We start from the raw sequence: 56,277 nt of genomic DNA, 5'->3' as shown, positions 1-56,277 counted from the left end.
CGTGCGCGATGCGCTGGGCGCCCGCCCTCAGGGGCGTCAAAAGCGCCGTGTGATCCTGGTTGCGCATAGCTTTGGCTGCCTGGCGTCGTTGCACTGGGCGACCCAGGCGCGGGAGGCTGTGGCCGGCGTGTTGCTGATCGCCCCGGCGGACCCGGACAAGTTCGGCGTGCGCGATGCGCTGCCACAGCGCGCCTTGCCATTCCCGGCGGTGCTTGCCGCCAGCCGCAACGACCCCTGGATGCCCCAGCCCAACGCGATCGAATGGGCTGCCCGCTGGGGCGTGGAATTTGTCGACGCGGGCGAGGCCGGCCACATCAACGCCGATTCCAACCTGGGTGACTGGGATGCTGGCCTGGCGCTGCTCGAGCGCGTGGTGACCCGTGCAAGTGCACAAGACACCACGCGCGACGGCGCCGACTGGCAAGCCCAGTGGGATGTCTTACCGAGCACCCCTTATATCTAAAACGATGATGCACATGCGTAAATATTCGTTTTCGTCATAAGAACGGTTCGCCACAATAGGTTCATCTGCATATCGGCCGCAGTGCGCAGTTGCTCTGGGGCCTTTTCTTTTCGGTTGCGCTGATGAGCCTGTCCTCTGCGTTGTCCCCCTCTAAGCGGCGTAAGCCTGCCAACGTGCTCCCGGGTTTCGGGCTGGCGTTGGGCTTTTCGCTGCTGTACCTGGCGCTGATCGTCCTGATCCCGCTGTCGGCGACCGTGCTCAAGACGTTCACCATGACATGGGATGCGTTCTGGACGACGGTCACCGCGCCGCGCGTGGTCGCGTCGTACAAGCTGACCTTTGGCGCCTCCCTGATTGCGGCAGTGATCAACCTCATCTTCGGCCTGATCGTCGCTTGGGTGCTGGTGCGCTATCGCTTTCCGGGCAAGCGCCTGATTGATGCGCTCGTGGATCTGCCGTTTGCGCTGCCGACCGCAGTGGCCGGCATCGCGCTCACCGCGCTGTATGCGCCGAACGGCTGGATCGGCTCGCGCCTGGAGCCGCTGGGGCTGAAGGTGGCGTTCACGCCGCTGGGCATCGTGGTGGCGCTCACGTTTATCGGCCTGCCGTTTGTGGTGCGGACCGTGCAGCCGGTGCTCGAAGATCTGGAAACCGAACTCGAAGAAGCGGCCGCGAGCCTCGGTGCTACGCGCTGGCAGACGTTCATTCGCGTGATCCTGCCGACCTTGCTGCCCGCGCTGCTGACCGGTTTTGCGCTGGCCTTCGCACGCGCCACCGGCGAATACGGTTCGGTCATCTTCATCGCCGGCAACATGCCGATGGTCTCCGAGATCACGCCGCTGATGATCTATTCCAAGCTTGAGCAGTTCGACTACGCAGGCGCCACGGCCATCGCTGTCGTCATGCTGGGTATTTCGTTCACGCTGCTGCTGGTGATCAACCTGCTGCAAGCCTGGACGCGCCGCCGTGGCAATCGCAATGACACCATCGAGCGCGCCCCCGAAACCTTGACCGCCAGTGCGGCAGCAGGAGCCTGACATGGCCGGTACCGTTTCTCGTCAACTTGGTCAGGCGCCCGCTGCGGGGCCGTCCGCACGAAGGGGTGCGACTGCCGAATCCGCGTGGGTGCGCGCAACGCTGATCCTGATCTCGTTCGTCTTCCTCGCGCTGTTCCTGTTCGTGCCACTGGCGAGCGTGTTCTACGAGGCGTTCAAGAAAGGCATCGACGTGTATCTCGAAGCGTTGATCGAGCCCGATGCGCTCTCCGCCATCTACCTGACGCTGACCGTCGCGGCGATTGCCGTGCCGCTGAACGTGGTGTTTGGTGTGGCGGCAGCGTGGGCCATCGCCAAATTCGAGTTTCGCGGCAAGAACCTGCTGCTTACGTTGATCGATTTGCCGTTCTCGGTGTCGCCGGTGATTGCAGGCTTGATCTATGTGTTGTTGTTCGGCGCGCAAGGGTGGTTCGGGCCCTATTTGTCGGACCACGATTTCAAGGTCATCTTTGCGGTGCCGGGCATTGTGCTGGCGACGGTGTTTGTCACGTTCCCGTTCGTCGCGCGCGAGTTGATTCCGCTGATGCAGGCGCAGGGCAGCGAAGAGGAAGAGGCCGCCATCGTGCTCGGCGCGTCGGGCTGGCAGACGTTCTTCCGCGTGACGCTGCCCAACATCAAGTGGGGCCTGCTGTATGGCGTGATTCTGTGCAATGCGCGGGCGATGGGCGAGTTTGGCGCGGTGTCGGTGGTGTCTGGCCACATTCGCGGGCTGACCAACACGATGCCGCTGCACGTCGAGATCCTCTACAACGAATACAACTTCGCGGCCGCGTTTGCCGTGGCCTCGTTGCTGACGCTGCTGGCGCTGGTGACGTTGGCGCTCAAGACGCTGGTCGAATGGCGCAGCCGCCGCGAGCTAGCCGATGCAGATGCAGGTGTGGGTGAAGGCCCGGGCGCACGCGTTGCACAGCAACCCACATCGATTTCGAACTCGCACATCTCCGTGCAATCTCCGCTCGAAGGGAGCGCAGCATGAGCATTCAGGTTCAACACATCACCAAGCGCTTCGGTAATTTCGTTGCTCTCAACGATGTCTCGCTCGACTTCAAGCAGGGCGAACTGACCGCGCTGCTGGGCCCGTCCGGCTGCGGCAAGACCACGCTGCTGCGCATCATCGCGGGGCTGGAGCATGCGGATTCGGGCAGCATCCACCTGAATGGCGAGGATGCATCGGACCAGCACGTGCGCGAGCGCCAGGTCGGCTTCGTCTTCCAGCACTACGCGTTGTTTAAGCACATGACGGTGTTCGAGAACGTGGCCTTCGGCCTGCGCGTGAAACCGCGTGCGCAGCGCCCGAGCGAAACGCAGATCCGCGCCAAGGTGAAGGAGCTGCTGGAACTCGTGCAGCTTGATTGGCTCGCCGATCGTTACCCGCCGCAACTGTCTGGCGGACAGCGTCAGCGTATTGCGCTGGCGCGCGCGCTGGCAGTGGAGCCGCGCGTGCTGCTGCTCGACGAGCCGTTCGGCGCGCTCGATGCCAAGGTGCGCAAGGAGCTGCGCCGCTGGCTGCGTCGCCTGCACGACGATCTGCATGTCACCAGCCTGTTCGTCACGCACGATCAGGAAGAAGCGCTGGAAGTGGCCGACAACGTGGTGCTCATGAATCGCGGGCAAGTGGAGCAGGTCGGCAGCCCGGATGCGGTCTACAACACGCCCGCCACGCCGTTCGTCTACGGCTTCCTCGGCAACGTGAACCTGTTCCACGGCCGCCTGGAAGAAGGCGAGGGCGGCAGCGTGCTGCATGTGGGCGATTCGTCGATTAGCGTGCCGTCGGGCGGTGTGGATTCATCGCGCGCAGACCAAGCCGTCGCGTTTGTACGCCCGCACGAGATTGATCTGGAACGCTATGCACCTGGCGCCGAAGGCATTCCAGTGACGCTGCGTCGCGCGCTGACGCTGGGTGCCATCGCGCAGCTCGAGTTGGAGCGCGAAGACACCGACGACATCATCGAAGTCTCCCTGCCCATCGAGCGCTTCCGTGCCGAGCGCTTCCGTGAAGGCGAAACGCTGGTGGTGCGTCCGCGTGCCATTCGCGTGTTCGCGCAGAACAAGCCATCTGCCGCCGCGCAGGCCACCGCATAACCTCACGCTCAGACGACAACCAATACGAGAGGACACGAGCCATGAATTTCCAGCAACTGCGTTCCATCCGCGAGGCGGTGCGCCGCCAGTTCAACCTGACCGAAGTCGCCAACGCGCTGTACACGTCGCAGCCCGGTGTGTCGCGGCAGATCCGTGAGCTGGAGGATGAGTTGGGTGTGGAGATTTTCGAGCGCTACGGCAAGCGCCTGACCGGTCTGACCGAGCCGGGCCGCGAGATCGTCCGCATTGTCGAGCGCCTGCTGCTCGAAGCCGAGAACCTGCGTCAGGCCGGCGAGGAATTCTCCGGTCGCCAGTCTGGCCGCCTGACGGTGGCGACCACGCACACGCAGGCACGTTATGCGCTGCCGAAAGTCGTGCAGTCGTTCCGCAAGGAGTACCCGCACGTCACGCTGGCACTGCAGGAGGCCTCGCCATCGCACATCGTCGAATTGCTGCTGACGGGGCAGGCCGATATCGGCATCGCTACCGAAGCTGTGGCCAACGAACCGGGACTGACCTCATTCGAGGCTTACCGCTGGCGACACGTGCTGGTGGTCAGTCCCGATCATCCGCTGACCAAGAACCCGCTGCCCACGCTGGAAGACGTGGCGCAGTATCCGCTCATTACCTACGACGCCGGCTTCACGGGCCGCCGCAACATCGACGCGGCGTTTGCCAGCGCTGGCCTGCACCCCGAGATCGTGCTGACCGCCATGGATGCCGACGTGATCAAGACCTACGTGGCGCTGGATGTGGGCGTGGGCATCATCGCCTCGATGGCGTATGACGGGCGCAAGGACGACAACCTCGTGTGCATCGGCGCGGATCACCTGTTCGAGCCGAATACCACGCGTGTGGCGGTGCGCCGAGGGGCATATCTGCGCGGCTATGCGCACGACTTCATCGGGATGTTCGCGCCGCATCTGTCCCGCGAGACGGTGGCGGAGGCGGTGGCGTCTACGGTGGTGACGCAATCGGTGCGGGAGGCGCTGGCGGCGTAAGCACCACGCCCTGCCGAGGCGGAATGACGGCTGTTCATCCCGCCAATCCCACCATTCGTCGCACCCCCATGGCGCCTGCCCAGGCGCCATTTCTATACTGCGGACATCCTCGGTTTCACCGGAGCGCACCATGTCCGCCATCCCCTACGCACACTCCACCGAATCCGACGATGCGCTCCTGCGCCGAGCACGCCACCGCGCCGGCGCACGCATGGGGTTCCGCATCCACCTGCTGTCATTTCTGGCCGTGAACGCGGTACTGGCGGCGATTGCGCTGTCGCGCGGGCAATTCTGGTTTGTCTGGCCGTTGCTCGGCTGGGGGATGGGGCTGGCCGCGCACGGCCTGAGCCTGGCGTGGAGCATGGGCAATGGCTATCAACGCATGGTCGATCAGGAATTGGCCCGTCTGCGGCAGCAGGCCGGCCGCCAGTAATGCGGGAAACCCCAAGCTTCAACGCCGCAGAGCCCTCCGGTAAGATCGCTCGCATGTTCGCCAATGTGTCGCTTCCTTCGCTTGCCGCTTGCCTGCGCATTGCCGCGCGGGCGGGGAAGACGTTTGCCGTCGTCGTCATCGTCAATACGCTGATCGCGGCGGTGCTGGCCTTCGGCATCCGGCCGGAAGAATCCTTCTGGAAAGATTTTGTCTTCAGCCAAGCGATTGGCCTGTCGATGATCGCGCTGATCGATATCCCGCGACACGTGCTGTGGGGCGACGGGCCGCCCAACAAGAAAGTCTTTCCGTGGATCGTGCTGGGTGCCGTGCTGATCGGTGTGCCGTTCGGGCAATGGGTGGCGCGCACCATCCTGTGCCTGAACAACGTCAACCCTGAACCGTGGCGAGCGGACAGCCTGCGCATGAGCTTCATCATCGCCATGCTGGCGGCGCTGGGCGCGACGTATTACTACTGGTCGCGCGGCAAGCTCGCAGCGCTGCAGCGCCAGGCCGCGCTCGACGCGCTCGACCGCGAAGAGGCCGAAAAGCAGGTGGTGCGTGCGCAGTTGATGGCGCTGCAGGCGCAGATCGAGCCGCACTTTCTGTTCAACGTGCTGGCCCACGTTGACGTGCTCATTGCGAAAGACCCGAACGGCGCGCGGCGTTTGCTGCAGCACCTGATCGGTTTCCTGCGCACATCGCTCTCGCACGCCCGGGCTGAGCAGTGCACGGTGGCGCAAGAATTCGCGCTGCTGCACGCGTATCTCGATATCCAGGCGCTGCGCTTCGGTAGCCGGCTGCGGTTCTCGCTGGCGCTGGATGACGCCATTGCCAACCTCGTTATCCCGCCGATGTTGATCCAGCCGCTGGTGGAAAACGCCGTCGTGCACGGCATTGAACCCGCGCGAGAAGGTGGCGAGATCGCGCTCTCGGCCCGGCTGAGTTCCCACGATGAAGGCGAGCGCCTCATCTTGGAAGTACGCGATACGGGCGTCGGTTTCGGCAACGATGGCGGTACGGGTTCGGGGCTGGGCCTCACCCATGTGCGCGAACGGCTCTCACGCCTGTTTGACGGTGACGCACGCCTGACCATCAGCGAAACCGCACCGCACGGTGTCACGGTCATCGTAGAGCTGCCGCTGGCGCACGAGGTGGCCGACCACGCCGACACTGCCGCCGGTGCGCCCGAATGGCGCTGCCGCTTTTCCCGCCCCGTTACCAACCCCGCGCTATCGTCCCGCGCGCCTGCCGGAACCTGATCGATGCCGTCATCCCCCCGCCTGCTGATTGCCGACGACGAGCCGGCGTTGGCTGAGAACCTCGTTGCGGAACTGTCTGCGCTCTGGCCCGAAGCCACGCTGCTGCCGCCGGTGCATGACGGGCAATCCGCGCTCGACGTGATCGACGATGCAGCGACCGGGCAGGGGCCTGATGTGGTGTTTCTCGACATCCGCATGCCGGGGCTGTCGGGCATCGACGTAGCGCGTGAACTGTCGGATCGGGAAGACCGCCCGCTCGTGGTGTTCGTGACCGCGTATGACCAGTTCGCCCTCGATGCCTTCGAGCAGGCCGCGGTGGACTACGTGCTCAAGCCCGTACAGACCGAGCGTCTGGCCGAAACCGTCAAGCGCCTGAAGGACCGGCTCGGCACCCGACTGAACGGTAACGGCGCCGCCGATCCCGCCCAGACGCTGGCCGAACTCGTCGAGCGTCTTGCGGGTTTGCAAGGCGCCGCGCAAACGCGTGTGACGCCGCAGGGCAGCTATCTACGTTTCATCAAGGCGCTGGTCGGGCAGGAGGTGCGCTTCATCCCCGTGGATGACGTGCTGTATCTGGAAGCCACCGACAAGTACGTCAACGTGGTGGCCAGCGGTGGCGAGTCGCTCATCCGCACCAGCCTGCGTGATCTGCTGACGCAACTCGACCCCGAGCATTTCTGGCAGGTGCATCGCGGTACGGTCGTCAACGTGGCGCATGTGTCGAGCGCCGTGCATCTGTCGCTGGGCCGCCTGGGCCTGAAGATTCGCGGGCGTACGGAGACGCTGCCCGTGGCGCGGCAGTACGCGCATCTGTTTCGGCAGATGTAGTTCCAACGGGGGCGTGTGCGCCCGGCGCGCCTTCCGCTATGATCCGTTGTGTCGTCAACGAATCAGAGCGAGACCAAGCCGCCATGGAGACCGTAGTCGCACGCAACACATCCACTGAAATGGCGCCGCGCCATGGTGGACAAATCCTCGTCGATGCACTCGTCGCCCACGGTGCGGACATCGCCTTCGGCGTACCGGGCGAGAGCTACCTGTCGGTGCTCGAAGGCTTCTACCAGCGCCGTGACCGCGCGCGCTTCATCATCTGCCGGCAAGAGGGCGGTGCCGCCACCATGGCCGATGCCTATGGCAAGCTGACCGGCCGCCCCGGCATCGTCTTCTGCACGCGCGGGCCCGGCGCCACCAACGCCAGCATTGGCGTGCACACCGCCTTCCAGGATTCCACGCCGATGATTCTGTTCATCGGCCAGGTCGGCCGCGATTTTGTTGACCGTGAGGCGTTCCAGGAAATCGACTACCGCCGCATGTTCGGCCAGATGGCCAAGTGGGTCGCGCAGATCGACAGCGTGGAGCGCATTCCCGAATACATCGCGCGGGCGTTCCAGACCGCCACGGCCGGCCGGCCCGGCCCGGTGGTGCTAGCGCTGCCCGAAGACATGCTGACCGAAGTGGCCACCGTGGCCGACGTGCCGCCCATGCCCCGCGCGATGGCGTGGCCCGGCCCGCATGATCTGGCGCAACTGAAGACACTCCTGCAGAACGCCGAGCGCCCAATGCTGCTGCTGGGCGGCTCCGGCTGGACGCCGCAGGCTGCCGCCCGCATGCAGGCGTTTGCCGAGCGCTGGAACTTGCCGGCCGGTTGCGTATTCCGCCGGCAGGATCTGTTCGACAACCGCCACCCGAATTACGCCGGCGATGTCGGCATCGCCATCAACCCGAAGCTGGCCGCGCGCGTGAAAGACGCCGACGTGGTGCTCGCCATCGGCCCGCGCTTGGGCGAGATGACGACCTCCGGCTACACGCTCTTCGACGTGCCGCGCCCGAAGCAGACGCTGATCCACGTGCATGCTGGTGCGGAAGAACTGGGCCGCGTCTACCAAGCCGATTTGATGATTCAAGCGTCGATGCCTGCGATTGCCGAGGCACTGGAAAGCGTGTCACCGGATATGCCGCCGCGCTGGTCCGCATGGACCGAAGCCGCGCATGCCGACTACCTCGCCAACATCGCGCCGCCGCCGTTCAACGGCCAGGGCATCGACATGGCCCGTGCGATGCAGTGGCTGCGGGAGCGCCTGCCGCACAACAGCATTCTGACCAACGGCGCGGGCAACTACGCCACGTGGCTGCATCGTTTTTACCAATATGGTGCGCTGGCGTCTGGCTCGCGCACGCAACTCGCGCCGACCAGCGGGGCGATGGGTTACGGCGCACCGGCTGCGGTGGCTGCCAAGATTGTCTGCCCCGACACGCCCGTCATCTGCATGGCCGGCGATGGCTGCTTCCTGATGAACGGCCAGGAGCTGGCAACGGCCATGCAGTACAACGCGCCGGTGATCTTCATCGTGGTCAACAACGGCATGTACGGCACCATCCGCATGCATCAGGAACGCGAATACCCGGCCCACGTGAGTGGCACCGAGCTGCGCAACCCGGACTTTGCCGCGCTGGCGCGTGCGTACGGTGCCGAGGGGCATACCGTGCGTTCGCTCGAAGGTTTCCAGTCTGCCGTGGAGGCGGCACTGGTGGCCCCGGTAGCCAGCATCATCGAAGTGCAGACCGATCCCAATGTCATCAGCCCGCGTGCGACGATCGATTCGCTGCGCGCCGGCCGCTGACCCTGCTTTCGCCAACGCTAATCTGACCCATTGCCATGACGATGATCCCCGTAACCGACTTGTGCGACATGCACGAAGACAAGCTCGTCTACGGAACCCTGCGTGTGCTCGCGCCGGTGTTCCGCAGCTTTGGCAAGCGCGCCGCGTTTGCCGGCCCGGCGGCGACGATCAAGGTGTTTGAAGACAACGGCCTGGTGCGCGCCACGCTGGAAGAGCAGGGCGCAGGCCGCGTGCTGGTGATCGATGGGGGTGGTTCACTGCGTTGCGCGCTGGTGGGCGGCAATCTCGGCAAGCTCGCAGAAGAGAACGGCTGGGAGGGCATTCTGCTCAATGGCTGCGTGCGTGACACGCGCGAGCTGGCGGAATGCAATGTGGGCATCCACGCCCTGGCAGTGCACCCGCGCAAGAGCATCAAGAAGAATGTCGGCCAACGCGATGTGGGCGTGCAGATGCCTGGCGCCTACATCCAGTCGGGCGAGTGGATCTATGCCGATGAGGACGGCGTGCTGGTTTCACAGGATGAGCTCGAATGAACCGCGCCAACGCCATCCACGTATTTGTCTACGGCACGTTGCGCGCCGGAGAGGCGAACGATTTGCGCGTTGCGGCGGCCAAGCGCGGCATTGCTGAACCGGAACTGTTGGGCACCGCCACCCTGCATGGCCGTCTGTACGACTTCGGCGCCTATCCCGGCCTGGTGCTGGACCCGACTGGCACCGCCGTACGCGGGGACGTGTACCGCATCGATGTCGCGCTCGTTCCCGTGCTGGATGAGATTGAAGAGGTCTATCCCGGCGGCGATGCGCTGTTTCTGCGTGAAAACCATGCCGTGATGCTGGGCAGCGAGCCGGTGGAATGCATCGTCTATCCGGTCAGCGCGCAGCACATCGCCGGGCGGACAGTCATTACGGGCGGGGATTGGGTGGCGCACCGGTTGGCGCGTGCCCCACGCTGATCAACGTGTTGAGTTGCAGGCTGCCGGGACGGTGCTCTAGCCGCCAGTCGCCTCGGTTTGCGGCACGCCATACGCCGCCATGAATACGGCCACCGCGCGCTCGATGATTTCGGAGATCCGCGCGGGGCTGATCTCCACTGGCACGCCGAACAGACATAGCTCGACGCATTCCGCCTCGTACAAGGCGTGCAGATGCGCGGCGGCGATCTCCGGGTTGCCGCGTTTGAGTTTGCCCGCTTCCATGGCGATGCCAAGAAACTCCGTCAGCATGCCCCAGCCGATCTTGGGGCCGCGCTCGTAGAAGGTGCGTCCGAGATCGGAGCGTTCCCCCTCGCCAATGGCGAGGCGACGGATCGCCAGCACCGATGGCCGCAGGATGGCATTCAGGTAGTGCTCACCAAACGCGGTCAGCGTCTCGACCATGGGGGCGGAGAGCTTCAACTGTGCGAAGGCGTCGCGGATCTCATTGGCGGCGGTGCCACTCATGATCTCCGCGAACATCTCTTCCTTTGAGCTGAAGTAGTTGTACAGCGTGGCTTTGGACGCGCCTGAGCGGGCGGCAATGTCCGACATCGAGGCCTGGTCGAACCCGACCTCCACGAACACGCGGAAAGCGGCGTCAATAATGGCTTGCCGCTTTTCTTCTGTCTTCTTGCGCATGCAGGACTTCCTGATCCGGCGCCGCACCAGCGCGGCGAAACGAGAGTGTATGCCATCGAAATACGCCGCAATGGCGCAAGCGCTGCTCAGCTGATGTGCCAGTGATCAACAGTGCTGCCTTGCCGGAGACGTGGTTCTACGCAGCGCGCGCGCGTGGCCACGTCCTGTCGCGCGGTGTCGTGAACATCGCGCTCGGAAAATACGCCGATGGCGGCCTCCCCAATCAGGCGCCGGCGCCTACCGGCGTGTTGGCCGCACCGGTGTTTTCCACCCAGCCGCCACCGAGTGTCTTATAGAAGGTCGCCAGGTTGGTGAAGCGCGACAGGCGCGTACTGATCAGATTCTGCTGCGCCGTGTACAGCGAGCGCTGCGCGTCGAGCACGTTCAGGTAACTGTCCACGCCCCGCTTGAAGCGTGCGGTGGCCAGCGCATAGCTGTCGGCCGTGGCATCGACGAGCGATTGCTGCGCTTCAAGCTGACGGCCCAGCGTGTTGCGTTGGGCCAGCGCGTCGGAGACCTCACGGAACGCCGTCTGGATGGCTTTCTCATACTGCGCCACGGCAATGTCGCGGCTGGTCTTGGCGATGTCCAGATTGGCACGGTTGGCGCCTCCGTCAAAGATCGGCAAGGAGATCTGCGGCCCGAAGCTCCATATGCCCGAGCCGCCCTTGAACAAGCCGGCCAGGCTGGCGCTCGATGTGCCGGCCGAGGCGGTCAGGCTGATGCTCGGGAAGAACGCTGCCCGTGCCGCGCCGATGTTGGCATTGGCGGCCTTCAGGTCATGCTCGGCCTGGAGGATATCGGGCCGCCGCTGGAGCAAGTCCGATGGCAGGCCGGGCGGAATGTTCGCCAGCACGTTGCTGTTTGCGACCGATGTGTCAGGTAGCGATTGGGGCAGCAACTCGGCAGGCAGATCGGCGCCCACCAGCAGCACCAGTGCGTTGCGGTCTTGCGCGACCTGCGCGGTATAGCGCTCGACGTCCACGCGCGCGCTGTCCACGCTGGTCTGCGACTGGCGCAACGTCAGCTTCGATGCCGTGCCGAGTTCGTAGCTGCGCTGGTTCAGCCGATAGGTATCGCTCTGGCTGGCGAGCGTGTCCTGCGCGAGCCTGAGCAGGTCCTGGTCTGCGGCGAGGGTGAGGTACGCCGTGGCCACTTCGGCAATCAGGCTGATCTGGCTGCTGCGGCGCGCCTCGGCGGTGGAGAGGTACTGCTCCAATGCCTGCGCACTGAGGCTGCGCACGCGGCCGAACAGGTCGAGCTCATAGGCGCTGAAGCCGAGCGTGGCGCTGTAGCTGTGTGCCACCAGCGGTTTCCCGGTGCCGGAGAGGTCTGCGGGCGTGCGGCTGGCGCTTTCATTGCCGCTGGCCTTGATGGACGGGAACAGCTCGGCGTCTTGCACGCGATACTGCGCACGGGCCTTCTCGATGTTCAGCACGGCCACGCGCAAGTCGCGGTTGTTCTCCAGCGCCATGTCGATCACGCGTTGCAATGGCGGATCGGTGAAGACCTCATGCCAGCCGATGTCGGCAACGGATGTGGCTGGAACGGGTGTGGCTGGCTCAGCGCTGGGCCGAGGCGCAGCAGTGGCGACTTCGGCAAAGGCCGCCGGCACTGGCGCGGCGGGCCGCTCGTAGGCGGGCATCAGCGTGCAGCCGGTCAACATGGCTGTCAGCGGGATCAGGGTCGAAGAAAACGGGAAGCGGATCATCTCGAAAATCCTCACGAAGCGGCGGCGTCTGCCGGTTGTGCAGTGGCTGCCTGCGTACGCGGCGTGCGCTCGAACAGCCCACGCACCAACACGAAGAACAGCGGCACGAAGAAGATGGCGAGCACCGTGCCGGACACCATGCCGCCAATGACGGCGACACCCAGCGCGTGCTGCGCGCCGGCGCCCGCGCCCGTGCCCGTCACCATCGGCACGACGCCGAGGATGAACGCCAGCGAGGTCATCAGAATGGGGCGCAGGCGCATGCGCACGGCTGCCATGGCGGCCTCGACGAGGCTCTTGCCGTGTTCGTTGAGTTCCTTGGCAAACTCGACGATCAGGATGGCGTTCTTGCACGCCAGGCCGATGGTGGTGAGCAGGCCGACCTGGAAATACACGTCGTTCATCTTCCAGGTCAGGATGGCGCCCAGCAGCGCGCCGAACACACCCAGCGGCACGACCATGATGACGGAGAACGGGATCGCCCAACTCTCGTACAGCGCGGCCAGACACAGGAACACGATGAGGATCGACAGCGTATAGAGCAGGGTGGTCTGACCGCTGGACGCCTTCTCCTGCAGCGACAGGCCCGTCCATGAATAACCGATGCCGGCCGGCAGCTTGGCGACGGCGTCTTCCACAATGGCCAGCGCTTCGCCGCTGGATGCACTGCCCGGCTTGGCCATGCCGAGGATTTCCATCGACGGCACGCCGTTGTAGCGCTCAAGGCGCGGGGAGCCGGAACTCCAGTCCACCTTGGCGAACGCGGTGAACGGCACCATGCTGCCAGCGGCATTGCGTACGTACCACGTGTCGATGTCGCCGGGGTTCATGCGGTATGGCGTGTCGGCCTGCAGCATGACCTTCTTGACGCGGCCCCGGTCGATGAAGTCGTTGACGTAGCTGCTGCCCCAGGCCGTAGCGAGCGTGTTGTTGATGTCGGAAATGGACACGCCCAGCGTTTCGGCCTTGTGTGCGTCGATCTTCAGCTGAAACTCGGGTGTGTCTTCCTGCCCGTTGGGCCGCACGGCCACCAGGCGTGGGTCTTTGGCGAGCATGCCGAGCAACTGGTTACGTGCCTGCATGAGCGCGTCATGGCCGAGGTTGGCGCGGTCTTGCAGCATCAGGTCAAAGCCCGTGGCGTTGCCAAGCTCCGCCACGGCCGGCGGCGCGAAGGCAAACACGCGCGCATCGCGGAGGGTGCCGAAAAAGCCGAAGGCCTTGGCTACCACGCCGGTCACGCTGAGCGCCTCGCCCTTGCGTTCATCCCACGGGCGCAGCTTGATGAAGGCGAAGCCCATGTTCTGGCCGCTGCCGGCAAAGCTGAAGCCCGCCACCGAGAACACGCCCGATACAGCCTCTTTCTGGTCGACCAGGAAGTGGTGTTCGACCTGGCGCAGCACTGCTTCTGTGCGTGCGTTGGTGGCGCCTGGCGGCAACTGGGCCAGCACGAACAGCGTGCCCTGATCCTCATCGGGCAGAAAACCCACGGGCAGCTTCATGAAGCCCACCACCACCAGCGCAAACAGCAGGCCATAGATGGCCATGTAGCGGCGTCCCTTGCCCAGCATATGGCGCACGATGCCCTGGTAACGGTGGTTGCCCCGGTCGAAGGTCCGGTTGAACCAGCCGAAGAAGCCGGTGGTGGCCTGCGCATGGCCCTTGTGCACGGGCTTGAGCAAGGTCGCGCACAGCGCGGGGGTGAGCACGAGCGCCACCAGCACCGACAACGTCATCGCCGAGACAATCGTGATCGAGAACTGGCGGTAGATCACGCCCGTGGAGCCCTTGAAGAACGCCATCGGCACAAACACTGCAGCCAGCACCAGCGCAACGCCCACTAGCGCACCGGTAATCTGTCCCATGGATTTGCGCGTGGCCTCCTTGGGCGAGAGGCCTTCTTCGCTCATCACGCGCTCGACGTTTTCCACCACGACGATGGCGTCGTCCACCAGCAGGCCGATCGCCAGCACCATGGCAAACATGGTGAGCGTGTTGATGGTGAAGCCGCACGCGGCCAGCACGCCGAACGTGCCGAGCAGCACCACCGGCACCGCGATGGTGGGAATGAGCGTGGCCCGGAAGTTCTGCAGGAACAGATACATCACCAGGAACACCAGCACGATGGCCTCCACCAGGGTGCGCACCACCTCTTCAATGGAGATGCGCACGAACGGCGTGGTGTCGTATGGCTTCTGCACCTTCATGCCGGGCGGGAAGAAGCGTTCCAGCTCGGCCACGCGGGCGTCGATGGCCTTGACGGTGTCGAGCGCGTTGGCGCCGGTCGCCAGCTTGATGGCCAGGCCGGCCGCGGGCTTGCCGTTGTAGCGGCCTACGGTGTTGTAGTTTTCGCTGCCGAGCTCGATGCGGGCCACGTCGCGCAGGCGCACCTGGGAGCCATCGGTCTGCGTGCGCAGCAGGATGTTGCCGAACTCCTCGGCGGTTTTCAGGCGCGTTTGCGAGGTGATGGTCGCGTTGATCTGCTGCCCAGCGGCGGCCGGCATCGCGCCCAGCTGGCCGGCTGATACCTGTGCGTTCTGCGCCTGGATGGCGGTCTTCACATCCAGTGGTGTCAGGCTGAAGTTGGAGAGCTTGTTCGGGTCCAGCCAGATGCGCATGGCGTACTGCGAGCCGAACAGCGTGGTATCGCCAACACCCTCTACGCGGCTGATGGCATCTTGCACATTGGCCGCCACGTAGTCGGACAGGTCGGAGCCGTTCATGCTGCCGTCTTCCGAGGTGAACGCGAGCACGTTCAAGAAGTTGGTGGCGGACTTGGCAACCTGTACGCCTTGTTGCTGCACCTCTTGTGGCAGCAAAGGTGTGGCCAGCGCGAGCTTGTTCTGCACCTGCACTTGCGCGGTGTCCGGGTCCGTGCCGTTTTCAAACGTCAGCGTAATGGTGACGCTGCCAGAAGACTCGCTGGTGGACGCCATGTAGCTCAGGTGGTCCAGTCCCTTCATCTTCTGTTCGATGATCTGGGTGACGGTGTCTTCCAGCGTCTTGGCCGATGCCCCGGGGTACGTGGCCGTGATGGCGACGGCCGGCGGCGCGATGCTCGGATACTGCGCGATCGGCAGTGTGGCAATGGACAGCGCGCCGGCCAGCATCACGATGATGGCCAGGACCCACGCAAAGATGGGGCGGTCGATAAAGAAGCGTGCCATAGTCGGATCCCGGTCAGTTGGCGGCCACGGTCGCCGGTTTGGTGGGCGACGGCGCGGGCGTCTTTGTCGTCCACGGCGTGGTTTTGACCTCGGCGCCCGGCACGGCGCGCGGCAAGCCATCAACAACGAGCTGATCGCCCGCGCGCAGGCCGGTGCGCACGAGCCATTGGTCGCCAACCGTGCGATCCGTTTCGAGCGTGCGGCGCTGCAGCTTGTGGTCCGCGCCCACCACGTAGGCGAATGGCTTGCCGGTGCTGTCGCGCGCCACGGCCTGCTGCGGCACGAGCACGGCTTCGTCCTTCACGCCTTCCGCCAGCACGGCGCGCACATACATGCCTGGCAGCAGCACGGCATTCGGATTGGGAAACACCGCACGCAGCGTGACGGAGCCGGTGTTCTGATCCACCGTCACATCCGAGAACTCCAGCTTGCCTTCCAGCGGATAGGCGGTGCCATCTTCCAATTGCAGCCGCACGGTGGCGGCATTCGCCCCAGCCTTCTGCAAGTCGCCGCGCGCCATGGCTTGCTTGAGACGGAGCAATGCAGCACTCGGCTGCGTGACGTCCACATAGATTGGATCGAGCTGCTGGATCGTCGCCAGGGCGGTGCTCTGGTTGGCGGTCACCAACGCGCCTGGCGTCACGCTCGATTTGCCGATGCGGCCAGAGATCGGGGCATCGACGCGGGCATAGGCGAGGTTGATGCGGCTCGTTTCCACGTTGGCGCGGGCGGAGGCCACATCGGCTTCTCCCTGGCCCAGGGCGGCGGCGGCATCGTCGTAATCCTGCTGGCTGACTGCTTGGATGGCGACCAGCTCCTTATAGCGCTCGGCCTTCAGCCGCGTGGTCTTGAGGTTAGCCTGTGCCTTGGCCAAGGCGGCGACGTTGCTGTCGTAGGTGGCCTGGTAGGTGGCGGGGTCAATCTGATAGAGCGGCTCGCCTGCTTTGACGTCACTGCCTTCGCGAAACTTGCGCGCCTTGATGATGCCGTTGACCTGCGGCCGCACATCGGCAATCAGGAACGGAACCGTACGACCGGGCAACTCGGTATCGAGGGCCACGCGCTGCGATTGCACCGTTATGACGCCCATCACTGGCGTACCTTCGGCCGGCGGCGGGCCACCGGGCGGCTTGCCGCAGGCAGCAAGCAGGGCAGCCGCAGCCAGCGCGGCAAGAAGGGGCGGCACAGCAGGCGAGATGGAGCGCATGGGGGTTTCCTCGGCAGGGGCGAATTGCAGCAATAAACTGAACTGAACGGTTCAGTATCGTATTTTCACAAATTCGCCGCGTCAAGAAAACTGAACTTGCTGGTTTCGAAATGATGTGTTGTGTTGCCTGGCATGCGGCGTTGCCATGGTCCACGCGCGCGGTCGATTTTTCATAATGCGGAAAGTCTTTTTGGTCCGCAAAAATTGCACGCCGCACAGCACCATCACGCTCTTTCATGATGGGGAAGTTATTTCCGTATCATGAAAAACTGCAGGCAAGTGACTGAAAAATAAGGAATAAAAATTTCAGCCTTGAGCGAGGTTCCCCTTGTTGCGCTGCATCTGTCATTTCTAAACTCTTATATAAGACATATGACTCGCGTCGCTTGCCGGTCCAAGGCGGCGGCGGAGTTACCCGGTTTCTATTGAGTGATGCGATCAAGCAGGAGATTGAAATGACATGCGAACAGCAAGTGGCAGCACTGCAGAAGGATTGGGACACCAACCCGCGTTGGAAGGGCATCAAGCGTGGCTACACCGCAGAAGACGTGGTGCGCTTGCGCGGCTCGCTGCAGATCGAGCACACGCTCGCCAAGCGCGGTGCCGAGAAGCTGTGGGACCTGATCAACAACGAGCCCTTCGTCAACGCCCTCGGCGCGCTGACGGGCAACCAGGCCATGCAGCAGGTCAAGGCTGGCCTGAAGGCGATCTACCTGTCGGGCTGGCAAGTGGCTGGCGATGCCAACAGCAACGGCGAGATGTACCCGGACCAGTCGCTGTACTCGGTGGACTCGGTGCCGAAGGTGGTCAAGAAGATCAACAACACATTCGCCCGCGCTGACCAGATCCAATGGTCGGAAGGCAAGGACGACATCGATTTCTTCGCCCCGATCGTGGCGGATGCGGAAGCCGGTTTCGGCGGCGTGCTGAATGCGTTTGAACTGATGAAGGCCATGATCGAAGCGGGCGCTGCGGGTGTGCACTTCGAAGACCAGCTGGCCGCCGTGAAGAAGTGCGGCCATATGGGCGGCAAGGTGTTGGTGCCCACGCGCGAAGCCGTGAGCAAGCTGGTGGCCGCACGTCTGGCTGCCGACGTGCTGGGTGTGCCAACCGTGCTGATTGCCCGCACCGACGCGGAAGCCGCTGATCTGTTGACCGCTGACGTGGACGACAATGACCGCCCGTTCTGCACGGGTGAGCGCACTGTGGAAGGTTTCTACCGCACGAAGCCGGGCCTGGAGCAAGCCATCTCGCGCGGCCTGGCCTACGCCGAGTACGCCGACCTTGTCTGGTGCGAAACCGGCAAGCCGGACCTGGAATACGCCAAGAGGTTTGCGCAGGCCATCCACGCCAAGTTCCCGGGCAAGATGCTGGCCTACAACTGCTCGCCGTCGTTCAACTGGAAGAAGAACCTCGACGATGTGACGATCGCCCGGTTCCAGAAGGAACTCGGTGCGATGGGCTACAAGTTCCAGTTCATCACGCTGGCGGGGTTCCACGCGCTGAACTACTCGATGTTCAACTTGGCTTACGGCTATGCCCGCAACCAGATGAGCGCCTTCGTCGAGTTGCAGGAGGCGGAGTTCAAGGCGGCAGAGCGTGGTTTCACTGCAGTGAAGCACCAGCGCGAAGTCGGCACGGGCTACTTCGATGCTGTGACGCAAACCATCGAGCGCGAGGCGTCCACCACCGCGCTCAAGGGCTCGACGGAAGACGAACAGTTCTTCGAAGAAAAGGCGCAAGCCCAAAAGGCGGCCTGAGGTTACCGACGCATCGGGTATCCAAGACCACCTGAGCCGGCGTACTGACCACACGCCGGCCCCCTCGAACCGCGTCCCGTGAGTGACGCGGTTTTTTTATGGACGCGTGATTACTGGATGTTCTGCAAGACCAGCTTGGCGGCGCGGAAGTCATCGGTCAGTGAGCGGTCCTGGTCAATGAATGGGGCGCGGGCGCGCAACGCGTCGTACAGCGCTTGCGTCGCGGGGGAGAGCGTGAAGCCCGGCGCTTTGCGACGGCGCAAGTCGATGGCTTGCGCAGCCTGCACGGCCTCAATAGCGAGCAGCGCGTACGTGTTGTCGATCTGCTTGCGCACGCGCTGCACGGCGGCCGGCGCGTTGGTGGCCACGTCTTCGATATTGCCAGCCATGGGCAGATAGTCGAGCGACACGGGCTCTGCCAGGGCTTTGGTTTCCATGGCGAGTGCTGTCGCGGGCTTCTCGATTTCTGCCAGAGCCTGCACGGCGGTTTCTGTGCCAAGGAAGCGGGGCAGGCCCGTGAACTTCGTATCGTTGAGCTTCACCACACGTTGCGCAACCGTCAGTCCGTGCTGCGCAAGCGCGATGCCCATCCCTTCAAACGCCAGCACCCAGGGCAGGGGCTCAAAGTTGGCCGACGGGAGGACCGCGCCGCCATCCAGATACCCTTGCGATTCTTGCGCGCGGTTGGATTTCGGCCGCACGCCCAATGCCACACCGGGGTTGTCGTCCGAGCTATTGAGTTGCATGTCGATCAACGACCGCGACGTGGCGGCGGCACGGTCAAGCTCGCCGAGCAGGTAGACGGTGGTGCGATAGCTGAGCGGATCTTGCAGCGGCCGCGCGGCATCATGCGCCCACAGGCTGGAGCCGTCGAGCAGGCGGCGCAAGTCCGCGCCTGCGCGCACGGTCTGCGGGAAAGGGCGCAGCGCCAGCGTATCTTCCAGAAACGGCGACACATTGCCGTTGAGCGCCTGCAGGCTCAACGCGTAGACCTGCTTGGCCACGCGATTGAGATGATCCATCTCGTGCAACGCCAGGGCGGCCATGCCGGCGCTATAGGCATTCGAACTCAGGATCGACAGGCCGTCCTTGCCGAACGGTTGGATGGGCTGGATGTTGGCGGTTTTGAGCGCCTGTGCGGCCGGCTGCTTGCGACCGCCATAGTAGACATCGCCTTCACCCATGAGGCCGATGCCGATGTGGGCCAGCAGGGTGATGTCTGCCTCGCCCACTGAACCCGCAGCCGGCATGGCGGGCGTGACCCCCGCATTGAGCGCCGCAGCGTAAGTCTCGACCACGCTGGGCTGCACGCCCGAGCCGCCCGCCAGCATGCCGTTCAGGCGTGCCGCCATAGCTGCTCGCGTGTCTTCTACCGAGGCATCCGGCCCGGTGCCCATGCCGTGCGAGCGCAGCAGGCCAATGTTGAAGCGCCGCGAGGCGTCGATCACGGCGGGCGTGAGTTGGCCACTGGCGTCGACCATTTCGCGGTCTTTGTTTTCGCCGACGCCGACGGTCAGGCCGTAGATCTGTTGGCCTTGGCGGGCGGCATCCAGCAGCAGCTTGTGCGATTGAGCGACGCGTTCACGTGCAGCCGGGGTGATGCGGACCGGCTCGCCGTGCGCGATACGCGCGATGGCTTCCGGCGTGACATTGCGGCCGTCGAGTTCAACATCTGCGTTGGCGCCCAGCGGGCAGGATGCGGCAATCGACAGCGCCAGGGCTGTGATCGTGCGGGCTTGCATGGTGTCTCCTCCAGAGTGTGTTGGGGGACACATTGTTGGCAAAGCCGCTTAGGAAATGGGTGCCGTTTTGTGGCGCGGCAGGTGAGCGATTCAGGCGCGCTTGAAGATCGATTCGAGATCCAGCGCAGAGGGTGGCGTTGCGCTCAGGTCGAGCGAATGCTCGATGTGCTCCAGGTGTTCGCGCATCAGGCTGTGCGCGCGTGCGGCATCACCCGTGGCAATGGCTTCGGTGAGCGTGTCATGCTCGTGCTCAGGGCAGGCCGGCAAACCGGGGCGGTCATAGAGCGTGATGATCAGGCACGTGCGCGAGACGGCCTCGCGCGTGAGCCGCTCCAGTACGTGGTTGCCGGCCATCTCGGCGATCAGCACGTGGTATTCGCCGGAGAGCCGGATGGTGGCCGCGCGGTCGCCGTGCTCGCGTGCAGCATGTTCGGCAGCGATGTGTTCGCGCAGGCGTTTGGCCTGGGCGGGCGTACATGCGCGCGCCAGCATGGCGGCGAGTTCGGGTTCGATGATGCGACGTGTCTGGAAGACGTCGCGCGCTTCCTTCACGGAGGGCTGCGCGACGAAAGCGCCTTTGTTCGGCACAAGCGTCACCAGTTGCTCATGCGCTAATCGCGCCAGGACTTGGCGGATACGCGGCCTGCCCGCGCCAGTGGCTTCGCACAAACGCTCTTCGACCAGCTTGGTGCCGGCGGGCAATCGGTGCTCCATGATGGCCGTCAGCAGGCCTTGGTAGATGGGCTCGGCAGCCGGTTGGCTGTCGGCGGGTTCCCGTACGGATGCGGGCATGGCGGATGAGCGTGCAGAAGAAAAGCGGGATGGTGCATGGTAGCAAATGCCGAATGTACACACCCCGCCTGGCTGCACTACGCCAGCGCAAACGGTGCCAGCATCCCCGTGTAGGGCTTGGGCAGCGGCTTGGCCCAATCGCCGCGCTTGCTGGTGGACAGCCGCATGCCGACCAGCGCCTCGACCAGTTTCACCGCTGCGACCACGCCGTCGATCACGGGCACGCCGAGTTCGGCACTCAGGTCTTCGCAGAGATCGGCCATGCCGGCGCAGCCGAGCACGATGCAATCGCTGCGGTCCTGCGCGAGCGCATCGCGGCAGGCTCGCAGGATGACGTTGCGCGCGTCCGAGCCGGGTTTCTCCAGATCAAGCACGGGCAAGTCGCTGGCGTGGACGTTGCGGCAGGCATGGCGCATGCCGTAGCGCTCGGCGAGGTGCCACGCCATGCCGCAGGTGCGCTCCAGCGTGGTGACGACGCTGAAGCTGTTGCCGATCAGGCTTGCCATGTGCATGGCGGCTTCCGCAATGCCGATGACGGGGCCATGCGCCAGTTCGCGTGCAGCGTAGAGACCCGGATCGCCAAAGCACGCGATGACGTAGGCGTCAGCGCCATCGCGTTCACCATGGCGGATTTCTTCGAGGATGCCGGGTACGGAGAGCGCCTCGTCATAGTGGCTCTCGATGGAGGCGGGGCCCATGCTCGGGCTGACTGCGCGGATGCGCGTACCCGGTGCGGCCGCAGCCTGGGCGCAGCGGCCGATGAGTGCCGTCATGCTGGCGGTCGTGTTGGGGTTGATGATGCGAATGTCCATGATGTGGATGCTTGGCGTTGGTGCGTGACGTTGGTGCGTGACGTTGGTGCGTAAATTAACGAGGGAAGTCGCCTTGCTTGCGGCTCAATACGGTGTACAGCACCAGCGCGATGCCCACGCCGATGAACCAGCTGTAGTTGGCCAGCACGTGCAGCCGTTCAAAGACCACGCATGCCATCGGGATCAACGCGGACGGGATCATCGTCCATACAGCGGCCGGGTTGTAGCCGTTGCGGAACCAGTAGCGGCCCGTGGGGCGCATCGAATAGAGGTCGTCCACATCCACGTGTTTGCGGCGCACGAAGTAGTAATCCGCAATCAGGATGCCGAACAGCGGGCCGATGAACGCGCCCAGCACGTCGATCGTGTAATGGATCACCTCGGGGTTGTTGTAGAGATTCCATGGCGTGATGAAGATCGACGCCACCGCAGCGATCATGCCGCCCGTACGCCAACTGATGTGCTGCGGCGCCACGTTGGAGAAGTCGAACGCTGGCGAGACAAAGTTGGCGACGATGTTGATGCCGATGGTCGCGATCATGAACGTCAACGCGCCGATGACCACCGCCGTCACGTGGTCGATGCGCGCCACGATGGCCACCGGGTCGGAGATCAGTTCGCCAAATACCGGCAGCGTGGCCGATGTGGTGATGACGGTCAGCAGCGCAAAGCCCAGGAAGTTGATCGGCAAGCCCCAGAAGTTGCCACGCCTGACCGAGGTGAAATCCTTGCCGTAGCGGGAGAAATCCCCAAAGTTGAGCATCGGGCCGGAGAAGTACGACACCACCAGCGCGATCCCGCCGAGGATCACCGGCACCGCATCCCAGCCTTGGTATTTGAGGAACGAGAGCGTGAGGTTGATGTTCTCCCAGCCTGCCTTGTGCACCAGCCAAAGGGCCAGGGCGATCATCACCACGTATACCGCCGGGCCGGCCCAGTCGATGAACTTGCGGATCGATTCCATGCCGTGCCAGAACACAAACGCCTGCAGCACCCATAGCAGCATGAACGCCGCCCAGCCGAGCGTCGACAGGCCGACAAAGCCGTGCTGCGTGACATCCGCATACGGCGCGAGCTGCGGCATGAACTTCAGCGCCAGCACCAGGAACGCGCTCGACGCCAAGTACGTCTGGATGCCGTACCACGCCACCGCAATCAGCCCGCGGATGATGGCCGGAATGTTGGCACCCAGCACCCCAAACGACGCCCGGCAGATCACCGGATACGGTGTGCCGGTGGCCTGACTCGGCCGGGCAACGAGGTTGCAAAAGAACTGCACGATCACGATGCCGACTAGCAGCGCAAACAGCACCTGCAAGCTGGAAAGGCCCAACGAAAACAGGCTCGCAGCGGTCAGATACCCGCCCACGCTGTGCACATCGGACATCCAGAACGCGAAGATGTTGTAGCTGCCCCAGGTTTGCTTGCGTAGCGGGGCGAGGTCTTCATTGGTGAGCCGCGGGTCGTACTGCGGCTTGAGGATGACGTGGGGGTGCGAATCAGGCGGATGCACCGCGGGTGCCGCCGAAGCGGTGGTCGTGGTCATGCTGTCTCCTTGGTCCTTATGCCGGTTTCAAACCGTGCGGTCATTGTGCGCAAATCTGTACACATGAATATTTAGTTTTGTGTACAAAGTTGTATGCATCGACAAGCCAAGAGTCAAGGACAAAAAGAAAGCCGCCTCGAAAAGGCGGCTGGGCGGGCGATGCGGACGCGGCGCGATGCGGCCGGATGTGAAGCTAGCGATACACAATCACGGGAATCTCGGTGTGGGTCAGTACCTTCTGCGTTTCGCTGCCAAGCAGCAATCCGGCGAGCCCACGCCGGCCATGCGATGCCATGAAGATCACATCGCAGCCATGGCGCTCGGCCGCGTCGATGATGCCCATGTAGGGCACGGCAAAGCAGCTCATGTCGGTGTCGCACTCGATGCCGGCGCCGCGGGCGGCGTCTTCAACGTCCTTGAGTACCACGCGCGCCTGCGCCTCCACGCGTTCCTTGAAGGCCTGCGGGGTCTCCACGACGATCTCGGAGAAGGGCGTGTACGGATATTCCTCCAGACACGTATAGGCCGTCAGGCGCGCGCCGAGCGTCTTGGCAAAGTCGAGCGCGCCTGCCACCGCCTTGCGCGACAGTTCAGAACCATCGGTCGGGATGAGGATGTGCTGAAACATACGGCCTCCAAGGGATGAGAAACGCGCAGGGGTGCGTTGTCTTGATTGTAGGCCGCACGCCATGCCCCACCCACTCGGGGTGATGGCTAGTCCATTCCGATGAGGGCATCTGCGCGGCGCCAGTACGCCGGGTTGCCGTACGTATTCTTCAGGAAATCAATGAACAGCCGCACGCGCAATGGCAAGTGCTTGCGCTGCGGAAACACCGCGTGGATGCCGATCGGCGGCGCTTCGAACGCATCGAGCACCGTCACCAGTTTGCCCGTGGCGATGTCGTGCCCGACTTCCCACCACGAGCGCCACGCCAGGCCATGGCCTTGCAGGCACCACTCGCGCAGCACCGCGCCGTCCGTGCATTCCATGGTGCCCGATACCTTTACGGTGACGGCCTTGCCGCCTTGCTGGAATGCCCAGCCGCGCTGCACGTTGGCGCTCGCGCCGAAGGCCAGGCAGTTGTGGCTGGCGAGATGCTCCACCTGAGTGGGCACGCCGTGGCGTTCCAGGTAGCTTGGCGCGGCCACGACCACGCGGCGGTTCTCCCACAGGCGGATCGACACCAGGCTGGAGTCGGGGAGATCCCCGAGGCGGATCGCGCAGTCGAACCCTTCGTTGACGAGGTCAACCACGCGGTCACCCAGGTCCAGCGTCATGGATACATCCGGATGCGCCTCGATGAAGTCCGGCACCATCGGCGCGACGTGGCGGCGGCCGAAGCCCGCCGGCGCCGTCACGCGCAGGTGCCCGCTGGCCTTCACGCCGCCGGCGGAAACGCTGGCCTCGGCGTTGTGCAGGTCGTTGAGAATGCGCTGGCAGTCTTCCAGAAACGCCGAACCCTCGAACGTCAGGGTGATGCGCCGCGTGGTGCGCACGAGGAGCTTCACGCCCAGGCGCTCCTCCAATGCATCGATGCGGCGCCCGATGATGGCTGGCGCCACACCCTCGGCCGCAGCCGCGGCAGACAGGCTGCCGCGCGTCGCCACGGAGACAAACGTTTCGAGCTGCTTGAGTTGAGCCATGCTGATCTCAGTGCTGCGGGGTGGGACACTCCCGCGATATCGGTGTCTTGCGCGATGTCTTGCGCCAGCGCCACCGCGCGAAGCCGATCTCCACCGCAGCCAGGGCGAGCCAGAACAGGCAATGCAACCCGACACCGCGATAGAGCGAAACAAAAAACACGTGCATCCGCTGGGCTAGCACACGCACAACAAACTCCCCATCGGCTAACGTTGCCAGCGACTGGCTCAGTGCAATACGCGTGGTCTGCGCATCGATATGGGCGAGCTTTTCCAGTTGATGCGCCAGCACGTCCTTGATGGTTTCGCGGAAAGCGTGCGCACCCAGCACGACTGCGCCAGCGGCAGCCAGTTTGCGCAGCGCGCCGTCGGTCAGTGCGCCCGGCGTTTGCGCTGCTCCGTCGATGGCGGCGTCCGCCACGCCTTCGATGGAAACGGTCGACAACTGCGGATTCTGATCAAGCAGTGCCTGCAGTTGAGGCCGTGCGGTGCCCAGTGCTTGCTGCGTAAAGGACCGGATGGCCGGGCGCGCCGCTTGCAGATGGTCCGTTAGCGTGTTTTCCACGCACAGCACCAGCGCGGCCTGCATCGCAAACAGCGCGAGCACCGCAGGCAGGTAGACGAAGTACAGCCGCGCCGCCCAATGTCCGGCGCGCGTCTGACGACGCAGCAGCCCAGCGCGGTGCAACAACCATGCTGCCAAGACGCCGAACGTCAGCCCGGCGACCAAGGCGAGCACGCCATACAGCGCAAGTCGTGCAACCGGGATGAACTGCACGACTGACCAAAATTGTGTCCACAACGACATGGGATGGAATGTATCGGAAAGCGCGGATAGTGACGAATATAAAGGTTATCACTCGTCATTCGTTGGGTAAAAGTTAAAGATCAAGTGACCATTGCCGTCTTTGTGCAGCGCGTCAGCTTTTCTAGAATGAGCCTCGTTGCGAAGGTCGGAGAGGCGTTCTGCCGGGTGGAACACACCAGAACAAGCAGGGTGCACGATCTTCGGGTCCGTGGAGCTGGCTCAATGTCTTCGATTCGCGCGGTGGTCTTCGATGCCTATGGCACGTTGTTCGACGTGTATTCCGTGGCTGCGCGCGCCGAGCAACTCTTTGTCGGCAAGGGGGAGGCACTGTCGGTGCTCTGGCGCGACAAGCAGATCGACTACACGCGCATTCGCTCGCTGGCAGGTCCAGCGGGGGAGCATTACAAGCCGTTCTGGGACATCACCGTTGATGCGCTGCGCTATGCGGCGGCCCGCCTCGGCGTCGAGCTGTCCGCTCATGACGAAGCCACGCTGATGCGCGAATATGCGTGCCTGTCGGCGTTTCCCGAGAACGTGCCTGCACTGCGTCGCCTGCGCGAGATGGGGCTGCCGCTGGGCATCCTCTCCAACGGCAACCCGCAGATGCTCGACATTGCCGTGAAGAGCGCGGGCATGTCGGGGCTGTTCGATCACGTACTCTCTGTCGATGCGGTCAAGCTGTACAAGACCGCGCCGCAAGCCTATGCGCTGGCGCCCCATGCCTTTGGCGTGCCGGCGGAACAGATTCTGTTTGTGTCGTCCAACGGCTGGGATGCCTGCGGCGCGACGTGGTACGGCTTCACAACCTTCTGGATCAACCGCCTGGGGCATCCGCCCGAGGCGCTCGACGTGGCGCCCACCGCGGCTGGCCACGACATGCGGGACCTGCTTCAGTTTGTACAGGCAAGACAATTGACTTAATCGGTCCAACCATAGGACCAAAGTCAGAAAAAACGCGTTCAACCCTCACATCATCCTCTGGAGAACAACCATGGCGCTCACGCTGCCTCAAGGCATGGAGATCAAGGCCGAGATCCTGCCGGCCTACGAAGACATTCTGACCCCCGAAGCACTGACGCTGGTCGCCAAGCTGCACCGTGCCTTCCAGCCGCGTCGCAAAGAGCTGCTGGCTGCCCGCGTTGCGCGCGCCAAACGCCTGGACGCCGGCGAGCGCCCGGACTTCCTGGCCGAGACCAAGGCCATCCGTGAAGGCGACTGGAAGGTTGCCCCGATCCCGCAGGCGCTGCACTGCCGTCGCGTGGAAATCACCGGCCCCGTGGACGCCAAGATGGTCATCAACGCGTTCAACTCCGGCGCGGACAGCTACATGACCGACTTCGAGGATTCCAACTCGCCCAACTGGCACAACCAGATCCAGGGTCAGGTCAACCTGAAGGCCGCCATCCGCCGCACGCTCACGCTCGAGCAGAACGGCAAGACGTACAAGCTCAACGACAAGATCGCCACGCTGCAAGTGCGTCCGCGCGGCTGGCACCTGGACGAGAAGCACGTGCTGATCGACGGCGAACGCGTCTCCGGCGGCATCTTTGACTTCGCGCTGTTCCTGTTCCACAACGCCAAGGAGCAGATTGCTCGCGGCGCGGGCCCGTTCTTCTACCTGCCGAAGATGGAAAGCCATCTGGAAGCGCGCCTGTGGAACGACATCTTCGTGATGGCACAGAACGAGATCGGCCTGCCGCAAGGCACGATCAAGGCCACCGTGCTGATCGAAACCATCCTCGCCGCGTTCGAGATGGAAGAAATCCTGTATGAACTGCGCGAGCACAGCGCGGGCCTGAACGCCGGCCGCTGGGACTACATCTTCTCGTGCATCAAGAAGTTCAAGGTCGACAAGAACTTCTGCCTGGCCGATCGCGCCAAGGTGACGATGACCGCGCCGTTCATGCGTGCCTATGCGCTGCTGCTGCTCAAGACCTGCCACAAGCGCGGCGCGCCCGCCATTGGCGGCATGAGCGCGCTGATCCCGATCAAGAACGATCCGGAGAAGAACGCCATCGCCATGGCCGGCATCATCGGCGACAAGAAGCGTGACGCGACCGACGGCTACGACGGCGGCTGGGTGGCGCACCCGGGTCTGGTCGAACCGGCCATGAAGGAATTCGTGGCCGTGCTGGGCGACAAGCTGAACCAGTTCGAGAAGCAACGCCCGGACGTGGAAGTGAAGGCCGCCGACCTGCTGGACTTCCAGCCGGAAACGCCGATCACGGAACATGGCCTGCGCATGAACATCAACGTCGGCATCCACTACCTGGGTGCCTGGCTGGCCGGCAACGGTTGCGTGCCGATCCACAACCTGATGGAAGATGCCGCCACCGCTGAGATCTCGCGCTCGCAAGTGTGGCAGTGGATCCGCTCGCCCAAGGGCAAGCTGGAAGACGGCACGAAGGTCACGGCCGATCTCGTGCGCAAGCTGATCCCGGAAGAATTGGCCAAGGTGAAGGAGACGGGCGCGGTGGGCCACTTTGACCGCGCTGCAGTGATCTTCGAACAGATGTCGACGTCGGAAGACTTTGCGGAATTCCTGACGCTGCCGCTGTACGAAGAGATCTGAAGCTAAGCGACGCTTAGGTCGCAATGGAAACGCCGGCTGGGGCAACCCGCCGGCGTTTTTTCATTTCGGCGCTGCCGCGCGATAATGTCGGAAAATCTTGCGGAGGCCGCTTTGCGCTTTGAACACCTGGTGGAAGTCAACGATCCACTGAACCCCCTCATCGATACGCTCACCCTGAACCAGATCTGGCAAGGCCTGGTGCTGCGCGTGCGAGAACAGACCGAATTCGTCGAAAGCCTGGACGAATGCAACATCACCGCCGAAGGCGACGGCTGGGTCGAGCGTGAACTTGTCTTCGGCAAGGCGCGCATCCAAGACCGCGTGACGCTGGAACCGCACAAGCGTGTGACCTACACCACGGCCGCTACCGGGGAACACGCCGGCGGCTCGCTCACCATGACGATCGAGTCGAACGACGCGAACAGCACGTTCATCCGCTTCGTCTACGACACCACGCTGCCCAACGCCGATGAAACCGGCGACACGCGCTACGCCGAGATCGTCAAATCCGCCTACCGCGAATCCGACATCGATACGGTGCGACGCATCCGCGAGATTGCTGCTACCGGCCGTCTCGGCTGACGTATCCCACCCGGCCGGCGCTGGAGGAGGCGCTGGCCGGGTTTGCTCGCCCACATAGTCGTCTCACACAGCACTAGAACGAGACCATGACGACATTCACGCCCACCCTGGAGGCCCTGCGCGCGCGTTACGGCGAGCGCTTCAAGTGGCTCGTGCTCTTCACGCTGATGGTGGGCGCGGTGTCGTCCGTCATTTCGGCCACGATCGTCAACGTGGCGATTCCCGATCTGAGCCGGCATTTCGTGCTGGGGCAGGAGCGGGCGCAGTGGGTGTCGGCCAGCTTCATGGTGGCGATGACCTTGTCGATGCTGCTCACGCCCTGGCTGCTGCTGCGCTTCGGGCTGCGGCGCACGTTCATCGGCGCGCTGTTGCTGCTGGGTGTAGGCGGGTTGGCCGGTGGCTTGTCGCCCAATTACGGCGTGATGATTGCCATGCGGGTGGTGGAGGGCGTTGCCGCCGGCATCATGCAGCCGCTGCCCAACATCCTGATCCTGCGCGTATTTCCTGAGCGCGAGCAGGGCAAGGCGTTCGGCCTGTTCGGCTTTGGCGTGGTGCTGGCGCCAGCTGTCGGCCCGAGCGTGGGCGGCTTTCTCGTCGAGCTGTTCGGCTGGCGCTCGATCTTCTTTGTTGTGATGCCGTTCACGTTGATTGGCTGGGCGATGGCGCGGCGTTTCATGGCGATCAACTCGTCGATGGCGGGCGAGCCCAAGCCGCTCGACTGGCGCGGTCTGCTGCTGATCGGCGCCGCGACCGTCTCGCTGCTCAACGGGCTGGTGGCGCTGCATAGCGATACCGTGCACGGCGCGGTGCTGATGCTGATCTCGGCCGTCTGCGTGGCGGGGTTTGTGTTCTGGCAGCGGCGGGTGGAATCACCATTGCTGGATCTGCGACTCTTCAGCTACCGGCAGTTTGCGATGGGCGCGGTGGTTGCCTTCATCTATGGGGCAGGGTTGTACGGCTCGACGTATCTGGTGCCGGTGTACATGCAGGTGGCGCTGGCATATGCGCCGTCGCGCGCGGGGTTGGTGCTGCTGCCCGCCGGGCTGGTGCTCGCCGTGACGATCATGCTGGCCGGGCGCCTGACCAATCGCATCGAGCCGTTCCGGCTGGTGTCGTTCGGGCTCGCCGCGCTGGCGGCGTCCTTCTTTCTGATGGCAACCAACACGCGCGCCACGAGCTATCTGCTGCTGATCGCCATCGCCATCATCGGGCGCATCGGGTTGGGCTTCGTGCTGCCGTCGCTCAGCCTGGGCGCCATGCGTGGCGTCGATTTCACGTTGATCCCGCAGGGCTCCAGCGCCGTCAATTTCCTGCGGCAACTCGGCGGGGCGATCGGCGTGTCCGCCACGGGGATTTTCCTGCAATGGCGACTGGCGACACGCGGCATCGAGACGGTGCACGGCGCAGCGGTCGACCCCGAAGCACGCATCCTCGCTTTCGACGAGACCTTCATCTTTCTCGGTACGCTCTGCGCGCTGGCGGTGGTGGCCGCGTGGCGCATGCGCCGGCGCGATATGCCGTCCGCCATTCCCGCCGCGCAATAAAAAACCGGGCGCTGGGCCCGGTTCTTCGACTGGCGATTCGACGATCAGGTCGTCGCGCCGCTCTTCAGCTCTTCGACAAGGTCGATGTACTTCTGCTTCGCCTCGTCTTGCGAGGTGCCTTTCAGGCCTTCCCACGCTTCAAACTTGTAGCGGCCGACGATGTCGGTAAAGCCCGGCTTGTCGCCGTGTGCGTCGCCTTCGGCGCCTTGCTTGTAGAGCGCGTACAGGCGCAGCAGCGTCATGTTGGCAGGGCGCTCGGAGAGGCCCTTGACGTCGATTTGGGCTTGGTCGAAACGGGCTTGCAAGTCGCTCATGATGGTTCCCGGCTGAAATCAATGGTCTGGCGATGATAGCGCCGGGGTCGCGCGGTCGTGCCGTTTGAATTCGAGGATGGCTTCGGTTTTCCGTTTGGTTTCGGGGTGAGCGGGTGCCGGTTTGGGCGTTCAGCCGCCACACCAGCCGGTACAATGCCGCCATGCCTTGGATTCTCGCTTTCGATACCTCCACCGAGTTCTGTTCCGTCGCCCTTGGTGACGGCACGCGCACGCTGTTCCGCCATGAACACACCGGTCCGCGCTCAAGCAGCCGCGTGCTGCCAGCGGCCGCTGAGTTGCTGGCCGAGGCGGGCATCGCCCTGGCCGATTGTGCCGCGATTGCCTTTGGTGCCGGCCCGGGCTCGTTCACCGGCCTGCGCACTGCGTGCGGTGTGGCGCAGGGTTTGGCGTTTGGCGCCGACCTGCCGATCGTGCAGGTCAATTCGCTGGTTGCCTGTGCTGAGCAGACGCGTGCGACGCTCCCCGTCGGTACAGCCGTGACCGTCGCGCTCGATGCCCGCATGGACGAGTGCTATTGGGCCAGCTTTATCCCCGTCGATGTCGCGCAGGATGCTTCTGGCTGGCACGCGTTGTCCGCCATTCAGGTGAGTGGGCCGCAGGGCGTGGCAGCACCGCCGCAGCCGTATTGGCTGGCCGGCAACGCCGCCGCGGTGTTCGGTGACCAACTGAGCATTGCGACCGGTGCGGCCGCCGTGCTGCCCGAAGTCGCGCCGCATGCGCGCGAGATCGTGACCATCGGTCTACGCCTGCTGGCCGCGGGGCACACGGTGCGCCCGGAAGACGCAGCGCCGCTCTATGTGCGCGACAAGGTGGCGCTCACCATTGAAGAGCGGCAAGCCGTGCAGCAAGCCAAAGCCGCAACAGGTGCGCAGCCATGAGCCTGATCGACAGCGCGCTCGCCAGCGTCATCACGCAGACACCGCTGCCGGCGGGCTGGCGTGCGGAGCGTATGACCGCACTGGACGTGGCTGGTGTCGCCGCTGTGGAGCAGACGGCCTTTACGTTTCCGTGGTCGCGCGGCAACTTTGAGGATTCGCTCAAGTCGGGCCACCTCGGCATCGTGTTGCGCGATGGCGGCAACGAGGTCGCGGGCTACCTGATCCTGATGCCCGTGGTCGACGAGATGCACCTGCTGAATGTGACCGTCGCGCCCACGTGGCAACGGCAAGGTCTGGGCCGTTGGCTGCTGCGTCTGGCGGTGGCGCTCACGCTGGTGCACGGCTTCGGGAGCTTGCTGCTCGAGGTGCGACCGTCCAATACCGGCGCGATTGCGCTGTATCGCCGTGTCGGGTTTGCCGAGATCGGGCGACGCAAGCGCTATTACCCGGCCGAGAACAACACGCGGGAGGATGCGGTCGTCATGCGCATCGCCTGCGAAGCCAGTGGGGTGGAAGCCGCATGAATCGTCGATCCCGCATGCTGGAAGCGCTGGGCGTTTCCACCGAATGGACATTGCGCGGCGCTGAGCCGGCTATGCTGGAGACCGTCGAGGTTGCCGTGGCCGAACCGCCGGTTGCGGTAGAGGTTGAGGCGGCCGCTGCCGCTGCCGTCGTTGTGGCCGAGCCTGTCATTGCGCAAGTCGAAGCGCTCGCCGCAGAGGCTCCGTCTGATACGGCTATCCCCCGGGCCCAGCGCATCGCCGCGTTCGACTGGGCGGAACTCGAAGCTGCCGTTTCCAACTGCACGTCCTGCAAGCTGTGCGAGCGCCGCACGAATACCGTCTTTGGCGTGGGCGATCGGCAGGCGGAGTGGATGCTGATTGGCGAAGCTCCTGGCGAGAACGAGGACAAGCAAGGCGAGCCCTTTGTCGGTCAGGCTGGCAAGCTGCTCGACAGCATGCTGCGTGCCGTCGGCCTGTCGCGCGAGAAAGGCGTGTTCATCGCCAACGTGCTCAAGTGCCGGCCACCGGGGAACCGTGACCCAGAGCCGGACGAGGCTGCGATGTGCGACCCGTATCTCAAGCGTCAGATTGCGCTGGTCAAGCCGCGCATCATCGTCGTGCTGGGTCGTATTGCCGCGCAAAACCTGCTGCAGACGCAGACGCCCGTGAGCAAACTGCGTGGCAAGGTGCACGAGGTGGAAGGCGTGCCGGTGGTGGTGACGTATCACCCGGCGTATCTGCTGCGCACGCTTACCGACAAGGCCCGTGCGTGGGAAGACCTTTGCCTGGCGCGCAAGGTCTATGCGGAGCGCGGCGGCCAGTAAGCCGCATTCGCCTGACGGGGCGGCTGCCCCTGCCGCAGTTGATCAGTCAGTGGTGCTTGTCTTCGCCGATGAGGGCGGCGGTGTGGAATACGCGTTCGTTCCGGCGATGGCGTTGCATGACCAGCGCCATTGTCACGCACACGAAGATGCCGAACGAGACGATCACCACGCCCACCGACACATTCAGCTTGATGAGCAGAGCGTACAGGCACAGCATCAACAGCACCGAAACGTTCTCATTGAAGTTCTGCACGGCGATGGAGTGACCGGCCGAGAGCAGTACGTGCCCGCGGTGCTGCAGCAGCGCATTCATCGGCACAACGAAGAAGCCCGACATGGCGCCCACCACCATCAGGAACAGGTAGGCGATCAGCATGTACAGCGGCAGTTTCATCTCGCCGATGTGGAAGGTGACCTCGGGAATCGTGTGCTTCGTGTAGAACGCCATCAGCATGACCACCACGCCCATCGCCACGCCCACGGGCAGCACGTCGAGCGAGCGGCGCAGCGGTATCTTCACGGCGGCGGCCATGGCGCCGGCAGCCACGCCCACGGCAACCACGGCCTGCAGGATGGCGCCTTGTGACAGGTTCAGCTCCAGTGATTGCTCGGCCCACTTCAGCACGATGAATTGCAGCGTGGCGCCTGCACCCCAGAACAGCGTCGTCACCGCCAGGGAAATCTGGCCCAGCTTGTCGCGCCACAGGGCGTTGAAGCAGTCGGCAAATTCTGCAACGAGACGTACCGGGTTCTTTTCCTGCTGCGGGTAGCGTGCGCCGGTATCGGGAATGCGCATGTTGAACAGCGCCGCGATCAGGTAGATGGCCATGATCACCAGCATGGCCGCTTCGGCTGGCGTGTCGATGCGTTCCAACCCGGGAATGTCGAATGACAGCAGCCACGTCGACACATGCTTGGAGATCAGTGCGCCGCCCAGCACGGTGCCGAGGATGATGGAGCCGACGGTCAGCCCTTCGATCCAGCCATTGGCGGCAACGAGTTTTTCTGGGGGGAGGAGTTCAGTCAGGATGCCGTACTTGGCTGGTGAATACGCTGCTGCACCAAAACCGACCACGCCATACGCCAGCAAGGGGTGCAGGCCCGTCAACATGACGCCGCAGCCCAGCAGCTTGATGGCATTGGTGATGAGCATCACCTTACCCTTGGGGCGGGAATCGGCAAACGCACCCACGAAGGCAGCAAGCAAAACATAAGACAGCACGAAGAACAGCTTGAGTAGCGGCGTCATCCACTGCGGGGCGTGCATCTCTGTGAGAAGGGCGATGGCGGCGATCAGCAGCGCATTGTCGGCGAGCGACGAGAAAAACTGCGCCGCCATGATGGTGTAAAAGCCCTTCTTCATACCTTCGAATTCGTCCCCGTAGACCGCGGTGCCATTCCTGTCTTCGCGACGTGTCGGCAGCGAGCCGGCATTCGGAAGCTTCCCCCTGGGGTAGCCGGCCATGCGGCGCATCGGCTGACCGGCCGAGCAGCGCACACGCGCGCGATTGCGGCATCCATGCCGGTGCCCGCGCGGGCTCCCCTTGCTGTGGTTCCCTGGCGCGGGGCCCGATTCATGCTGCAAGGCAGGCATCGCCGGACAACCGCGGGAATCTTCACTGACAGGCGTCCGGGACATGCGTTCCGCCCGGTGCGGGTTTTGTTTTCGCCTGGTTGCATGTTCAAACCGGATGTGACGCCGCTTGTAACGTTGTCGCGTAAAGAGAAGTGGTCATTGCCCAACTTTCCTTATGCAGCCAGCGCATCACGTCGGTGTTCCCATGCCTAAATTGAACGGCTTTATATCATGAAACTTGTGCCCTCCCGGTGACGCCGAAACACTTTCTTTTGAGCGACCCCGCCGGGAAAGCGCGAACCACCGGGCGCGCTGTGGTCAAATAGAACGTTCGTCGCGAGGGGCCGGGCGCATCCGTTTGGCCCAATCGCGTGCTTATTGCATTGCAACATCGACCTCGCGCTACAAGCGCACTTGTCGCTCCCACGTTCTGCAGGTTTGTCGTCATGCCAAGACCTATCCAAGCCGTCATCCACGGCTCCGCACTTGCCAATAATCTCCAGGTTGCCCGCCGCCACGCGCCCAATTCGCGCGTGTGGGCGGTCGTCAAAGCCAATGCCTATGGGCACGGTATTGAGCGCGCGTATGAAGGGCTGCGCCAGACCGATGGCTTTGGCCTGCTCGACCTGGACGAGGCCGTTCGCCTGCGTCAACTCGGCTGGCAGGGGCCGGTTCTGCTGCTCGAAGGCTTCTTCAAGCCGGAAGATCTTACGATCGTCGAGCAATACCGCCTGACCACGACTGTCCACAACGAAGAGCAACTGCGCATGCTGGAACTGGCGCGCCTGAAAGGGCCCATCAGCGTGCAACTCAAGATCAACACGGGCATGAGCCGCCTGGGCTTTGCGCCCGCTGCCTACCGTGCCGCCTGGGAGCGTGCCCGCGCCATCTCGGGCATCGGCACCATCGTCCATATGACGCACTTTTCCGATGCGGATGGCCCGCGCGGGATTGATCACCAGATCGCCGCGTTTGAGCAGGCCACGCAAGGGCTGCCCGGCGAAGCATCACTTTCCAATTCCGCCGCCACGCTGTGGCACCCCAAGGCGCATCGGGACTGGGTGCGCCCGGGTGTGATCATGTATGGCGCCTCGCCAACGGGTGTGGCCGCCGATATTGAAGGCACCGGCCTGATGCCCGCCATGTCACTCAAGAGCGAACTGATCGCCATCCAGGACCTGCAGCCGGGCGCAACGGTGGGCTACGGGTCGCGCTTCAAGGTGGAGCAGCCGATGCGCATCGGCATCGTGGCGTGCGGTTATGCCGATGGCTACCCGCGCCATGCACCGGGCTGGGACGGCAACCATACGCCGGTGCTCGTCGATGGCGTACGTACGCACATCGTGGGTCGCGTGTCGATGGACATGATCACAGTGGACCTGACCAGCGTGCCCGAAGCGCGCGTCGGTACGGCGGTCACGCTGTGGGGCGAAGGCTTGCCCATCGACGATGTGGCGCAAGCCTCGGGCACCGTGGGTTATGAGTTGATGTGCGCCTTGGCGCCGCGCGTGCCGGTGGTGGTCGAGCCTGTTAGCACTTCAGGCGCCAGCGAACTGGGCAAGGCCGCGTAAGCGCAGCACCGTCATTAGAAAATCAAACGGCAGCCGCCGCTCGTGCGGCGCCGTCAGCAGGGGGTTGTTTGGCCAAGAGCAAGACGGTCTATACGTGCACCGAGTGCGGTGGCACGGCACCGAAATGGGCGGGGCAGTGCCCGCATTGCCAGCAATGGAACACGCTGGTGGAAACCGTGGCGCAGCCGACATCCGGCGCGGGCGCGCGCTTCCAGTCGCTGGCATTGAGCGCGACCGTGCGCAAGCTGTCGGACATCGACGCGGTGGACGTGCCGCGCTTCTCCAGCGGCATCGACGAATTTGACCGCGTGCTGGGCGGTGGCCTGGTTGGCGGCGGTGTGGTGCTGATCGGCGGCGATCCGGGCATCGGCAAATCGACGCTGCTGCTGCAGGCGTTGGCCAACCTGTCGGCCACGCGCCGCGTGCTGTATGTGAGCGGCGAAGAATCCGGCGCGCAGATCGCGCTGCGTGCGCATCGCCTGGGCATTGAAAGCGACAGCCTGGCGCTGTTGGCGGAGATTCAGCTCGAGCGCATCCAGGCGACCATCGAGACGGAGAAGCCCGAAGTCGTCGTCATCGATTCCATTCAGACGCTGTACTCGGAGGCGCTGACCTCGGCGCCGGGCTCTGTGGCGCAGGTGCGCGAATGCGCGGCGCAGCTCACGCGCATCGCCAAGCGGCTCGACGTGACGACCATCCTCGTCGGCCACGTGACCAAGGAAGGCGCGCTGGCGGGCCCGCGCGTGCTGGAGCACATCGTCGATACGGTGCTGTATTTCGAGGGCGATACGCATTCGGCCTACCGGCTGGTGCGCGCGTTCAAGAACCGCTTTGGTGCCGTCAACGAATTGGGCGTGTTTGCGATGACGGAGCGCGGGCTGCGCGGGGTGGCCAACCCGTCGGCGCTGTTTCTGTCGCAGCATGAGCAGGTGGTGCCGGGCTCGTGCGTGCTGGTCACGCAGGAGGGCACGCGGCCACTGCTGGTGGAAATCCAAGCGCTGGTGGATACGGCCAACGTGCCGAACCCACGTCGCCTGGCGGTGGGGCTGGAGCAGAACCGCCTGGCGATGCTGCTGGCGGTGCTGCATCGCCACGCCGGCATTGCGTGCTTTGACCAAGACGTGTTTCTCAATGCCGTGGGCGGGGTGAAGATCACCGAGCCGGCGGCCGACTTGGCGGTGTTGCTGGCGATTCATTCGTCCATGCGCAATAAGCCGCTGCCACGCGGTCTGGTGGTGTTTGGCGAGATCGGCCTGGCCGGAGAGATTCGCCCGACGCCGCGCGGCCAGGAGCGGCTCAAGGAGGCCGCTAAGCTGGGTTTCTCGATCGCCGTCATCCCGAAAGCCAATGCGCCGAAGCAGTCGATTGATGGGCTGGAGGTGATTGCGGTTGAGCGCATTGAACAGGCGATTGACCGGGTGCGGGCGTTGGAGGCTTGATCCTTCAAATATTTGCAACGGTGTCGCTGCTGCCATTGGCAATGCGCGTGCCGTTGCAGTGCGATAATCCGCCAACTTTTCTCCGTGACTCTTCTGACCTGACGCCGCTATGCAAGCCAATTCGCGCGCCTTTTTCCTGCTGATTGCCGTGATCGCCTTCGGGCTGGTCGGTTATGCGCTGTACCTGCAACACGTCCAGGGGCTACAGCCTTGCCCGCTGTGCGTGCTGCAGCGGTTTGCGTTTGTGGGCATCGGCGTGTTCTCGTTGCTGGCGGCGTTGTCGTCGGCCACGCGGTTGCTGTGGCATGGGCTGGGCATGCTGTCCGCGCTGGCGGGCATTTGCGTGGCCGGGTATCACGTGTCGCTGCTGCTGAACCCCACGGCGACGTGCGGTATCGATCCGATCGAAAACTGGGTCAACGCGCTACCCACGGCGAAGTGGTTGCCGCAGGTGTTTGAATCCGACGGTCTGTGCACGGCGCCTACGCCGCCGATCTTTGGGTTGTCGATTCCGGCGTGGTCGCTGGTGTGGATGGTGATTCTGGCCCTGACGCTGGTGGTGGCGATGATCCGCCGCGAGCGTCGCTAAGCCGGAGCCGTCAACCATGCAACGCGTACTGGTGAGCGCCTGCCTGCTGGGCCAGCCGGTACGTTACGACGGCGGCACGGTCGTCACCGAAGGCGGCATTCTGGCGCGTTGGCAGATGGAAGGGCGCATCGTGCCGATGTGCCCCGAGATGGCCGGCGGTTTGCCCGTGCCGCGCCTGCCTGCAGAAATCCATGGCGCAGGTGGTGGTGCAGCCGTATTGCAAGGGATGGCTCGCGTGGTCGAGCATCACGGCCATGATGTGACCGAAGCCTTTGTACAGGGTGCGCAACGAGCCCTGGAGGCTGCGCAAGAAGCCGGTGTGCAAGTCGCCGTACTCACCGAGCGCAGCCCATCGTGTGGTTCCGCATTTCTCTACGACGGAACGTTTTCCAGCCAACTGCAACCGGGTGAGGGCGTCACTGCCGCGCTGCTGCGTCAGCACGGCATTCGCGTGTTCAGCCAGCATCAATTGGAAGACGCCGCACGCCTGCTGGACGCGTTGGAACGCGCCGGATCAGTCGCTAAACCGTAGCGGCAGGGCGAGCTGCACTGGCTCGCCATTCTCCTGGATCACGCTGTTGCGCTCGACAAAGAGCGGGTGTTGCATCGCCTCTTCCATGCGCAATACGGGCGTGACACAGCAATCGACCCCGGCAAAACGTGCAACCCATTCGGCCTGGGTGGCGGTAAGGAACAGCGCGCCGAGTTCCGTGCGAATAGCGCAGGCCTCCTTGCCGCCGATGCGCTGGCCGAGCGCCCAGTGCCGGTCTTTCCATTCAGGCTTGTCGAGTACGTCGCACATCGTCTGCCAGAACTTCAACTCCAGCGCGCCGACGGCCATGAAACGGTCATCTGCTGTGCGATAGACCCCGTAGCACGGCACGCCGCCGTTGAGCAGGTCGGTGCCGGCGGGGCTTGCTTTGCCATGTGCGCCGACGGCAAAGAACGCCATGAGATTGTGCGCGAATACGGAGTCCGTCATCGATACGTCGATGTACCGGCCGCGACCGGTGGCGCGTGCATCGACCAGCGCAGCGAGGATGCCGACCACCGCCGTCAACGCACCACCTAGCAGGTCGCCGATCTGTACATTCGGGACGATGGGCGTGCCATCAGCGCTGGCCAGTTGGTCTAGCATGCCCGCGTAGCCGACGTAGTTGATGTCGTGGCCGGCTGCTTGCGCGAGCGGGCCGTCCTGGCCGTAGCCGCTGATGGAGCACATCACGAGCGCCGGGTTGGCCGTGCGCAGCGTGTCCCAGCCGACGCCGAGACGCGCCATCACGCCGGGGCGGAAGCTTTCGATCAGCACATCCGCATGGCGCACGAGTTCAATCAGGGCTTCGCGGTCTTCAGCAGCTTTCAGGTCGAGCCGCATTTCGGTTTTGCCGCGATTGAGCGCGCGGAAGAACAGGCTCGGGCGTTCGGCCGCGCGGTCGGCGGCCGAGCGCAGCATGTCGCGGGCGTAGTCGCCGGGGCCGGGGTCTTCGATCTTGATGACTTCGGCGCCGAGGTCGGCCAGGTGGCGCGTGGCGGCGGGGCCGGGTAGCAGGCGCGTGAGGTCGAGCACGCGTACGCCGGCCAGTGGTTGGTGCGTGGCGCAGGTTGTGTCCGGCGGCGAGGGGGATGTCATTCAAGCGTCTCCTTCTTGGCCGGACACGCCAGCCTTAGCTGATCTGTTCGAGTTGCTCGTGCAGTTCGAGCCAGCGTTCTTCCAGCGTGTCGAGTTCGGTGTTGATCTCGGCCTGGCGGCGCAGGCTCTCCATCATGCGCGTCTTGTTGGCTTCCTCGTACGCGGCGCCATCGGCCAGGAACGCTTCAAGCTCGGCCTTTTCCTTCTGCAGCGGCGCCATGCGTTTTTCGATGGCGTCGACGTCCTTCTGCAGCGGCTTGCGCAGCGCATTCAGGCGCTGGCGTTCGGCGGCTTCTTCGCGCTTCTGATCGCGGCGGTTGGTGACAGGTGCGCCATCCGCATCGGCGGATGCTGTTGGCGCGCTGGCGGCTGCACGCTTGGCGGCGGCCTGCTTGAGCAGCCAGTCGCGGTAGTCGTCCAGATCGCCGTCGAACGGGGCGACGGTGCCTTGACCCACCAGCAGGAACTGGTCGGTCGTGGCGCGCAGCAAGTGCCGATCGTGGGAGACGAGGATCAGTGTGCCGTCGAACTGGGCGAGCGCCATGGTCAGCGCTTCGCGCGTGTCGAGATCCAGGTGGTTGGTCGGCTCGTCGAGCAGCAGCAGGTTGGGGCGTTGCCAGACGATCAGTGCGAGCGCCAGGCGGGCCTTCTCGCCGCCGGAGAACGGCTCGATAGGCGAGGTCGCCATGTCGCCGCGGAAGTTGAAGCTGCCGAGGAAGTCGCGCAGCTCCTGTTCACGCACGTCGGGCGCCAGGCGCGCCAGATGCAGCAACGGCGAGGCGTGGTCGTCGAGCGTTTCCAACTGATGCTGGGCGAAGTAACCGATCTGCAGGCCTTTGCCGCGGCGGATCGTGCCCGACAGCGACGCCAGCGTTTCCGCCAGCGTCTTCACCAGCGTCGACTTACCTTGGCCGTTGGCACCCAGCAGGCCGATGCGCTGGCCGGTCTGGATCGAGAACGTCAGGTGCTTGAGGATCGTGATGGGCTGATCTTCGGTCGGGCCGGGATAGCCGCAATCGACGCCCTCGAACGTGAGCATCGGGTTGGGCGCCGCATCGGCCTCGCGGAATTCGAACGAGAAGCCGGCCGCCGCGTGCACGGGCGCGAGGCGCTCCATGCGCTCCAGTGCCTTGACGCGGCTCTGTGCCTGCTTGGCCTTGCTGGCCTTGGCCTTGAAGCGCGTGATGAACGATTCGAGGTGCGCGATCTGCTTCTGCTGGCGCGCGTACGACGCTTCCTGCAGGGCCATCTGCTGCAGGCGCTGTGTTTCGAATTGCGTGTAGTTGCCGCCGTAGCGCTTGAGCTTCTGGTGCTCGATGTGCAGCGTGACGTTGCACACGCCGTCGAGGAATTCGCGATCGTGCGAAATCATCACCAGCGTGCCGGCGTAGCGGGAAAGCCAGTCTTCCAGCCAGACCACGGCGTCCAAGTCCAGGTGGTTGGTCGGCTCATCGAGCAGCAGCAGGTCGGATGGACACATCAGTGCCTGGGCCAGATTCAGGCGCATGCGCCAGCCGCCGGAGAAGCTCGCCACCGGCTGCGTGGTCTGCGCCATCGTGAAACCGAGGCCGAGCAGCAGCGCCTGCGCGCGTGCCGGGGCGGTATAGCCGTCGGCATCGGCGAATGCGGTGTGGGCTTCAGCTTGCGCGTGGCCGTCGTGTGCCGCTTCGGCTGCCGCGAGCCGGCGTTCGATGTCGCGCAGGCGGGTGTCGCCGTCGAGCGTGTAGTCGAGCGCGCTGCGGTCCACCGCTGGCGTTTCCTGCGCCACGTGGGCGACCTGCCAGGTGGGCGGGATGGCGACTTCGCCACCATCGGCATGCAACTCGCCGCGCAGCATGGAGAACAGTGTGGATTTGCCGCTGCCGTTCACGCCGACGAGGCCGACGCGCTCACCAGGGTTGAGGGTGGCGGTGGCGTGGTCGAACAGCACCTTGGTGCCGCGCTGGAGGACGAGGTCGTCGAATCGGATCACGAAAAACTGCGCTTAGGACAAATCGGAGAAGACCGCGATTGTAGCCTGCTGCACCGCACGGTTCTGGCGCGACGGCGCGGTTTGGCCTGGTGCATGGCACCGCAATGAGGCGGCCGACGCCCGCTGCCTGTGCATGGGCTTTCGACCTAGGGAAAACCATAGGTCGCCATGAAAGTTTTCTTCTTTACATGTCCGGTTCATGAAAATACATTTACATAAAATTTTTATGGTTCGGAAACATGGCGAAGCCCACCAGCAAGCGTACGGATGTGTCGAAGGGCGCATTTGCCGCCGATGCGACCGTCTCGGAGCGCATTGGGGCGGCAGTGGCGACGCTCACGCCGGCGCACCAACGCATGGCCGAATACGTGCTGGCGAACCCGTTTCGCGCTGCCACCATGCGCATCGACGAATTCGCCAGCGCGGTGGACGCGTCCATTGCCACTGCCAACCGGTTCGCGCTGGCGTTGGGTTTTGATGGCTACCCGCAATTTCGCGCCGAGCTGCTGCGCGGCTTTGAGGCAACCCTCGCACCCGTCGAAAAACTGCGCCACGAGCTGGCCCGCCCGGCCACTAGCGCAGAGATCTTCGCCGCCTCGCTCAACGAAGACATCGCCAACCTCGACGCCACGCGCCGCATGCTCGACGCCGCCGCCTGTGACCGCGCCGTGGACGCCATCCTGGGCGCTCAACGCATCTACGTGATGGGCTTTGGCGCCAGCGGCTACCTAGCCGGTCTGCTGCGCCACGGGCTGGATCTGTATTGCGACACGGTGATTTCGGTCTCGCAGGCGGGCGGGGCATCCGACGCGGCGCGTCAGTTGCGCAAGATCGGCGCGAAAGACTTGCTGATCGCCATCGCTTTTCCGCGCTATGCCGCGGACACGATCACCCTGGCCAAGCAAGCCGGCGATCAAGGCTGCCAAGTGCTCGCGCTCACGGATAGCCCGACGTCGCCGCTCGCCCCGCTGGCCGACATTGCGTTGTACGCGCGTCCGGAGCGGCAGTTCTCGGCCACATCCGACACGGCTGCCGTGGCGCTGTTCGAGGCGCTGTGCGGTGCGGTGGCGCATCGCTCGGCGCATTCGCTGGAATCGGCTGAGCGCCTGACCGCGTTCGTGCTGCCCTGGCTGCATACCGGGCAGGCATCGCGCGCGGAGGCCGGTGGCGCACCCACTCCATCAAAACGCGGCCGCAAGCGCACCGCTGAAAACTGATTTTCATCGAGCCACGCATGACCACGCCCATTCTTGCCATCCACGGCGGTGCCGGCACCATTACCCGATCGGCCATGAGCGCCGACGCGGAAGTCGCTTATCACCAGGCGCTGAACGACATTCTTGCAGCGGGCCAACGCATCCTCGTCGATGGCGGCAGCGCGCTCGACGCCGTGACCGAAGCGGTGCGTTTGCTGGAAGAGTGCCCGCTGTTCAACGCCGGCAAGGGTGCGGTGCTCACCAGCGTCGGCACGTATGAACTCGATGCGTCGATCATGGACGGCACCACGCTGGCCGCCGGTGCCGTGACGTGCGTCAAGCGCCTGCGCAATCCCATCCTGGCAGCCCGTGCCGTGATGGAGCGCAGCGAGCACGTACTGTTCACCTCCGAGGGCGCTGAGGCCTTCGCGCAGGCACAGGGGCTGGAGTTCGTCGAACCCGATTACTACTACACCGAAGCGCGCTATGCCCAGTGGCAGCGCGCCCGCCAGCAAGACGGCATGGCGCTGCTCGATCACGATGCGGCATCGCTCATGGCCAAGGAAAACGCGCCTATCGACCCAGACAGCAAGTTCGGTACCGTAGGCGCCGTGGCATGCGACGCGCAAGGCCGCCTGGCAGCAGCCACCTCCACCGGCGGTGTGACCAACAAGAAGGTTGGCCGCGTGGGCGATACGCCCATCGTTGGCGCAGGTTGCTTTGCCAACAACGTGGCGGCAGTGTCGTGCACCGGCACGGGTGAAATGTTCATCCGCGCCGTAGCCGCCTATGACGTGGCCGCGCAGATGGAATACGCCGGCAAGTCGCTGGCTGACGCTGCCGACGATGTGGTCATGCGCAAGCTCGTCGCCATCGAAGGCCGCGGCGGGATGATCGCAGTCGATGCGCAGGGCAACGTCGCCTTGCCGTTCAACACCGAAGGGATGTACCGCGGATTCGCGCGTGGGGCGGAAGCGCCCGTCGTGTCGATCTACCGCTAAGCACGTAGGAAAGCAGGAGAGTTGCCGTGAGTGTCACCAAACAGCGAACCGCGAACACCGCGATTGCGATGCCCGATCAGCGCATCGTGCAGGTCCAAGACCTGAGCGTGCGCTTTGCCACATCTGAGCGCGTGGTCGACGCGGTGCGCAACCTGTCGTTCCATGTGGACCGTGGCGAGACCCTCGCAGTTGTGGGCGAATCGGGTTCGGGCAAGTCAGTCACGTCGCTGGCGCTGATGCGGCTGGTGGAGCACGGCGGCGGCAAGATCGTTGGCGGGCAGATGCACTTGCGCCGCCGCAACGGCGAGTTGCTGGACCTTGCGAACGCCAGCCAGTCGGCCATGCGCGATGTGCGCGGCGCCGATATCGCGATGATCTTCCAGGAGCCGATGACCTCGCTCAACCCGGTCTTCACCGTGGGCGAGCAGATTGCCGAGTCGATCCGCCTGCACCAGGGCAAGTCGGCCAGCGAGGCCAAGGCCGAGGCGCTGCGCATGCTGGAGCTAGTGCGCATTCCGGAAGCGCGCAATGTGCTGGGGCGCTATCCGCATCAACTGTCGGGCGGCATGCGTCAGCGCGTGATGATTGCGATGGCACTGTCGTGCAAGCCGTCGCTGCTGATTGCAGATGAGCCGACCACCGCGCTGGACGTGACCATCCAGGCCGAAATCCTGCAACTGATCCGTGCGCTGCAGCAGGAGCTGCACATGGCGGTGGTGTTCATCACGCACGACATGGGCGTGGTGGCGGAAGTGGCCGACCGCGTGCTCGTCATGTACAAGGGCGATCGCGTGGAAGAGGGCCCGTCGGCTACGGTGTTTGCGCAGCCCGCGCATCCGTACACGCGCGCGCTGCTCTCCGCCGTGCCGCGCCTGGGTTCGATGGAAGGGACCGATGGCCCGGCGCGTTTTCCCCTGTTGCGTGTGGACGGGACAGTCGCTGCGGTCGATACGACACCGCAACCGGCCGCCTCGCACGAAGTCCAACCCATTCTGCGCGTGCGTGATCTCGTCACGCGCTTTGACGTGCCCACGGGCATCTTTGGCCGCGTCACGCGCCGGGTGCATGCGGTGGAGCAAGTCAGTTTTGATCTCTACCCTGGTGAGACGCTGGCGCTGGTCGGCGAATCGGGCTGCGGCAAGTCGACGACGGGACGGTCGCTCTTGCGTCTGGTGGACAGCCAGAGCGGCAGCATCGAATTTTCCGGCCAGAACATCGGCGAGTTGAAGGGGCCCGCGCTCCAGACGCTTCGCCGAAACATCCAGTTCATCTTCCAGGACCCCTTCGCCTCGCTGGACCCGCGCGTGCCGGTGGGCTACTCCATCATGGAGCCGCTGCTGGTGCACAAGGTGGCGTCCGGCAAAGAGGCACAGCAACGTGTGGAATGGCTGCTCGACAAGGTGGGCCTGCAGCCCGCGCATGCGTCGCGCTATCCGCACGAGTTCTCTGGCGGGCAACGCCAGCGCATCTGCATTGCGCGTGCATTGGCGCTGAACCCGAAGGTGGTGATTGCCGATGAATCGGTCTCCGCGCTAGATGTGTCGATCCAGGCGCAGATCGTCAACCTGATGCTCGATCTGCAGAAGGAATTTGGCGTCGCGTTCCTGTTCATCTCGCACGACATGGCGGTGGTGGAGCGCATCAGCCACCGCGTGGCGGTGATGTACCTGGGCCAGATCGTCGAGATCGGCCCGCGCCGCGCGATCTTCGAGAACCCGCAGCACCCGTACACGAAGAAGCTGATGTCGGCGGTGCCGATTGCGGACCCGGCACGTCGCCACCTGAAGCGTGAGCTTTCCACGCACGAAATTCCAAGTCCGATCCGCGCCATTGGCGACTTGCCGGTGGTGCAACCCTTGGTGCAAGTGGCGCCAGACCACTTTGTTGCCCGCCATTCGATTGGCGGCGCGTATTAATCGCAAGACAGAACGCAGTAAGACGTCATCTTTGATGAGGAGGAAGGAAATGTTCAATCGCTTTGCTTTCAGCCCGCGCGCAGCCATGGTTGCCAGTGGCCTGGCCTTGGCGGCATTCACCATGCCGGCCTTTGCCGCCAAGGACGCCGTGATGGCGGTCTATTCGACCTTCACCACGATGGACCCGTACGACGCGCAAGACACGCTGTCGTTCAGCGCCACCAAATCGTTCTACCAAGGCCTGTTCGGCCTGGACAAGGACCTGAAGCTCGTCAACGTACTGTGCGAAAGCTATGACGTGAGCAAGGACGGCCTGGTCTACACCTTCAAGCTGCGCAAGGGCGTGAAGTTCCACGACGGCACCACGTTCGATGCCAACGCCGTCAAGGCCAATCTGGACCGCGTGACCAACCCGGCCAACAAGCTCAAGCGCTATACGCTGTTCAACCGCGTGGCCAAGACCGAAGTGGTGGACGCCAACACCGCACGCGTGACGCTCAAGGAACCGTTCTCGCCGTTCATCAATGTGCTGGCGCATCCGTCTGCCGCGATGATCTCGCCTGCCGCGCTGCAGAAGTACGGCAAGGACATCGCTTTCCACCCGGTTGGCACCGGCCCGTTCGAGTTTGTCGAGTGGAAGCAGACCGACTACCTGAAGGGCAAGAAATTCGACGGCTACTGGAAGCACGGCCTGCCGAAGATCGACACCATCACCTGGAAGCCAGTGGTGGACAACAACACCCGCGCCACCGTCATGCAGACGGGCGAAGCGGACTTCGCGTTCAGCATTCCGTTCGAGCAGGCTGCCGTGCTCAAGGGCAGCTCGAAGGTGGATCTGATTGCCTCGCCGTCGATCATCCAGCGCTACATCACGTTCAACACGCGCGTGAAGCCGTTCGACAATCCGAAGGTACGCCAGGCCATCAACTACGCCATCAACAAGGATGCGCTGACCAAGGTGGCGTTCTCGGGCTACGCCGTGCCGGCCGAAGGCGTGGTGCCGCCGGGGGTGGATTACGCCGTCAAGCTGGGCCCGTGGCCGTATGACCCGGCCAAGGCGAAAGAGCTGCTGAAGGAAGCGGGCTACCCGAACGGTTTCGAGACGCAACTGTGGTCGGCCTACAACCACACAACGGCGCAGAAGATCATCCAGTTCGTGCAGCAGCAACTGGCGCAGGTCGGCATCAAGGCATCGGTGCAGGCACTGGAAGCTGGCCAGCGCGTGGAGCGCGTGGAGAGCGTGCCGAAGCCGGAAGACGCTGGCGTGCGTATGTACTACACGGGCTGGTCCTCGTCCACGGCCGAATCCGACTGGGCACTGCGTCCGTTGCTGGCTTCGGAGTCGTTCCCGCCGCGCTCGTTCAACACGGCGTACTACAAGAACGATCAGGTCGATGCCGATATCGCCGGTGCGCTGCATACGACCGATCGCGCTATCAAGACCAAGATGTACACCGACGCGCAAAAGCACATCTGGGAAGACGCGCCGTGGGCGTTCCTGGTGACGGAAAAGATCGTCTACGCACGCGCCAAGCGTCTGTCGGGCGCCTACGTGGCGGCGGACGGTTCGTTCAGCTTCGACGACATCGACATCAAGCAGTAAGTCTCAAAGTTGTATCGGCCCGCGCGCAGCCTGCGCGGGCCACTGATCTTCCGCCTCTGGTGGATTTGCCATGCTGAACTACTTCATTAAACGTGTGCTGGGCGTGATCCCGACGCTGCTGATCGTGGCAGTGCTGGTGTTCCTGTTCGTGCACCTGTTGCCGGGCGATCCGGCGCGACTGGCTGCCGGCCCCGAAGCCGACCCGGCCACCGTCGAGCTGGTCCGCGCCGACCTGGGCCTGGACAAGCCGATGCACGAGCAGTTCGTGCGCTTCTTCACCAACGCCGTACGCGGCGAATTCGGCAACTCGATCCGCACCAAGCGCCCGGTCAGCGAAGAGATTGGCGAGCGCTTCTGGCCGACGCTCAACCTGACCATCGCCAGCATGGTGTGGGCGGTGATCTTTGGCATGGTGATCGGCATTACCTCCGCCGTGTGGCGCAACAAATGGCCGGACCGCCTGGGCATGACGCTCGCGGTCTCTGGCATCTCGTTCCCCGCGTTTGCGCTGGGCATGCTGTTGATGGAAGTGTTCTCGGTGCAGCTCGGCTGGCTGCCGTCCATCGGCGCGGATACGTGGAAACACTACATCCTGCCGTCGCTCACGCTGGGCGCCGCAGTGGCCGCCGTGATGGCGCGCTTCACCCGTGCCTCGTTCGTGGAAGTGCTGCAAGAAGATTTCGTGCGCACCGCCCGTGCCAAGGGCGTGCGTGAGACGGTGGTGGTCATCAAGCATTGCCTGCGCAACGCGATGATTCCGGTGGTGACCATGATGGGCCTGCAGTTCGGCTTCCTGCTGGGCGGCTCGATCGTGGTGGAGAAGGTATTCAACTGGCCGGGCCTCGGGCGCCTGCTGGTGGATGCGGTAGAGATGCGCGACTACCCGGTCATCCAGGCCGAAGTACTGCTGTTCTCGCTGGAGTTCATCCTGATCAACCTGGTGGTGGACATGCTGTACACCGTGATCAACCCCACCATCCGCTACAAGAAGTAAGGAGCCGGCCATGACGCAAGCAACCAGTCCGGCAGTCGTGCCGCAAGCCGCCACAGAGCCCGTTCGCACCCCGTGGAGCGAGTTCTGGCGCAAATTCCGCAAGCAGCATCTGGCGATGGGCGCCGGTGTGTTCGTGATCGCGTTGGCGTTGATCGCCATCCTCGCGCCGCACATCGTGCCGTTCGATCCGGAAAACTATTTCGACTACGACGCGCTCAACGCGGGCCCGTCGGCACAGCACTGGTTCGGCGTCGATTCGCTGGGCCGCGACATCTTCAGCCGCATCCTGATGGGCACGCGCATCTCGCTGGAAGCGGGCTTTGTGTCGGTCATCATCGGCGCCATCATTGGCACCGTGCTCGGCCTGCTGGCCGGCTACTACGAAGGCTGGTGGGACCGCATCGTCATGCGCATCTCCGACGTGCTGTTCGCCTTCCCCGGCATTCTGCTGGCGATTGGCATCGTGGCCATCCTGGGCAACGGCATGATCAACGTGATCTTTGCCGTGGCGGTGTTCAGCATCCCGGCGTTTGCGCGCTTGGTGCGCGGCAACACGCTCATGCTCAAGCACCTGACGTATGTGGAAGCCGCACGTAGCATCGGCGCATCGGACTGGACGATCATCATGCGGCACATCCTGCCGGGCACGATCTCGTCCATCGTCGTGTACTTCTCGATGCGGATCGGCACGTCGATCATCACCGCCGCCAGCCTCTCGTTCCTCGGCCTCGGCGCACAGCCGCCCACGCCGGAGTGGGGCGCGATGCTCAACGAAGCGCGCGCCGACATGGTGACGGCGCCGCACGTGGCGATCTTCCCGAGCCTGGCGATCTTCCTGACCGTGCTGGCGTTCAACTTGCTGGGCGACGGCCTGCGCGACGCGCTGGACCCGAAGATCGACCGCCGTTGATATGCCTGTCAGTCTTCCCAACATCGGCATACTGCCGGCCGGGCCGCGTAACAGCATCACCGATGTGGCAGGCGTGACCGTCGGCCACGCCACGCTTGCCGGCGGCGACATCCAGACCGGCGTGACCGTGGTGCGCCCGCATGCCGGCGACCCGTTCGTCGACAAGGTGCCGGCTGCATGCGCTGTCATCAACGGCTTCGGCAAGAGCATCGGCCTAGTACAGATCGAGGAACTCGGCGTGCTGGAAACGCCGATTGCGCTGACCAATACGTTTGCCGTGGGCGCTGTGGCGCAGGCGCAGATCCGCCAGGCCGTGGCTGCCAACCCGCAGATCGGCCGCGCGTGGTCCACCGTCAATCCGCTCGTCTTCGAATGCAATGACGGCTACCTGAATGACCTGCAGGCCTTTGCCGTGCAGGACGTGCACTACGACGCTGCGCATGCCGCAGCGGCCGAGACATTCGAGCAGGGCGCGATCGGCGCAGGGCGGGGGATGTCGTCGTTCGGTGTGAAGGGCGGCATCGGGTCCGCCTCGCGCGTGGTGACGCTGGCGGACGGCACACAACGCACGGTCGGCGCGCTGGTGCTGTCCAACTTTGGCGTGACGGAAAACCTGACGCTGGCCGGGCGCCACGTCGGCGCAGAACTGGCAAAGGCCCTGGCCGCTCGCGCACCCGAGCCAGAGAAGGGCTCGATCATCATGCTGCTGGCAACCGACGCCCCGCTCGACGCCCGCCAGTTGCGCCGCCTCGCCTTGCGCGCGGGTGCAGGACTAGCACGTACCGGCTCCGTCTTCGGCCACGGCAGCGGCGACATCGCGTTGGCATTCTCCACGGCCTACACTGTGCCGCACCAGGGCATGCGCGCCATGCCGGCCATCGCCATGACGCACGAATCCCACCTCGACCCGCTGTTCCAGGCTGCCGCCGACAGCGTCGAACAAGCCATCGTGCACGCGATCTTCCATGCCGAAACCGTTACCGGCCGCGACGGCAACACGCGCCGTGCACTGACCGAACTGATCTGCCCCACCCCATGCGAATCCTGATCTCCGCCGACATCGAAGGCGTAGCCAACGTCTTCCACCCCGAGCAGACGCGTGCCGGCAACGGCGAATACGAACGCGCCCGCCGCTGGATGACCGCCGAGGCTGATGCCGCCGTGCGCGGCGCCTTTGACGGCGGCGCCACGGACGTGCTCGTCAATGATTCGCACGGCGGCTTCCGCAACCTCATCCCAGAGTCGATCGACCAGCGAGCGCGCTTCGTGCTCGGCAAACCGCGCTACCTGAGCATGATGGCCGGCGTGGACGGCTGCGATGCCGTCTGCATGATCGGCTACCACGCACGTGCCGGCAGCCGCGGTGTGCTCGCGCACACCATCAACAGCTTCGCGTTCACGCGTGTCTGGTTCAACGACCAGGAGCTGGGCGAGGCGGGTATCTACGGCGCATTGGCTGGCGAGCGTGGTGTGCCCGTAGCCGTCGCCAGCGGCGACGATGTCTTCATCAAAGAAACGCGGCCGCTGCTGCCGCACACCACGTTCGTCGAAACCAAGCAGGCCGAAGGCGTCAACGCAGGCGTATCGCTGTCGCCCGAGCAATCGTGCGACGCCATTTACGCCGCAGTGAAGGCCAGCGTACAGCGCGGGCACTTCAGCGTGCCGTTGCGCATCCAACCGCCCATCGTCTGCCGCTTGCAAACGCAAACGCCCGCGTTGGCCGACCTGTTCTGCCAATGGCCCGCACTCGAACGCATGGACGGCACGATGCTGCGCTTCGCCGCCGATTCCGTCGAACATGCCGTGCGCATGCTAAACAGCCTGTCCGCCATGTCGGCGATGCTGCGCTGAGAAAGACGCAGCGCAAGCCATAGCACCAACCTACGCCCCCAGACGGTTTGGCCGTTGATGCCCTTGATGGCGCCTTGAATTTATGTAAGCGGGCGGAAAAAAGACGGGAAACTGTCTGAGCGAAGCGAGTTTTTCCCGTCTCTGCCCGGTTACGGAAATTCAAGGAGTGGTTCGCCATCTCGGGCGCGCCTTTCTTTGCCTACCTTTCTTTGGCAAGACAAAGAAAGTAAGTCGGCCCCGGCAGGGGACGAAACAAGGGATAGCCCACAAACGCACACCCCAGCGTAAACTTCAGGGTATCCAACCCCGAAGGAGCCCCCCCATGACCCGCGCACTCACACTCACCACACTGCTGTGTGCGCTAGCAGTCGTAACGGTAACGGCCTGCGACCGCCGCCCATCCAGCCCGCCGACACCGCACACAAGCAAAGCCGAACAGGCCGCTGCAGCACTAGCCAAAGCCAGTGCCGACTTCAAATGCCCGGGCCCATCCGCCCGCTTCATGCTCGACGACGGCACCAATCGCGGCCCCAAGCAGCCCCTGCGCACCAACTGCACCACGGCCTACGCCACCTGCGACGCCCAACTGCAAGCCGTCTTCGACCACTGCCCGACCGGCCAGGTGTTCGACAAGCGTTTTTCGATTTGCGTCGTGAAAGACGCGTGCGATGAGGTGCGGTCCTGACGCCAGCGCGGTGGCACCGGCTTCCTCCGTGTGTCGCACTCAACGCACCGCGTTCCGAACGCCAAACGTGAGGTTCGGAGGAGCAATCACGGGGTCCCCAACGGGGAATGCGAGATTCCGGACGCCGTCCCCTTGAGGTTCAAAACGCGACGCGCCGAGTTCGGAACCTCAACCACGTCGTCTGGAACGCAAAACGCCGAGCTTTGAGCCCGGCGTTTCGTATTGGTAAACCTCAAACGGCCGGTTCCGAATGTGAAATGTCGAGTTCGGAACGCCGTGCGCTTACAGCGCTTCGCGGGTGACCAGGAAGACTTGGTCTTCGCCGGCGCTGGTCGGCAGCCAGACGAGGTCGAGATCCGGGAAGGCCGCTTCCACGTTCTCACGCTCGTTGCCGATCTCCACCACCAGCACGCCGTGCGGCTTCAGGTGGCGGGGTGCGTCCGCCAGGATGCGACGCACGATGTCCATGCCGTCGTTGCCGCCAGCCAGCGCTATGCGCGGCTCGGCGAGGTACTCCGGCGGCAGCGCTTGCATTGAGGTTTCGTTCACATACGGCGGGTTGGTCAGGATCACATCGTAGTGCACGCCCGGCGGCAGCGGCGCATACAAATCGCCTTCGTGTAGGCGGATGCGGTCTTCCAGCTTGTATTCGTCGACATTGCGATTGGCCACCACCAGCGCATCCGGTGACAGATCCACCGCGTCGATGGTCGCATTCGGCCATTGCAGCGCGGCCAGGATCGACAGGCAGCCAGAACCGGTACACAGCTCCAGCACATCGGTCGGGCCGTCTTCCTGGTCGAGCCAGGGCTCCAAGCCGTCTTCCAGCAATTCACCGATGAAGCTGCGCGGCACGATCACGCGCTCGTCCACGTAGAAGCGCATGCCGTGCATGAACGCCTCATGCGTGATGTAGGCAGCGGGCACGCGGTCGACGGCGCGGCGCTCGATGACCTTCAGCACGGCAGCCACTTCCTCGGGCAGTAGGCGCGCATCCATGAACGGCTCCAGCGTGTCGATGGGCAGGTGCAGCGTGTGCAGGATCAGGTAGGCGGCTTCGTCGTAGGCGTTCTCGCTGCCGTGGCCGAAGACGAGGCCGGCAGCAGTGAAACGCGACACGGCGTAGCGCAGCAGGTCGCGCACCGTGGTGAACGGGTGGGAGGCGGGCAGGGTGTGGGTGGTCATGTTTGGCTCAGTGTTGTTTGGCAGCCAGCAGGTCGACGTAGGCGACGTCGAGCAGGTCGGCCTCGGCAATGCCGAGGGATTGCATGAGAGCGTGGGCGATCTTCACGCCGTCGTCTTCGGATTGCTCATCGCGCAACACGACTTCAAGTTCGACGAAATCGCCGAGGTCTTTGACCGCATCCACGTGAATGCGCGTCTGGCCGGCGAGATAGAGCTGCCGCACCTTGATGACGCGGCCGCTGGTGCCGATGGCGGCGGCCAGTGTGTCGCGCAGCGCATCGGGCGCGCTGGTCGGCACGATGTGGTAGCTCGACACGCGCGGGCCGGTGCTGTCGGCGCGGAAGTAGTGGATCAGTTCACCACGCTCGGGCGAGAACTGCCGCAGCTTCAGCCGTCCGTGGGCGCTGGCAAAAAACGTGTCGTCCTGATCAATGCGCTCGGGGCCCGAATCGGCGATGGCGGCAGCGCGTTCCAGCAGCGCTGCCACATCGCGCACACGCGCCTTGATCTCGACGTTGCGTGCCATCAGGCGATCAACGTTTCCAACACGCGGCGATACACGTTCTTCAGCGGCTCGATGAAAGCCACTTCCACGTGCTCGTCGATCTTGTGGATGCTCGCGTTCGGCGGGCCGAACTCGATCACCTGCGGGCAGATCTTGGCGATGAAGCGGCCGTCCGACGTGCCGCCGGTCGTCGACAGCTCAGTGGTCACGCCGCACTCGGCCTGGATGGCGGAGGCGAGGGCTTCGGACAGGTCACCGCGCTCGGTCAGGAATGGCTCGCCACCCAGCGTCCAGTCGAGCGTGTAGTCGAGGCCGTGTGCGTCGAGGATGCTGTGCACGCGTGCCTTCAGGCCATCCGGCGTGCTCGCGGTCGAGAAGCGGAAGTTGAAGTCGATCGTGACATGGCCCGGGATGATGTTCGTCGCGCCCGTACCGCCGTGGATGTTCGACATCTGCCACGTGGTCGGCGGGAAGTATTCGTTGCCGTCGTCCCAGGTGGCGGCAGCGAGTTCAGCCAGTGCTGGTGCGGCCAGGTGGATTGGGTTCTTGGCCAGATGCGGATAGGCGATGTGGCCCTGTACGCCATTCACCGTGAGCTTGCCCGACAGCGAGCCGCGTCGCCCGTTCTTGACCATGTCGCCGAGGGTCGATACCGAAGTCGGTTCGCCGACCACGCAGTAGTCCAAGCGCTCGCCGCGCGCACGCAGCAGGTCGCACACCTTGACGGTGCCGTCGTGGGCGGGACCTTCTTCGTCGCTGGTGATGAGGAAGCCGATCGAGCCTGCGTGGTCGGGGTGCTTGGCGACGAATTCTTCCGACGCCACCACGAAGCCCGCGATGGACGTCTTCATGTCTGCCGCGCCGCGTGCGTAGAGCTTGCCGTCGCGGTGCGTGGGCTCGAACGGGTCGGAGTGCCATTGCTCGACGGGGCCGGTGGGCACCACATCAGTGTGGCCAGCGAAGACGAGCAGCTTGCCTGCGGTGCCTGCCGTGCCGCGCTTGACGGCCCACAGGTTGGTCACGCGGAAGTGGTCCGGGCCGCTGACCACGGTTTCGCAGGTGAAGCCGGCAGCAGTCAGTCGTTCGATCAGCACGTCCTGGCAGCCCTTGTCTTCGGGCGTGACGGAGCGGCGGCGGATCAGGTCTTCAGTGAGGGCAAGCGTGGGCTGCATGACAGTGACGGTGTTGTCGTTATTGTTAGAACAGGGAGGCGTACTGGTCCGCCGAGAAACCGACGTTGACGGTCTTGCCGCGCACGAGCACCGGCCGCTTGATGAGCGACGGGTTGGCCTGCATCAGCGCAATCGCGCCGGTTTCATCTTCAGCGCGGGCTTTGTCGGCATCCGACAGCGCGCGCCACGTGGTGCCCTTGCGGTTGATCAGCGTGGTGAGCGGCACATGCTTGAGCCAACCGGCCAGCATGTCGGCGCTCACGCCCTGTTTCTTGAAATCGTGGAAGGTGTACGCGACGCCGTTCGATTCGAGCCACGTGCGGGCTTTCTTCACGGTGTCGCAGTTGGGAATGCCGTGCAGGGTCGTCATGATGGGATTGGCTATCAGTGTCGAGAGGCTTGCTGTGCGATGACGAGTGCAGCGATGGCCAGCGCAAAGCCGATGGATGCCAGCCACGTCATGCGCTTGAGCCGACGTTCGAGCCGCGCGGCTTCGTCGCGCAAGGCATCGATGGTGATGGCGTGCTGCTCGGCCAGCAGCTTGACCGATTCGGCCTGCTGCAGGATCGCCGCTTCCAGCTCGGCAATCCGGGTATTCGGGTCGGGCGCGGCACCTTCTGCGCGTGCAGCTTCGGTGCCGGCTTTCCTGCGGTTCTTGAACTTATCGATGGTCTTGTTCGCCTGCTCCAGGATGGTGGGCAGTAGCGACAAGACGGTACCGATGGTGTTGGGATCAAGACCCATGATGCGTTGGCGCAGTTTGTCGAATTTTCCAGACATGCTGCGTTCAGGTTGGTTGGCGTGCCGGTCAGACTACACGACACGCCCACCGTTCCGGCTTAGTCGCCCTTAGTCACCACGGAGCAGCTCGTTCAGGCCAACCTTGGCGCGCGTCTTGGCGTCGACTTTCTTGACGATCACGGCGCAGTACAGGCTGTGCGTGCCGTCCTTGCTCGGCAGGTTGCCCGCCACCACCACCGAGCCCGCCGGGATGCGGCCGTAGCTGACTTCACCGGTTTCGCGGTCGTAGATCTTGGTCGACTGGCCCAGGTACACGCCCATCGAGATCACCGAGTTTTCTTCCACGATCACGCCTTCCACCACTTCCGAGCGTGCGCCGATGAAGCAGTTGTCTTCGATGATGACCGGGTTGGCCTGCAGCGGCTCCAGCACGCCGCCAATGCCCACGCCGCCCGACAGGTGAACGTTCTTGCCGATCTGCGCGCACGAACCGACGGTGGCCCACGTGTCGACCATCGTGCCTTCGTCCACATAGGCACCGATGTTCACGTACGACGGCATCAGCACGGCGTTCTTGGCGATGAACGAGCCACGGCGTGCCACAGCCGGCGGCACCACACGGAAGCCGCCAGCGGCGAAGTCTTCCGCCGTGTAGTTGGCGAACTTGCTCGGCACCTTGTCGTAGAACTGCGTGAAGCCACCGGCAGCCATCGGGGCGTTGTCTTCCAGGCGGAACGACAGCAGCACGGCCTTCTTGATCCACTGGTTGACGATCCACTCGCCGTCCTTCT

At 64.2% G+C, this 56,277-nt stretch carries 53 protein-coding genes (2 of these 53 cut by a window edge); 32 read left to right on the top strand and 21 right to left on the bottom strand.

The features are described from left to right. The 11 genes from ACN9M1_RS08505 to ACN9M1_RS08455 all read left to right on the top strand — a co-directional run. Positions 1–463, top strand: partial view of an RBBP9/YdeN family alpha/beta hydrolase gene (locus ACN9M1_RS08505; protein ID WP_426398771.1) — the 3' portion only. 212 nt of this gene lie to the left of the window's left edge; the window shows 463 of its 675 coding nt (coding positions 213–675); its start codon lies beyond the left edge, outside the window; the stop codon is at positions 461–463. A gap of 122 nt (positions 464–585) precedes the next feature. Next, a complete protein-coding gene (gene cysT, locus ACN9M1_RS08500) occupies positions 586–1,500 on the top strand; it encodes a sulfate ABC transporter permease subunit CysT (RefSeq protein WP_426398770.1) in 915 nt (304 codons plus the stop codon). Position 1,501: 1 nt separating this feature from the next. Further along, positions 1,502–2,494: a sulfate ABC transporter permease subunit CysW gene (cysW, locus tag ACN9M1_RS08495; protein WP_426398769.1), complete on the top strand. Its 993-nt coding sequence runs from the start codon at positions 1,502–1,504 to the stop codon at positions 2,492–2,494. Then, the gene (locus ACN9M1_RS08490) at positions 2,491–3,600 is read left to right on the top strand and encodes a sulfate/molybdate ABC transporter ATP-binding protein (protein ID WP_426398768.1); all 1,110 of its coding nucleotides are present in this window, start codon (positions 2,491–2,493) and stop codon (positions 3,598–3,600) included. The genes cysW and ACN9M1_RS08490 overlap by 4 nt, the downstream gene beginning before the upstream one ends. Positions 3,601–3,641: 41 nt before the next feature. After that, positions 3,642–4,601, top strand: coding sequence for a CysB family HTH-type transcriptional regulator (locus ACN9M1_RS08485; protein ID WP_426398767.1), 960 nt, complete (start codon positions 3,642–3,644; stop codon positions 4,599–4,601). A 130-nt stretch (positions 4,602–4,731) separates the two neighbouring features. Continuing rightward, a complete protein-coding gene (locus ACN9M1_RS08480) occupies positions 4,732–5,034 on the top strand; it encodes a 2TM domain-containing protein (protein ID WP_426398766.1) in 303 nt (100 codons plus the stop codon). After that, positions 5,034–6,293 (top strand): sensor histidine kinase, encoded by a 1,260-nt coding sequence (locus ACN9M1_RS08475; protein ID WP_426398765.1) that lies wholly within the window; start codon positions 5,034–5,036, stop codon positions 6,291–6,293. The genes ACN9M1_RS08480 and ACN9M1_RS08475 overlap by 1 nt, the downstream gene beginning before the upstream one ends. A 3-nt stretch (positions 6,294–6,296) precedes the next feature. Next, a complete protein-coding gene (locus ACN9M1_RS08470; protein WP_426398764.1) occupies positions 6,297–7,121 on the top strand; it encodes a LytR/AlgR family response regulator transcription factor in 825 nt (274 codons plus the stop codon). A gap of 83 nt (positions 7,122–7,204) precedes the next feature. After that, a complete protein-coding gene (locus ACN9M1_RS08465) occupies positions 7,205–8,914 on the top strand; it encodes a thiamine pyrophosphate-binding protein (protein ID WP_426398763.1) in 1,710 nt (569 codons plus the stop codon). Between the two features lie 35 nt (positions 8,915–8,949). After that, a complete protein-coding gene (gene rraA, locus ACN9M1_RS08460; protein ID WP_426398762.1) occupies positions 8,950–9,447 on the top strand; it encodes a ribonuclease E activity regulator RraA in 498 nt (165 codons plus the stop codon). Further along, positions 9,444–9,869 (top strand): gamma-glutamylcyclotransferase family protein, encoded by a 426-nt coding sequence (locus ACN9M1_RS08455; protein ID WP_426398761.1) that lies wholly within the window; start codon positions 9,444–9,446, stop codon positions 9,867–9,869. Before rraA ends, ACN9M1_RS08455 begins: the two co-directional genes overlap by 4 nt. A 36-nt stretch (positions 9,870–9,905) precedes the next feature. On the opposite strand, the gene ACN9M1_RS08450 is transcribed toward ACN9M1_RS08455, so the two are convergent. The 4 genes from ACN9M1_RS08450 to ACN9M1_RS08435 all read right to left on the bottom strand — a co-directional run bounded on the left by ACN9M1_RS08450 (position 9,906) and on the right by ACN9M1_RS08435 (position 16,611). Beyond that, complete coding sequence (locus ACN9M1_RS08450) at positions 9,906–10,529, bottom strand: TetR/AcrR family transcriptional regulator (protein WP_426398760.1); 624 nt, start codon at positions 10,527–10,529, stop codon at positions 9,906–9,908. Between the two features lie 223 nt (positions 10,530–10,752). Further along, positions 10,753–12,240, bottom strand: a complete 1,488-nt coding sequence (gene adeC, locus ACN9M1_RS08445; RefSeq protein ID WP_426398759.1) for an AdeC/AdeK/OprM family multidrug efflux complex outer membrane factor — start codon at positions 12,238–12,240, stop codon at positions 10,753–10,755. An 11-nt stretch (positions 12,241–12,251) separates the two neighbouring features. Beyond that, on the bottom strand, positions 12,252–15,404 hold the full coding sequence (locus ACN9M1_RS08440) for an efflux RND transporter permease subunit (RefSeq protein ID WP_426398758.1): 3,153 nt from the start codon (positions 15,402–15,404) through the stop codon (positions 12,252–12,254). A gap of 13 nt (positions 15,405–15,417) precedes the next feature. Further along, positions 15,418–16,611, bottom strand: coding sequence for an efflux RND transporter periplasmic adaptor subunit (locus tag ACN9M1_RS08435; protein ID WP_426398757.1), 1,194 nt, complete (start codon positions 16,609–16,611; stop codon positions 15,418–15,420). 455 nt (positions 16,612–17,066) lie between these two features. Between ACN9M1_RS08435 and aceA the strand changes: the two genes are divergently transcribed. After that, on the top strand, positions 17,067–18,371 hold the full coding sequence (gene aceA, locus ACN9M1_RS08430) for an isocitrate lyase (protein WP_426398756.1): 1,305 nt from the start codon (positions 17,067–17,069) through the stop codon (positions 18,369–18,371). Positions 18,372–18,481: 110 nt separating this feature from the next. On the opposite strand, the gene ACN9M1_RS08425 is transcribed toward aceA, so the two are convergent. The 7 genes from ACN9M1_RS08425 to ACN9M1_RS08395 form a co-directional block, all read right to left on the bottom strand. After that, positions 18,482–20,113, bottom strand: coding sequence for an HAL/PAL/TAL family ammonia-lyase (locus ACN9M1_RS08425; protein ID WP_426398755.1), 1,632 nt, complete (start codon positions 20,111–20,113; stop codon positions 18,482–18,484). Positions 20,114–20,203: 90 nt separating this feature from the next. Beyond that, positions 20,204–20,905, bottom strand: a complete 702-nt coding sequence (locus ACN9M1_RS08420) for a GntR family transcriptional regulator (RefSeq protein WP_426398754.1) — start codon at positions 20,903–20,905, stop codon at positions 20,204–20,206. Between the two features lie 77 nt (positions 20,906–20,982). Beyond that, positions 20,983–21,717 (bottom strand): aspartate/glutamate racemase family protein, encoded by a 735-nt coding sequence (locus ACN9M1_RS08415; RefSeq protein WP_426398753.1) that lies wholly within the window; start codon positions 21,715–21,717, stop codon positions 20,983–20,985. A gap of 55 nt (positions 21,718–21,772) precedes the next feature. Then, positions 21,773–23,263, bottom strand: a complete 1,491-nt coding sequence (locus tag ACN9M1_RS08410; protein ID WP_426398752.1) for an NCS1 family nucleobase:cation symporter-1 — start codon at positions 23,261–23,263, stop codon at positions 21,773–21,775. A gap of 193 nt (positions 23,264–23,456) precedes the next feature. Beyond that, positions 23,457–23,891, bottom strand: coding sequence for a universal stress protein (locus ACN9M1_RS08405; protein WP_426398751.1), 435 nt, complete (start codon positions 23,889–23,891; stop codon positions 23,457–23,459). Between the two features lie 86 nt (positions 23,892–23,977). Then, complete coding sequence (locus ACN9M1_RS08400) at positions 23,978–24,907, bottom strand: LysR family transcriptional regulator (RefSeq protein ID WP_426398750.1); 930 nt, start codon at positions 24,905–24,907, stop codon at positions 23,978–23,980. A gap of 7 nt (positions 24,908–24,914) precedes the next feature. Further along, complete coding sequence (locus tag ACN9M1_RS08395) at positions 24,915–25,682, bottom strand: hypothetical protein (RefSeq protein ID WP_426398749.1); 768 nt, start codon at positions 25,680–25,682, stop codon at positions 24,915–24,917. A 252-nt stretch (positions 25,683–25,934) separates the two neighbouring features. Here ACN9M1_RS08395 and ACN9M1_RS08390 point away from each other — a divergent pair, with 252 nt between their 5' ends. The 4 genes from ACN9M1_RS08390 to ACN9M1_RS08375 all read left to right on the top strand — a co-directional run bounded on the left by ACN9M1_RS08390 (position 25,935) and on the right by ACN9M1_RS08375 (position 30,410). Beyond that, positions 25,935–26,633 carry a haloacid dehalogenase type II gene (locus ACN9M1_RS08390; protein ID WP_426398748.1) on the top strand — a complete coding sequence of 233 codons (699 nt, stop codon included), beginning with the start codon at positions 25,935–25,937 and terminating at the stop codon, positions 26,631–26,633. Positions 26,634–26,703: 70 nt separating this feature from the next. Continuing rightward, a complete protein-coding gene (gene aceB, locus ACN9M1_RS08385; protein WP_426398747.1) occupies positions 26,704–28,284 on the top strand; it encodes a malate synthase A in 1,581 nt (526 codons plus the stop codon). 111 nt (positions 28,285–28,395) lie between these two features. Then, on the top strand, positions 28,396–28,866 hold the full coding sequence (locus ACN9M1_RS08380) for an SRPBCC family protein (protein WP_426398746.1): 471 nt from the start codon (positions 28,396–28,398) through the stop codon (positions 28,864–28,866). 86 nt (positions 28,867–28,952) lie between these two features. Further along, a complete protein-coding gene (locus ACN9M1_RS08375; RefSeq protein WP_426398745.1) occupies positions 28,953–30,410 on the top strand; it encodes a DHA2 family efflux MFS transporter permease subunit in 1,458 nt (485 codons plus the stop codon). A gap of 44 nt (positions 30,411–30,454) precedes the next feature. Here ACN9M1_RS08375 and ACN9M1_RS08370 read toward each other — a convergent pair whose 3' ends face one another. Then, entirely contained in the window at positions 30,455–30,724 is a 270-nt protein-coding gene (locus tag ACN9M1_RS08370) for an acyl-CoA-binding protein (protein WP_004626591.1), read from the bottom strand. Positions 30,725–30,885: 161 nt separating this feature from the next. On the opposite strand from ACN9M1_RS08370, the gene tsaB reads away from it, so the two are divergent. Genes tsaB through ACN9M1_RS08355 form a run of 3 tightly spaced genes read left to right on the top strand, consistent with a single transcriptional unit; the run spans position 30,886 to position 32,950 of the window. Next, positions 30,886–31,623, top strand: a complete 738-nt coding sequence (gene tsaB / locus ACN9M1_RS08365; protein WP_426398744.1) for a tRNA (adenosine(37)-N6)-threonylcarbamoyltransferase complex dimerization subunit type 1 TsaB — start codon at positions 30,886–30,888, stop codon at positions 31,621–31,623. Further along, the gene (gene rimI, locus ACN9M1_RS08360) at positions 31,620–32,147 is read left to right on the top strand and encodes a ribosomal protein S18-alanine N-acetyltransferase (protein ID WP_426398743.1); all 528 of its coding nucleotides are present in this window, start codon (positions 31,620–31,622) and stop codon (positions 32,145–32,147) included. The genes tsaB and rimI overlap by 4 nt, the downstream gene beginning before the upstream one ends. Next, positions 32,144–32,950 (top strand): uracil-DNA glycosylase, encoded by an 807-nt coding sequence (locus ACN9M1_RS08355; protein ID WP_426398742.1) that lies wholly within the window; start codon positions 32,144–32,146, stop codon positions 32,948–32,950. Before rimI ends, ACN9M1_RS08355 begins: the two co-directional genes overlap by 4 nt. 46 nt (positions 32,951–32,996) lie before the next feature. Here ACN9M1_RS08355 and lplT read toward each other — a convergent pair whose 3' ends face one another. After that, entirely contained in the window at positions 32,997–34,313 is a 1,317-nt protein-coding gene (gene lplT, locus ACN9M1_RS08350) for a lysophospholipid transporter LplT (protein ID WP_426398741.1), read from the bottom strand. A 659-nt stretch (positions 34,314–34,972) separates the two neighbouring features. Between lplT and alr the strand changes: the two genes are divergently transcribed. The 4 genes from alr to ACN9M1_RS08330 all read left to right on the top strand — a co-directional run bounded on the left by alr (position 34,973) and on the right by ACN9M1_RS08330 (position 38,657). Further along, positions 34,973–36,097 carry an alanine racemase gene (alr, locus tag ACN9M1_RS08345; RefSeq protein WP_426398740.1) on the top strand — a complete coding sequence of 375 codons (1,125 nt, stop codon included), beginning with the start codon at positions 34,973–34,975 and terminating at the stop codon, positions 36,095–36,097. A 68-nt stretch (positions 36,098–36,165) separates the two neighbouring features. Next, complete coding sequence (gene radA, locus ACN9M1_RS08340; RefSeq protein ID WP_426398739.1) at positions 36,166–37,536, top strand: DNA repair protein RadA; 1,371 nt, start codon at positions 36,166–36,168, stop codon at positions 37,534–37,536. Between the two features lie 109 nt (positions 37,537–37,645). Next, complete coding sequence (locus tag ACN9M1_RS08335) at positions 37,646–38,125, top strand: disulfide bond formation protein B (RefSeq protein WP_426398738.1); 480 nt, start codon at positions 37,646–37,648, stop codon at positions 38,123–38,125. Positions 38,126–38,141: 16 nt separating this feature from the next. Continuing rightward, on the top strand, positions 38,142–38,657 hold the full coding sequence (locus tag ACN9M1_RS08330) for a DUF523 domain-containing protein (protein ID WP_426398737.1): 516 nt from the start codon (positions 38,142–38,144) through the stop codon (positions 38,655–38,657). Here the strand turns inward: ACN9M1_RS08330 and ACN9M1_RS08325 are convergent. Together ACN9M1_RS08325 and ACN9M1_RS08320 are read right to left on the bottom strand one after the other, a co-directional pair. Beyond that, positions 38,640–39,755 carry a CaiB/BaiF CoA transferase family protein gene (locus ACN9M1_RS08325; RefSeq protein WP_426398736.1) on the bottom strand — a complete coding sequence of 372 codons (1,116 nt, stop codon included), beginning with the start codon at positions 39,753–39,755 and terminating at the stop codon, positions 38,640–38,642. The genes ACN9M1_RS08330 and ACN9M1_RS08325 overlap by 18 nt on opposite strands. Before the next feature lie 34 nt (positions 39,756–39,789). Beyond that, positions 39,790–41,727 (bottom strand): ATP-binding cassette domain-containing protein, encoded by a 1,938-nt coding sequence (locus ACN9M1_RS08320; protein WP_426398735.1) that lies wholly within the window; start codon positions 41,725–41,727, stop codon positions 39,790–39,792. Between the two features lie 239 nt (positions 41,728–41,966). Between ACN9M1_RS08320 and ACN9M1_RS08315 the strand changes: the two genes are divergently transcribed. From ACN9M1_RS08315 to ACN9M1_RS08275, 9 genes are all read left to right on the top strand, one after another. Beyond that, a complete protein-coding gene (locus ACN9M1_RS08315; protein WP_426398734.1) occupies positions 41,967–42,944 on the top strand; it encodes a MurR/RpiR family transcriptional regulator in 978 nt (325 codons plus the stop codon). Positions 42,945–42,961: 17 nt separating this feature from the next. Beyond that, the gene (locus tag ACN9M1_RS08310; RefSeq protein ID WP_426398733.1) at positions 42,962–43,924 is read left to right on the top strand and encodes an isoaspartyl peptidase/L-asparaginase family protein; all 963 of its coding nucleotides are present in this window, start codon (positions 42,962–42,964) and stop codon (positions 43,922–43,924) included. Positions 43,925–43,992: 68 nt separating this feature from the next. Beyond that, complete coding sequence (locus ACN9M1_RS08305) at positions 43,993–45,840, top strand: dipeptide ABC transporter ATP-binding protein (protein WP_426398828.1); 1,848 nt, start codon at positions 43,993–43,995, stop codon at positions 45,838–45,840. 49 nt (positions 45,841–45,889) lie between these two features. Next, positions 45,890–47,443, top strand: a complete 1,554-nt coding sequence (gene gsiB / locus ACN9M1_RS08300; protein ID WP_426398732.1) for a glutathione ABC transporter substrate-binding protein GsiB — start codon at positions 45,890–45,892, stop codon at positions 47,441–47,443. Between the two features lie 70 nt (positions 47,444–47,513). Beyond that, the gene (gsiC, locus tag ACN9M1_RS08295) at positions 47,514–48,437 is read left to right on the top strand and encodes a glutathione ABC transporter permease GsiC (protein ID WP_426398731.1); all 924 of its coding nucleotides are present in this window, start codon (positions 47,514–47,516) and stop codon (positions 48,435–48,437) included. A 10-nt stretch (positions 48,438–48,447) separates the two neighbouring features. After that, complete coding sequence (gene gsiD / locus ACN9M1_RS08290; RefSeq protein WP_426398730.1) at positions 48,448–49,347, top strand: glutathione ABC transporter permease GsiD; 900 nt, start codon at positions 48,448–48,450, stop codon at positions 49,345–49,347. A 1-nt stretch (position 49,348) separates the two neighbouring features. After that, positions 49,349–50,395 (top strand): P1 family peptidase, encoded by a 1,047-nt coding sequence (locus ACN9M1_RS08285; RefSeq protein WP_426398729.1) that lies wholly within the window; start codon positions 49,349–49,351, stop codon positions 50,393–50,395. Further along, positions 50,383–51,198, top strand: a complete 816-nt coding sequence (locus tag ACN9M1_RS08280) for a M55 family metallopeptidase (protein ID WP_426398728.1) — start codon at positions 50,383–50,385, stop codon at positions 51,196–51,198. Before ACN9M1_RS08285 ends, ACN9M1_RS08280 begins: the two co-directional genes overlap by 13 nt. A gap of 322 nt (positions 51,199–51,520) precedes the next feature. Beyond that, a complete protein-coding gene (locus ACN9M1_RS08275) occupies positions 51,521–51,883 on the top strand; it encodes a chitin-binding domain-containing protein (RefSeq protein ID WP_426398727.1) in 363 nt (120 codons plus the stop codon). Between the two features lie 282 nt (positions 51,884–52,165). On the opposite strand, the gene prmB is transcribed toward ACN9M1_RS08275, so the two are convergent. The 6 genes from prmB to dapD form a co-directional block, all read right to left on the bottom strand. Further along, positions 52,166–53,068, bottom strand: coding sequence for a 50S ribosomal protein L3 N(5)-glutamine methyltransferase (gene prmB / locus ACN9M1_RS08270; protein WP_426398726.1), 903 nt, complete (start codon positions 53,066–53,068; stop codon positions 52,166–52,168). Between the two features lie 7 nt (positions 53,069–53,075). Then, complete coding sequence (locus ACN9M1_RS08265; RefSeq protein ID WP_426398725.1) at positions 53,076–53,594, bottom strand: class IV adenylate cyclase; 519 nt, start codon at positions 53,592–53,594, stop codon at positions 53,076–53,078. After that, complete coding sequence (gene dapE, locus ACN9M1_RS08260; RefSeq protein WP_426398724.1) at positions 53,594–54,745, bottom strand: succinyl-diaminopimelate desuccinylase; 1,152 nt, start codon at positions 54,743–54,745, stop codon at positions 53,594–53,596. The genes ACN9M1_RS08265 and dapE overlap by 1 nt, the downstream gene beginning before the upstream one ends. 25 nt (positions 54,746–54,770) lie before the next feature. Further along, positions 54,771–55,115 carry an arsenate reductase gene (locus ACN9M1_RS08255; RefSeq protein WP_426398723.1) on the bottom strand — a complete coding sequence of 115 codons (345 nt, stop codon included), beginning with the start codon at positions 55,113–55,115 and terminating at the stop codon, positions 54,771–54,773. A gap of 14 nt (positions 55,116–55,129) precedes the next feature. Next, the gene (locus ACN9M1_RS08250) at positions 55,130–55,525 is read right to left on the bottom strand and encodes a hypothetical protein (RefSeq protein ID WP_426398722.1); all 396 of its coding nucleotides are present in this window, start codon (positions 55,523–55,525) and stop codon (positions 55,130–55,132) included. A gap of 69 nt (positions 55,526–55,594) precedes the next feature. Further along, on the bottom strand, positions 55,595–56,277 hold the 3' portion of the coding sequence (gene dapD, locus ACN9M1_RS08245; protein WP_021194364.1) for a 2,3,4,5-tetrahydropyridine-2,6-dicarboxylate N-succinyltransferase. 145 nt of this gene lie beyond the right edge of the window; the window shows 683 of its 828 coding nt (coding positions 146–828); its start codon lies off the right edge, out of view — the gene reads right to left on this strand; the stop codon is at positions 55,595–55,597.

It is taken from the genome of Ralstonia sp. R-29, assembly GCF_049913345.1.
Taxonomy (GTDB): domain Bacteria; phylum Pseudomonadota; class Gammaproteobacteria; order Burkholderiales; family Burkholderiaceae; genus Ralstonia.
This window is presented reverse-complemented; position numbering and strand designations above follow the sequence as displayed.

Coding starts and splice junctions, on each gene's coding strand:
- cysT (WP_426398770.1), top strand. CDS start 586: ATGAGCCTGTCCTCTGCGTTGTCCCCCTCTAAGCGGCGTAAGCCTGCC.
- cysW (WP_426398769.1), top strand. CDS start 1,502: ATGGCCGGTACCGTTTCTCGTCAACTTGGTCAGGCGCCCGCTGCGGGG.
- ACN9M1_RS08490 (WP_426398768.1), top strand. CDS start 2,491: ATGAGCATTCAGGTTCAACACATCACCAAGCGCTTCGGTAATTTCGTT.
- ACN9M1_RS08485 (WP_426398767.1), top strand. CDS start 3,642: ATGAATTTCCAGCAACTGCGTTCCATCCGCGAGGCGGTGCGCCGCCAG.
- ACN9M1_RS08480 (WP_426398766.1), top strand. CDS start 4,732: ATGTCCGCCATCCCCTACGCACACTCCACCGAATCCGACGATGCGCTC.
- ACN9M1_RS08475 (WP_426398765.1), top strand. CDS start 5,034: ATGCGGGAAACCCCAAGCTTCAACGCCGCAGAGCCCTCCGGTAAGATC.
- ACN9M1_RS08470 (WP_426398764.1), top strand. CDS start 6,297: ATGCCGTCATCCCCCCGCCTGCTGATTGCCGACGACGAGCCGGCGTTG.
- ACN9M1_RS08465 (WP_426398763.1), top strand. CDS start 7,205: ATGGAGACCGTAGTCGCACGCAACACATCCACTGAAATGGCGCCGCGC.
- rraA (WP_426398762.1), top strand. CDS start 8,950: ATGACGATGATCCCCGTAACCGACTTGTGCGACATGCACGAAGACAAG.
- ACN9M1_RS08455 (WP_426398761.1), top strand. CDS start 9,444: ATGAACCGCGCCAACGCCATCCACGTATTTGTCTACGGCACGTTGCGC.
- ACN9M1_RS08450 (WP_426398760.1), bottom strand. CDS start 10,529: ATGCGCAAGAAGACAGAAGAAAAGCGGCAAGCCATTATTGACGCCGCT.
- adeC (WP_426398759.1), bottom strand. CDS start 12,240: ATGATCCGCTTCCCGTTTTCTTCGACCCTGATCCCGCTGACAGCCATG.
- ACN9M1_RS08440 (WP_426398758.1), bottom strand. CDS start 15,404: ATGGCACGCTTCTTTATCGACCGCCCCATCTTTGCGTGGGTCCTGGCC.
- ACN9M1_RS08435 (WP_426398757.1), bottom strand. CDS start 16,611: ATGCGCTCCATCTCGCCTGCTGTGCCGCCCCTTCTTGCCGCGCTGGCT.
- aceA (WP_426398756.1), top strand. CDS start 17,067: ATGACATGCGAACAGCAAGTGGCAGCACTGCAGAAGGATTGGGACACC.
- ACN9M1_RS08425 (WP_426398755.1), bottom strand. CDS start 20,113: ATGCAAGCCCGCACGATCACAGCCCTGGCGCTGTCGATTGCCGCATCC.
- ACN9M1_RS08420 (WP_426398754.1), bottom strand. CDS start 20,905: ATGCCCGCATCCGTACGGGAACCCGCCGACAGCCAACCGGCTGCCGAG.
- ACN9M1_RS08415 (WP_426398753.1), bottom strand. CDS start 21,717: ATGGACATTCGCATCATCAACCCCAACACGACCGCCAGCATGACGGCA.
- ACN9M1_RS08410 (WP_426398752.1), bottom strand. CDS start 23,263: ATGACCACGACCACCGCTTCGGCGGCACCCGCGGTGCATCCGCCTGAT.
- ACN9M1_RS08405 (WP_426398751.1), bottom strand. CDS start 23,891: ATGTTTCAGCACATCCTCATCCCGACCGATGGTTCTGAACTGTCGCGC.
- ACN9M1_RS08400 (WP_426398750.1), bottom strand. CDS start 24,907: ATGGCTCAACTCAAGCAGCTCGAAACGTTTGTCTCCGTGGCGACGCGC.
- ACN9M1_RS08390 (WP_426398748.1), top strand. CDS start 25,935: ATGTCTTCGATTCGCGCGGTGGTCTTCGATGCCTATGGCACGTTGTTC.
- aceB (WP_426398747.1), top strand. CDS start 26,704: ATGGCGCTCACGCTGCCTCAAGGCATGGAGATCAAGGCCGAGATCCTG.
- ACN9M1_RS08375 (WP_426398745.1), top strand. CDS start 28,953: ATGACGACATTCACGCCCACCCTGGAGGCCCTGCGCGCGCGTTACGGC.
- ACN9M1_RS08370 (WP_004626591.1), bottom strand. CDS start 30,724: ATGAGCGACTTGCAAGCCCGTTTCGACCAAGCCCAAATCGACGTCAAG.
- tsaB (WP_426398744.1), top strand. CDS start 30,886: ATGCCTTGGATTCTCGCTTTCGATACCTCCACCGAGTTCTGTTCCGTC.
- rimI (WP_426398743.1), top strand. CDS start 31,620: ATGAGCCTGATCGACAGCGCGCTCGCCAGCGTCATCACGCAGACACCG.
- ACN9M1_RS08355 (WP_426398742.1), top strand. CDS start 32,144: ATGAATCGTCGATCCCGCATGCTGGAAGCGCTGGGCGTTTCCACCGAA.
- lplT (WP_426398741.1), bottom strand. CDS start 34,313: ATGAAGAAGGGCTTTTACACCATCATGGCGGCGCAGTTTTTCTCGTCG.
- alr (WP_426398740.1), top strand. CDS start 34,973: ATGCCAAGACCTATCCAAGCCGTCATCCACGGCTCCGCACTTGCCAAT.
- ACN9M1_RS08335 (WP_426398738.1), top strand. CDS start 37,646: ATGCAAGCCAATTCGCGCGCCTTTTTCCTGCTGATTGCCGTGATCGCC.
- ACN9M1_RS08330 (WP_426398737.1), top strand. CDS start 38,142: ATGCAACGCGTACTGGTGAGCGCCTGCCTGCTGGGCCAGCCGGTACGT.
- ACN9M1_RS08325 (WP_426398736.1), bottom strand. CDS start 39,755: ATGACATCCCCCTCGCCGCCGGACACAACCTGCGCCACGCACCAACCA.
- ACN9M1_RS08315 (WP_426398734.1), top strand. CDS start 41,967: ATGGCGAAGCCCACCAGCAAGCGTACGGATGTGTCGAAGGGCGCATTT.
- ACN9M1_RS08310 (WP_426398733.1), top strand. CDS start 42,962: ATGACCACGCCCATTCTTGCCATCCACGGCGGTGCCGGCACCATTACC.
- ACN9M1_RS08305 (WP_426398828.1), top strand. CDS start 43,993: ATGCCCGATCAGCGCATCGTGCAGGTCCAAGACCTGAGCGTGCGCTTT.
- gsiB (WP_426398732.1), top strand. CDS start 45,890: ATGTTCAATCGCTTTGCTTTCAGCCCGCGCGCAGCCATGGTTGCCAGT.
- gsiC (WP_426398731.1), top strand. CDS start 47,514: ATGCTGAACTACTTCATTAAACGTGTGCTGGGCGTGATCCCGACGCTG.
- gsiD (WP_426398730.1), top strand. CDS start 48,448: ATGACGCAAGCAACCAGTCCGGCAGTCGTGCCGCAAGCCGCCACAGAG.
- ACN9M1_RS08285 (WP_426398729.1), top strand. CDS start 49,349: ATGCCTGTCAGTCTTCCCAACATCGGCATACTGCCGGCCGGGCCGCGT.
- ACN9M1_RS08280 (WP_426398728.1), top strand. CDS start 50,383: ATGCGAATCCTGATCTCCGCCGACATCGAAGGCGTAGCCAACGTCTTC.
- ACN9M1_RS08275 (WP_426398727.1), top strand. CDS start 51,521: ATGACCCGCGCACTCACACTCACCACACTGCTGTGTGCGCTAGCAGTC.
- prmB (WP_426398726.1), bottom strand. CDS start 53,068: ATGACCACCCACACCCTGCCCGCCTCCCACCCGTTCACCACGGTGCGC.
- ACN9M1_RS08265 (WP_426398725.1), bottom strand. CDS start 53,594: ATGGCACGCAACGTCGAGATCAAGGCGCGTGTGCGCGATGTGGCAGCG.
- dapE (WP_426398724.1), bottom strand. CDS start 54,745: ATGCAGCCCACGCTTGCCCTCACTGAAGACCTGATCCGCCGCCGCTCC.
- ACN9M1_RS08255 (WP_426398723.1), bottom strand. CDS start 55,115: ATGACGACCCTGCACGGCATTCCCAACTGCGACACCGTGAAGAAAGCC.
- ACN9M1_RS08250 (WP_426398722.1), bottom strand. CDS start 55,525: ATGTCTGGAAAATTCGACAAACTGCGCCAACGCATCATGGGTCTTGAT.